Source organism: Paenibacillus cookii (genome assembly GCF_018333375.1).
GTDB classification, from domain to species: Bacteria; Bacillota; Bacilli; order Paenibacillales; family Paenibacillaceae; genus Paenibacillus_AQ; species Paenibacillus_AQ cookii.
Window position 1 is genome coordinate 1 of record NZ_BORW01000009.1, and the last position, 57,671, is coordinate 57,671.

Annotated in this window: 52 protein-coding genes and 3 pseudogenes (1 of these 55 running past the window's edge); 27 read left to right on the plus strand and 28 right to left on the minus strand. The window is 51.5% G+C overall.

The window, feature by feature from the left end; all coding sequences use genetic code 11:
* Positions 1-122 precede the first annotated feature (122 nt).
* From KI367_RS10705 to hxlB, 10 genes and pseudogenes are all read left to right on the plus strand, one after another.
* Positions 123-878, plus strand: a pseudogene (locus tag KI367_RS10705) (fructose-bisphosphatase class III); the annotation flags it as partial.
* 163 nt (positions 879-1,041) lie between these two features.
* Entirely contained in the window at positions 1,042-1,479 is a 438-nt protein-coding gene (locus tag KI367_RS10710; protein WP_212949541.1) for a GNAT family N-acetyltransferase, read from the plus strand.
* A 165-nt stretch (positions 1,480-1,644) separates the two neighbouring features.
* Positions 1,645-2,376 (plus strand): hypothetical protein, encoded by a 732-nt coding sequence (locus tag KI367_RS10715; protein WP_036715404.1) that lies wholly within the window; start codon positions 1,645-1,647, stop codon positions 2,374-2,376.
* Positions 2,377-2,464: 88 nt separating this feature from the next.
* The gene (locus tag KI367_RS10720) at positions 2,465-3,544 is read left to right on the plus strand and encodes an ankyrin repeat domain-containing protein (RefSeq protein WP_212949543.1); all 1,080 of its coding nucleotides are present in this window, start codon (positions 2,465-2,467) and stop codon (positions 3,542-3,544) included.
* Positions 3,545-3,690: 146 nt separating this feature from the next.
* A complete protein-coding gene (locus KI367_RS10725) occupies positions 3,691-4,698 on the plus strand; it encodes a LacI family DNA-binding transcriptional regulator (protein ID WP_212949545.1) in 1,008 nt (335 codons plus the stop codon).
* 288 nt (positions 4,699-4,986) lie between these two features.
* A complete protein-coding gene (locus tag KI367_RS10730; RefSeq protein ID WP_212949547.1) occupies positions 4,987-5,835 on the plus strand; it encodes a sugar phosphate isomerase/epimerase family protein in 849 nt (282 codons plus the stop codon).
* Positions 5,836-5,875: 40 nt separating this feature from the next.
* Positions 5,876-6,838, plus strand: a complete 963-nt coding sequence (locus KI367_RS10735) for a sugar kinase (RefSeq protein ID WP_212949549.1) — start codon at positions 5,876-5,878, stop codon at positions 6,836-6,838.
* Positions 6,835-8,136, plus strand: a complete 1,302-nt coding sequence (locus KI367_RS10740) for an MFS transporter (protein ID WP_212949550.1) — start codon at positions 6,835-6,837, stop codon at positions 8,134-8,136. The genes KI367_RS10735 and KI367_RS10740 overlap by 4 nt, the downstream gene beginning before the upstream one ends.
* Positions 8,133-8,936: an orotidine 5'-phosphate decarboxylase / HUMPS family protein gene (locus tag KI367_RS10745; protein ID WP_212949552.1), complete on the plus strand. Its 804-nt coding sequence runs from the start codon at positions 8,133-8,135 to the stop codon at positions 8,934-8,936. The genes KI367_RS10740 and KI367_RS10745 overlap by 4 nt, the downstream gene beginning before the upstream one ends.
* Before the next feature lie 134 nt (positions 8,937-9,070).
* Positions 9,071-9,622: a 6-phospho-3-hexuloisomerase gene (gene hxlB / locus KI367_RS10750; protein WP_212949554.1), complete on the plus strand. Its 552-nt coding sequence runs from the start codon at positions 9,071-9,073 to the stop codon at positions 9,620-9,622.
* 571 nt (positions 9,623-10,193) lie between these two features.
* On the opposite strand, the gene KI367_RS10755 is transcribed toward hxlB, so the two are convergent.
* Positions 10,194-11,411 (minus strand): MFS transporter, encoded by a 1,218-nt coding sequence (locus KI367_RS10755; RefSeq protein WP_212949556.1) that lies wholly within the window; start codon positions 11,409-11,411, stop codon positions 10,194-10,196.
* A 139-nt stretch (positions 11,412-11,550) separates the two neighbouring features.
* Between KI367_RS10755 and KI367_RS10760 the strand changes: the two genes are divergently transcribed.
* From KI367_RS10760 to KI367_RS10800, 9 genes and pseudogenes are all read left to right on the plus strand, one after another.
* Positions 11,551-12,414, plus strand: coding sequence for a LysR family transcriptional regulator (locus KI367_RS10760; RefSeq protein ID WP_212949557.1), 864 nt, complete (start codon positions 11,551-11,553; stop codon positions 12,412-12,414).
* Positions 12,415-12,839: 425 nt separating this feature from the next.
* Positions 12,840-13,292: a VOC family protein gene (locus KI367_RS10765; RefSeq protein ID WP_036715417.1), complete on the plus strand. Its 453-nt coding sequence runs from the start codon at positions 12,840-12,842 to the stop codon at positions 13,290-13,292.
* A gap of 350 nt (positions 13,293-13,642) precedes the next feature.
* Positions 13,643-14,233 (plus strand): TetR/AcrR family transcriptional regulator, encoded by a 591-nt coding sequence (locus tag KI367_RS10770; RefSeq protein ID WP_373316224.1) that lies wholly within the window; start codon positions 13,643-13,645, stop codon positions 14,231-14,233.
* A 916-nt stretch (positions 14,234-15,149) separates the two neighbouring features.
* Positions 15,150-16,943 carry a sensor histidine kinase gene (locus KI367_RS10775; protein ID WP_212949559.1) on the plus strand — a complete coding sequence of 598 codons (1,794 nt, stop codon included), beginning with the start codon at positions 15,150-15,152 and terminating at the stop codon, positions 16,941-16,943.
* Positions 16,921-17,754 (plus strand): response regulator, encoded by an 834-nt coding sequence (locus tag KI367_RS10780; RefSeq protein WP_212949561.1) that lies wholly within the window; start codon positions 16,921-16,923, stop codon positions 17,752-17,754. Before KI367_RS10775 ends, KI367_RS10780 begins: the two co-directional genes overlap by 23 nt.
* Positions 17,755-17,911: 157 nt before the next feature.
* Positions 17,912-19,243, plus strand: coding sequence for an ABC transporter substrate-binding protein (locus tag KI367_RS10785; protein ID WP_212949563.1), 1,332 nt, complete (start codon positions 17,912-17,914; stop codon positions 19,241-19,243).
* A 194-nt stretch (positions 19,244-19,437) separates the two neighbouring features.
* Positions 19,438-20,316 (plus strand): carbohydrate ABC transporter permease, encoded by an 879-nt coding sequence (locus KI367_RS10790; RefSeq protein WP_081992359.1) that lies wholly within the window; start codon positions 19,438-19,440, stop codon positions 20,314-20,316.
* A gap of 26 nt (positions 20,317-20,342) precedes the next feature.
* Positions 20,343-21,176: a carbohydrate ABC transporter permease gene (locus KI367_RS10795; RefSeq protein WP_212949565.1), complete on the plus strand. Its 834-nt coding sequence runs from the start codon at positions 20,343-20,345 to the stop codon at positions 21,174-21,176.
* A gap of 342 nt (positions 21,177-21,518) precedes the next feature.
* Positions 21,519-21,893, plus strand: a pseudogene (locus KI367_RS10800) (response regulator transcription factor); the annotation flags it as partial.
* A 315-nt stretch (positions 21,894-22,208) separates the two neighbouring features.
* On the opposite strand, the gene KI367_RS10805 reads toward KI367_RS10800, so the two are convergent.
* On the minus strand, positions 22,209-22,871 hold the full coding sequence (locus tag KI367_RS10805; protein WP_212949566.1) for a serine hydrolase: 663 nt from the start codon (positions 22,869-22,871) through the stop codon (positions 22,209-22,211).
* Positions 22,872-23,117: 246 nt separating this feature from the next.
* On the opposite strand from KI367_RS10805, the gene KI367_RS10810 reads away from it, so the two are divergent.
* Positions 23,118-23,552, plus strand: a complete 435-nt coding sequence (locus tag KI367_RS10810) for a hypothetical protein (RefSeq protein WP_246536841.1) — start codon at positions 23,118-23,120, stop codon at positions 23,550-23,552.
* A gap of 162 nt (positions 23,553-23,714) precedes the next feature.
* Here KI367_RS10810 and xerS read toward each other — a convergent pair whose 3' ends face one another.
* The 5 genes and pseudogenes from xerS to KI367_RS10835 form a co-directional block, all read right to left on the minus strand.
* Positions 23,715-24,785 (minus strand): tyrosine recombinase XerS, encoded by a 1,071-nt coding sequence (gene xerS / locus KI367_RS10815; RefSeq protein WP_212949568.1) that lies wholly within the window; start codon positions 24,783-24,785, stop codon positions 23,715-23,717.
* Positions 24,786-25,170: 385 nt separating this feature from the next.
* A complete protein-coding gene (locus KI367_RS10820) occupies positions 25,171-25,629 on the minus strand; it encodes a DUF2269 family protein (RefSeq protein WP_212949570.1) in 459 nt (152 codons plus the stop codon).
* 14 nt (positions 25,630-25,643) lie between these two features.
* Positions 25,644-26,372: an NAD(P)-dependent oxidoreductase gene (locus KI367_RS10825; RefSeq protein WP_212949572.1), complete on the minus strand. Its 729-nt coding sequence runs from the start codon at positions 26,370-26,372 to the stop codon at positions 25,644-25,646.
* Between the two features lie 167 nt (positions 26,373-26,539).
* Positions 26,540-27,196: pseudogene (locus tag KI367_RS10830) on the minus strand (BtrH N-terminal domain-containing protein); the annotation flags it as partial.
* A 1-nt stretch (position 27,197) separates the two neighbouring features.
* Positions 27,198-27,752, minus strand: a complete 555-nt coding sequence (locus tag KI367_RS10835) for a PadR family transcriptional regulator (RefSeq protein ID WP_212949724.1) — start codon at positions 27,750-27,752, stop codon at positions 27,198-27,200.
* Between the two features lie 137 nt (positions 27,753-27,889).
* Here KI367_RS10835 and KI367_RS10840 point away from each other — a divergent pair, with 137 nt between their 5' ends.
* A complete protein-coding gene (locus tag KI367_RS10840; RefSeq protein ID WP_212949576.1) occupies positions 27,890-28,567 on the plus strand; it encodes a cyclase family protein in 678 nt (225 codons plus the stop codon).
* A 148-nt stretch (positions 28,568-28,715) separates the two neighbouring features.
* Here KI367_RS10840 and KI367_RS10845 read toward each other — a convergent pair whose 3' ends face one another.
* The 4 genes from KI367_RS10845 to KI367_RS10860 all read right to left on the minus strand — a co-directional run bounded on the left by KI367_RS10845 (position 28,716) and on the right by KI367_RS10860 (position 32,267).
* Entirely contained in the window at positions 28,716-30,152 is a 1,437-nt protein-coding gene (locus KI367_RS10845; RefSeq protein WP_212949578.1) for a DUF4179 domain-containing protein, read from the minus strand.
* A 20-nt stretch (positions 30,153-30,172) separates the two neighbouring features.
* Positions 30,173-30,667 carry a sigma-70 family RNA polymerase sigma factor gene (locus KI367_RS10850; protein ID WP_052146984.1) on the minus strand — a complete coding sequence of 165 codons (495 nt, stop codon included), beginning with the start codon at positions 30,665-30,667 and terminating at the stop codon, positions 30,173-30,175.
* A gap of 208 nt (positions 30,668-30,875) precedes the next feature.
* Positions 30,876-31,757, minus strand: a complete 882-nt coding sequence (locus KI367_RS10855) for a phosphotransferase family protein (protein WP_306433231.1) — start codon at positions 31,755-31,757, stop codon at positions 30,876-30,878.
* Between the two features lie 171 nt (positions 31,758-31,928).
* A complete protein-coding gene (locus KI367_RS10860; protein ID WP_036709685.1) occupies positions 31,929-32,267 on the minus strand; it encodes a winged helix-turn-helix transcriptional regulator in 339 nt (112 codons plus the stop codon).
* A 142-nt stretch (positions 32,268-32,409) separates the two neighbouring features.
* Between KI367_RS10860 and KI367_RS10865 the strand changes: the two genes are divergently transcribed.
* Positions 32,410-33,255, plus strand: coding sequence for an NmrA/HSCARG family protein (locus tag KI367_RS10865; RefSeq protein ID WP_036709687.1), 846 nt, complete (start codon positions 32,410-32,412; stop codon positions 33,253-33,255).
* Positions 33,256-33,363: 108 nt separating this feature from the next.
* On the opposite strand, the gene KI367_RS10870 is transcribed toward KI367_RS10865, so the two are convergent.
* The 4 genes from KI367_RS10870 to KI367_RS10885 form a co-directional block, all read right to left on the minus strand.
* Entirely contained in the window at positions 33,364-33,753 is a 390-nt protein-coding gene (locus tag KI367_RS10870) for a RidA family protein (RefSeq protein ID WP_036709690.1), read from the minus strand.
* 468 nt (positions 33,754-34,221) lie between these two features.
* On the minus strand, positions 34,222-35,196 hold the full coding sequence (gene glpX, locus KI367_RS10875; protein ID WP_212949581.1) for a class II fructose-bisphosphatase: 975 nt from the start codon (positions 35,194-35,196) through the stop codon (positions 34,222-34,224).
* A gap of 58 nt (positions 35,197-35,254) precedes the next feature.
* Positions 35,255-36,058 carry a pyruvate, water dikinase regulatory protein gene (locus tag KI367_RS10880; protein ID WP_212949583.1) on the minus strand — a complete coding sequence of 268 codons (804 nt, stop codon included), beginning with the start codon at positions 36,056-36,058 and terminating at the stop codon, positions 35,255-35,257.
* A gap of 13 nt (positions 36,059-36,071) precedes the next feature.
* Positions 36,072-36,713, minus strand: a complete 642-nt coding sequence (locus tag KI367_RS10885; RefSeq protein WP_212949726.1) for a CBS domain-containing protein — start codon at positions 36,711-36,713, stop codon at positions 36,072-36,074.
* 328 nt (positions 36,714-37,041) lie between these two features.
* Here KI367_RS10885 and KI367_RS10890 point away from each other — a divergent pair, with 328 nt between their 5' ends.
* Both KI367_RS10890 and KI367_RS10895 read left to right on the plus strand, forming a co-directional pair.
* Positions 37,042-37,275, plus strand: coding sequence for a hypothetical protein (locus KI367_RS10890; RefSeq protein ID WP_036709694.1), 234 nt, complete (start codon positions 37,042-37,044; stop codon positions 37,273-37,275).
* Positions 37,276-37,294: 19 nt separating this feature from the next.
* A complete protein-coding gene (locus KI367_RS10895; protein ID WP_212949585.1) occupies positions 37,295-37,612 on the plus strand; it encodes a hypothetical protein in 318 nt (105 codons plus the stop codon).
* A gap of 130 nt (positions 37,613-37,742) precedes the next feature.
* Here KI367_RS10895 and KI367_RS10900 read toward each other — a convergent pair whose 3' ends face one another.
* The 6 genes from KI367_RS10900 to KI367_RS10925 form a co-directional block, all read right to left on the minus strand.
* Positions 37,743-39,014: a Gfo/Idh/MocA family protein gene (locus KI367_RS10900; protein WP_212949586.1), complete on the minus strand. Its 1,272-nt coding sequence runs from the start codon at positions 39,012-39,014 to the stop codon at positions 37,743-37,745.
* A 103-nt stretch (positions 39,015-39,117) separates the two neighbouring features.
* Positions 39,118-40,740 (minus strand): extracellular solute-binding protein, encoded by a 1,623-nt coding sequence (locus tag KI367_RS10905; protein ID WP_212949588.1) that lies wholly within the window; start codon positions 40,738-40,740, stop codon positions 39,118-39,120.
* Positions 40,741-40,785: 45 nt separating this feature from the next.
* Positions 40,786-41,670 (minus strand): carbohydrate ABC transporter permease, encoded by an 885-nt coding sequence (locus KI367_RS10910; protein ID WP_212949590.1) that lies wholly within the window; start codon positions 41,668-41,670, stop codon positions 40,786-40,788.
* 12 nt (positions 41,671-41,682) lie between these two features.
* Positions 41,683-42,645: an ABC transporter permease gene (locus KI367_RS10915; RefSeq protein ID WP_212949592.1), complete on the minus strand. Its 963-nt coding sequence runs from the start codon at positions 42,643-42,645 to the stop codon at positions 41,683-41,685.
* 527 nt (positions 42,646-43,172) lie between these two features.
* On the minus strand, positions 43,173-44,219 hold the full coding sequence (locus KI367_RS10920) for a LacI family DNA-binding transcriptional regulator (protein ID WP_036709704.1): 1,047 nt from the start codon (positions 44,217-44,219) through the stop codon (positions 43,173-43,175).
* Between the two features lie 252 nt (positions 44,220-44,471).
* Entirely contained in the window at positions 44,472-45,191 is a 720-nt protein-coding gene (locus KI367_RS10925; RefSeq protein WP_036709707.1) for a YebC/PmpR family DNA-binding transcriptional regulator, read from the minus strand.
* Between the two features lie 704 nt (positions 45,192-45,895).
* Between KI367_RS10925 and KI367_RS10930 the strand changes: the two genes are divergently transcribed.
* Complete coding sequence (locus tag KI367_RS10930) at positions 45,896-47,248, plus strand: lytic polysaccharide monooxygenase (protein ID WP_212949593.1); 1,353 nt, start codon at positions 45,896-45,898, stop codon at positions 47,246-47,248.
* Between the two features lie 229 nt (positions 47,249-47,477).
* On the opposite strand, the gene KI367_RS10935 is transcribed toward KI367_RS10930, so the two are convergent.
* On the minus strand, positions 47,478-48,899 hold the full coding sequence (locus tag KI367_RS10935; RefSeq protein ID WP_306433232.1) for an MFS transporter: 1,422 nt from the start codon (positions 48,897-48,899) through the stop codon (positions 47,478-47,480).
* Positions 48,900-49,068: 169 nt separating this feature from the next.
* Here KI367_RS10935 and KI367_RS10940 point away from each other — a divergent pair, with 169 nt between their 5' ends.
* Both KI367_RS10940 and KI367_RS10945 read left to right on the plus strand, forming a co-directional pair.
* Positions 49,069-49,923 (plus strand): SDR family oxidoreductase, encoded by an 855-nt coding sequence (locus tag KI367_RS10940; protein ID WP_212949597.1) that lies wholly within the window; start codon positions 49,069-49,071, stop codon positions 49,921-49,923.
* A gap of 1 nt (position 49,924) precedes the next feature.
* Positions 49,925-50,797 (plus strand): aminoglycoside 6-adenylyltransferase, encoded by an 873-nt coding sequence (locus KI367_RS10945; protein WP_212949599.1) that lies wholly within the window; start codon positions 49,925-49,927, stop codon positions 50,795-50,797.
* A 136-nt stretch (positions 50,798-50,933) separates the two neighbouring features.
* On the opposite strand, the gene KI367_RS10950 is transcribed toward KI367_RS10945, so the two are convergent.
* The 6 genes from KI367_RS10950 to KI367_RS10975 all read right to left on the minus strand — a co-directional run.
* Complete coding sequence (locus tag KI367_RS10950) at positions 50,934-51,254, minus strand: SCP2 sterol-binding domain-containing protein (RefSeq protein ID WP_036709718.1); 321 nt, start codon at positions 51,252-51,254, stop codon at positions 50,934-50,936.
* A 17-nt stretch (positions 51,255-51,271) separates the two neighbouring features.
* A complete protein-coding gene (locus tag KI367_RS10955) occupies positions 51,272-51,712 on the minus strand; it encodes a PaaI family thioesterase (RefSeq protein WP_036709721.1) in 441 nt (146 codons plus the stop codon).
* Positions 51,713-51,786: 74 nt separating this feature from the next.
* Positions 51,787-53,481, minus strand: coding sequence for an AMP-binding protein (locus tag KI367_RS10960; RefSeq protein WP_212949601.1), 1,695 nt, complete (start codon positions 53,479-53,481; stop codon positions 51,787-51,789).
* A 170-nt stretch (positions 53,482-53,651) separates the two neighbouring features.
* Positions 53,652-55,433, minus strand: a complete 1,782-nt coding sequence (locus tag KI367_RS10965; protein WP_212949603.1) for an acyl-CoA dehydrogenase FadE — start codon at positions 55,431-55,433, stop codon at positions 53,652-53,654.
* Between the two features lie 24 nt (positions 55,434-55,457).
* Positions 55,458-56,642, minus strand: coding sequence for an acetyl-CoA C-acetyltransferase (locus tag KI367_RS10970; RefSeq protein WP_212949605.1), 1,185 nt, complete (start codon positions 56,640-56,642; stop codon positions 55,458-55,460).
* Positions 56,643-56,666: 24 nt separating this feature from the next.
* Positions 56,667-57,671, minus strand: partial view of a 3-hydroxyacyl-CoA dehydrogenase/enoyl-CoA hydratase family protein gene (locus tag KI367_RS10975; RefSeq protein ID WP_212949606.1) — the 3' end only. The gene runs 1,398 nt beyond the window's last position; the window shows 1,005 of its 2,403 coding nt (coding positions 1,399-2,403); its start codon lies beyond the right edge, outside the window; its stop codon occupies positions 56,667-56,669.

Here is a 57,671-nt window from a genome sequence, read left to right on the forward strand (position 1 = left end):
GGAAAGACCACCCCAAAAGTCAAATTTTCTCTTGCGAACATGGGTAATTCCTACATTTTTACATTTCCTTACCCTATTGTTCCGACGTTTTGCCTTGATCTTATGGGCTTTCGAAATTTAGGATGAACTTTCTTATGAAAAAGGGCAGCCTTTATTTGAAATACAACGGGAATTTGTTAATCCACGGCTGTATTCCCATGGACGAAGAAGGCAACATGGAAGAAATGCAGATTGAAGACAAGCGGTATTCGGGCCGTCAGCTGCTCGACGTTTTTGAATATTATTTACGTTACGCCTATGCGCATCCGGAGGAAACCGATGATCTGGCTACGGATATGGCATGGTACCTCTGGACAGGGGAATGTTCTTCGCTTTTTGGAAAGCGGGAAATGACCACCTTTGAAAGGTATTTTATCCAAGATAAAGAAACCCATAAGGAGCGAAAGAACCCTTACTACCATCTGCGCGAACATGAGGAGATCTGCCGGAAGATCCTGCTGGAGTTTGGTTTGAATCCGGATCACGGGCACATCATTAACGGCCACACGCCGGTTCGAGAAATCCGCGGAGAGAACCCGGTTAAAGCGGGCGGGAAAATGGTCGTCATCGACGGCGGTTTTTCCAAAGCCTATCAGTCCAAAACGGGCATTGCCGGATATACCTTGCTGTACAATTCCTTTGGCATGCAGCTTGTCGCCCATCAGAAATTCAAATCCAGGGAAGACGTGTTATGCAACGGAACGGACGTCCTGTCTGTAAAAAGGCTGGTGGACAAGGAGCTGGAGCGGAAGCTGGTCCGGGAAACCAATGTCGGGGAGAAGCTGCAGCAGAAAATCTCCAATTTAAAGAAGCTGTTGGATTATCGCTACATCAAATAAAGTCGCTATTTTAGCGGCTTTTTTGTTCTATCGCTTGTTTTATCGGGGCATGAAGCTAACGGACAGGATTTATTCGACAATAAAGAGGATATTTTGAGGATCCTACAGAATCTCTATATTGGCAAATCAAGGTTAACAGGGTTAAATCCATCGGAGGGCAAGTATGGAGACAATTAGGAAATGCACACTGGATGACGTGCCTCAAATCGCTGAATTGTCCCGGTTATGGGCGGATGAGGCTGTTACGTTTGCATATCCGGCATCGAATGCTGAAAAGATTTCCAAGCGCTTAGGAGATTACTTTTGGGTTGCCGAACGGAAGGACCGGATCGTCGGATATACGCACGGGGTTATTCAAACTTCCCAATATCCTATATTCCCTTTAAACTCCCGATTTCTGGAGATTTACGAAGTTTATGTTCACCCGGATTACAGGGGAGATCGGATCGGGTCTCAATTGGTCGACCGCATGATTGCTGAAGCTGAATCAAACGGCATAACTCATGCGTTTGTAGGTTCATCGAACCTGGATTGGCAACGTACCGTCGGTTTTTATGAGCGGCACGGATTCAAAATGTGGTATGTACAAATGTATCGCTAAACATATTTTTTAGGCGGCTTTTATTGAATCTTACAGGATATGCAGGTCATAAATCCATTTTTGCGGATACCTGACGGTGTCCGCTTTTATTTTCGTGAGAAACCGCATCTCTATGGATGTTTACCTGTGCTGATCCTCCAATTTTTCTGAAGGTAGGCAAACGATATGAGGAAATTATTAAAGAATGCCAGCATGGTTATAATTGGAATTTCTATATTCAGTTTAATAGGATGCAGCCATTCCGGTGAAACAACAGCTAAACTCATTGAGAAAGAGTTGTCCGAAAAATATAGTGAATCCTTTAAAGTAAAATATTTAGGGGAACGATGGGGTACAACAAGCAATGATACAGTAACGACATACGTGAAGGCATTGGATTCTGGCATCATGTTTACTGCCCTGATGGATCCATCGGAAAATATCGTCGAAAATTACCCTGAAATGCTTTTAATGCATAAATTTGCATCCGTTTTTAATCAAGCGATTGTTGATCAAGAGCTAGATGCCTCTTCGTGGATAAGAATTCATCCGAAACAGCCTGTTGAAATCACGAAAGAAACGACCATTGAGCAGTATCTTGAACAATCGGAAGCCGAGTATATTCATGTTGAAATTGTCATGAAAAGTGATGAAAGTATTACAGCAGAGAAATTAAAAACAATCGTTCAACAAGCCTACGAAGAGTTTAAGGGTCCTTCTGTTTCAGCAACGTATTGGATATTTAAAGATGATGAATACCAAAAGGTAAATGAAATGTTGAAAAAAGTTGCAAATATAGATCCTTCTTCCTTAGAGAGTTATGAATATGATACGGAAGTCTTCGTTGAGTTAACGGAAAATGGTTTTGTAGATTCGGATGAAGATATTCAAACGAGGCTGAAAGGAGGGAGGAAGTAAGCTTATCACTGGTAAAACAGTATTTTACGGGGTAAAATCGATCGAATAGGCGGGGCTTTAAATAGATTTTGAATAAGGAGGGGTATGATTGATCGTCCTGAAAGATATCGGGAGATTCGAGGAGCTGCCGGAAATCGCGATGCATATTTACCAAGGAAACATTCCGGCTTTAGATGCGGCAATCGCAGCAGGCTGGGATATTGAGGAGGGAATCGTACTTAGTAAGCATATTACGCTAAGTCCGTTAGATCTGGCGCTCATATCGCAGCAAAGGGAGGTTATCAAGCTGCTGGTAGAGCACGGCGTCAACCTGAATGTGCATCATCATCCAGCTTTTTTGACGGCCGTTCGCTATTGCGGGGAGGACATCGTCCGTTACATTGCAGCGCAAGGAGCCGAAATGGACAAGCTCGATCAAACGGGGGCGGGCGCGTATTCACAGGCTTACTATGGCAACAAAAAAAATATTCCGCTCATTCATGTGCTGGGGTTAGATATCAAGCTGCATGGCGGTGCCCTCATGAGGCAAGCCGCCTCGGACCATGACCTGAAAACAATCAAGTATTTGCTCGATCAGGGGGTGGACATCAATTATAACCAACCGGATATGGTCTATCCTTATCAGGCGACTCCGTTAACCGTGGCTGCTCGGACGGGGAATATGGCCATGGTCAAATTTTTGGTTGAACACGGCGCGGACGTTACTCTGGCGGAAACAAACGGCGAGCGGCCGTATACGATTGCCATCAGCAATAAGAATACGGTCATGGCTGATTATTTGAAATCGCTGGAACCGGCTGATTTTCATCATGCGGAGAACAAGAAATACGAGCTTAAAAAATATAAATTACCCGGTGAACTGCTCAGCTTTCTTACGGGAGACCAGCTGCGCCTTGAGCTGGCGCAAAACGAATATGAAATCGGGCATATCGATTTTTTCACCTTGACCGATACGATAGAGATGAAAGTCGGCAGGCAAAAGCTGCTGCGTCTTTCCGCCGATATCGACAATTACTCTGACCTGCAGTTGGTTTGGAACCCGAAAAATAAAGGCCGGATCGGCTGTTATGACGTGGAGCATCAGACTTATGCGGACTTATGCAGCTTTACGGAATTCCTCGCGCAGCCCGAACTGCACCTCGTGAAGTTTCTGGAGGGAGAGTTGTAAAACGTTGCTTCAAGAGGGTTACAATTATCCTTTTGATTTTGGATCACTTTACATATTCGCCTTCGGGCAGTATATCCTGAAGATTAGACAAAGCGCCTTCATGCACCTTATAGTAGGGATATCATCGGACAGAGGGGTAGAGAACTGTGGGGAAAGCGACAATCGGGGATGTGGCGGCGCGCGCCGGCGTGTCCAAAAGCACCGTATCCCAATATCTAAACAAAAGATACCAGCATATGGGCCAGGAGACGCGGACCAAGATCGAAGAAGCGATTGAGGCCCTCGATTACCGGCCCAACGTTCTTGCCCGGGGGCTGAAGCAGAAGCGGACCGGTTCGGTCGGCGTCATCGTTGCCAACATTATGCACCGGCTTTCTACGGAAATATGCCGGGGCATCGAGGACTATTGCCAGGAGCAGAACATCAGCGTCATTCTGTGTAACAGTGACGAGGACGGCGAGAAGGAGAAGAAATATACCGAAATGCTCCAGGCCAAGCAGGTCGACGGTATCATTCTCCTGCCTACGGGCAAAAACGGGCCATTGTATGAAAGCCTCGCCGAGCAGGGGTATCCGATCCTCTTCATGGACCGTCGCGTAAACAACGTCAAGGCGGATACGATTGTGGTCGATAACAGAAAGGCGGTCACCCGGGCAGTGGAGCATCTGGCGTCGCTCGGCCATCGGAGCATCGTCTTGGCTACGGGACCGCTGACGATCAGCACGCGAACCGAGCGTACGGAGGGGTTCCGCGCAGCTATGCGTGAGCTCGGTCTGGATGACGGGAGTGGTAACATCATCAATGCGGAGATCTCCTCGCTTAAAGACCGGCTTGGCAAACGCTTTGAGGAACCGGAGGCGCCGACGGCACTCATTGCGGGGAACGATCTGGTGCTGCTCGAAGCGCTTGCTTTTGTTAAGGAGCAGGGGCTGCGTGTGCCAGCGGATTTGGCGCTGGTCGCATTCGACAACATTCCGTTCGCCCACCTGTTGACGCCGACGCTAACGACGATCAACCAGCCTTCCCTGGAGATGGGCAGAAAAGCGGCCGAGCGCCTGATTACCCGCATCCGGTCGGAAGAGGCGCCGGAGGCGGCCGAGTTTGTCTTTGAATGCGAGCTTGTTGTGCGCGAATCATCCGGCCAGGCCCGTTGAAGGTGCTGCCGAGGTCATCATACACTTTAAACAAAACCAGCTTTGGGTCCGGGACCGGGAGCTGGTTTTTGTCGTAGTTTATCCGATATGGGAGAAGTCTCCATGTTTGAAGGCTATGCTTTTTCAGAATCATGACAGCGCTTAAATGTAAGGGGTTGCAAATTAATAAATCCAGGTTTATAATGAACCCATGAGTTCAAGTAAATCGGTTTACTAAATCGGTTTACTTCAAGAGGCGTTATTTCTGGTATCCTGATTATCCGATGTAGCATGAAGGAGGATGACTATATGAAGGCAGTTTTTGTGCCGACCTCTGTATTTGGCAATACTCCCGGTCTGCAGCATGAATGGACGCAGACGGTTCGCGCCGCCGGAGCAGACGGCATTGAAATAAGACGGGAATTGTTCCCCCCGGGGAAGCTGCCGCTTGCCGAATGCCGCGAAGCCAACCGGAACAGTGGGTTGCGCTGCATATATTCCGTTCCGCTGGAGCTGTGGGACGAAGCCGGAAGGCTGAATGAAACGAAGCTGTCGGGGGTTCTGGAAGAGGCGGGAATTTTAAGGCCGGAGATGCTGAAGGTGTCGCTTGGGCATTTCATGGCAGCGGACTGGGCCGATCCAGGAGAAGAAGCGATTGAAGCATCTGGAGTCCGGAAGTCTTCGGAAGTCCATGCAAGCCGGAACAGCGGCGAGTGTCTGACCCGTCTGGGCGAACTGCTTGATCAATACAGGGCTTTGCATGGGCCGTTGACCCTGCTGATCGAGAATGACCAAACGCCGCATGGAGGCAACGCCGGAAATTTGAAAGCGTTCTTTCAGGCGGTGGAGCGTTCGGGCCTTGGCGGAGTAGCCATGACGTTCGATACCGGCAATTGGTTGTATGCCGGAGAAGAGCCCGTGAAGGCGGCGCTGGAGTTGGCTCCTTACACCAGCTACATTCACTGCAAACATGTCGTATATTCGGAAGACAATGCTTTGCAAACGCTTCCTATCCCCGAGGAAGAAGACGCAAGCTGGCGAGAGCTGTTGGCTCATTTGCCGGAACATGCGCCCCGGGCGATTGAGTTTACGCTTCCCGGACCGGAGAGTCTGTCAGGATATCTGAAGATGCTCCGGCAAGCGCCAGGCATGCCGTGAAAAGGACGAAAACGGACAGATTGAAGGAGGCATGGCAACCATGTTGAAAGATTCGGTAACTTTTGGAGAGGCTATGGTTATGTTCGTAGCAGGCAGACCCGGCGCATTGAAGGACATTGACACCTTCAGCCGCCGTCTAGCCGGGGCGGAGGTCAATGTGGCCGTCGGCCTTTCGAGACTTGGACTAACTTCCGGGTGGATCAGCCGGTTGGGCGAGGATGCGTTCGGCGATTATATCGTGGAATATCTTGCTAGGGAGAAGGTGGACATCGACGGTATTACCCATGATTCCCGCTATCCAACCGGGTTCCAGCTGAAGTCGATGGTGCTGGAGGGAGATCCGCAGGTGCAATATTTCCGCAAAGGTTCCGCCGCAAGCACGCTTGGTGAGGCCGATGTGGACTCCGGCTATCTGACCGGCTTCCGGCATCTGCACATGACCGGCATTCCGCCGGCGCTGACGAAGAGCACCCGCGCATTCGCTTATGCGGCGCTGGAGACGATGAAGGGTGCGGGACGGACCGTTTCTTTCGACCCCAATCTGCGCCCCTCCCTCTGGTCTTCGAAAGAGGAGATGAGGGAGGTCATCAACGACCTGGCCTGCCGGGCGGACTGGGTGCTGCCGGGGATCGAAGAAGGGGAATTTCTGACCGGCTCCAGGGACCCGAAGAAGATCGCCGAATTTTATCTGAACCGGGGCGTTTCGCTTGTTGCCGTCAAGCTGGGGCCGGAAGGAGCCTATTTCCGCACCCCGTATGAAGAGGGAACGGTTCCGGGCTTTGAGGTGAAGAAGGTTGTGGATACGGTCGGGGCTGGGGATGGCTTTGCCACAGGCTTGATCGGGGGACTTCTGAGGGGGTTAAGCATCACCGAAGCGGTGCGGCAGGGAAATGCAATCGGCTCGATTGCAGTGCAGTCCGTTGGAGATCACGACGGATACCCGACGATGGAAGAGCTAAAGGCATATCTTCACTATCATCTGACAGGAGTGAGAACGAGATGAACAACTTGAACAAAGGCAGCTTCGTCGCTTCACGCTGGCTGCGTCTGATGCCGATCGTCTTTGTAACGTACAGTCTAGCCTACCTGGACCGGGCGAACTACAGCTTCGGCGCGGCTGCCGGCATGGCCAAGGATTTGCAGATTTCGGCGGGAATGTCTTCGCTGCTTGGCGCGCTCTTTTTCCTGGGGTACTTCTTCTTCCAGGTACCGGGTGCCCATTATGCCGAGAACAAAAGTGCCAAGAAGCTCGTATTCGGTTCACTGATTTTATGGGGGCTGCTGGCGGGAGCTACCGGTATCGTCCATAATGTTCATATTCTCATCATCATCCGTTTCTGTCTCGGCGTGGTTGAAAGTGCGGTTATGCCTGCGATGCTGGTCTTTCTGAGCCACTGGTTCACGAAAAAAGAGCGCTCACGCGCCAACACCTTTCTCATCCTCGGCAATCCTGCAACCGTGCTGTGGATGTCCATCGTCTCGGGTTATCTCGTATCCGCCGTCGGCTGGAGATGGATGTTTATAATTGAAGGTCTGCCTCCGATTATTTGGGCGTTCTTCTGGTGGAAGTTCGTGAACGACAAACCCGCTGAAGCGAACTGGTTGACTGCAGAGGAGAAAAAGGAACTTGAGAGCACCCTGAATGAAGAGCAGAAGGGACTGAAGCCCGTTAAGAACTACGGCGAGGCGTTCCGGTCGCCGCTTGTCATCCGGCTGTGCCTGCAGTATTTTTTCTGGAGCATTGGCGTCTACGGCTTCGTCATGTGGCTTCCTTCGATTATCAAGGCTGCTCCTGACATGAGCATGGTCGCTACCGGGTGGCTGAGCTCCATCCCTTATGTGCTCGCGGTCATTGGGATGCTGGTCGCGTCCTATTTCTCGGATAAAACGGAGAACCGGAAAGCTTTTGTCTGGCCGTTCCTGATTGTAGGTGCGGTCGCCTTCTACGCCTCTTATTTGCTGGGAGCGGATCATTTTTGGATTTCATTTATTCTGCTGGTCATCGCCGGCGCCGCGATGTATGCCCCTTACGGACCGTTCTTCGCCATCATGCCTGAAATTTTGCCCCGGAACGTCTCGGGCGGCGCCATGGCGCTGATTAACAGTATGGGGGCGCTCGGTTCTTTTGCCGGATCATACATCGTCGGCTACCTGAACAGTTTCACTGGAAGCTTCGGCGCCTCCTATATTTTTATGGCCGGCTCGCTGCTTCTGTCCGCAATTCTGACTTTAACCGTGGGCAGATCTCGTAAAACGGCGGAATCATCACCAGAGGGAAAGCTTGAGGTGTCGACAAGATGAACATTCAACTTGCGTTGGACCGGATGAGCATACAGGAAGCCATCGATATGGCGAGATTGACAGAACCTTATATCGATTGGATCGAAGTCGGCACTTCTCTGATCAAAGAATTCGGCATGGCGGCTGTAGAAGCGATGAAGCGCGAGTTCCCCAGCAAGGTCATCGTAGCGGATGTCAAAACCTTCGATAACGCCGTATACGAGTTCGAATTGTGCTATAAGGCGGGGGCTGACGTGGCAACGGTCATGGGTGCCTCTCCCCCGGTCACCGTTGAGCTCTGCATGAAGACCGCCCAGACATGGGGCAGGCAGGTCATGATCGACCTGCTTCATACGACGCCGGAGGAACAGGCGGCGCTTGCCCGGTACCGGGAGGCGGTCCATTGCCTCCATGTCAGCAAAGACCAGCAAGAGGGAGGCGGCTCCCGCTTGACCGGGCCGGGCGCATATGAAGCCGCTTCGGATGCCGGGAGAGCAGGCAACGCAGGTTTGGGCGGGAGCCGTAGCTCCACAGGTACCAATGGGACCCTTGTATCAAGTGGGGCAGGTGGAATCGGTGCTGGCGAAGCACTGCCCAGAAGTATGGGAGCAGCCGCATCCGGTGCCCCCGGTTCGGTCAGCGAAAGCCAGGCGGAACTTCGGATCGCTGCCGCGGGAGGAATCACCCTGGATTCTCTGCCGGGACTGTTCGCGATGAAGCCGGAGGTTCTCATCGTCGGCTCCGCGATTACGAAAGCTGCGGACCCGGTCGCCGCTGCCCGATCGTTTCAGGACTGCATCCGGAAGCTAGGGAGCAGGTAGCGGGTCATGCCCGGGCTCCAATGAAAAGATTTATATATAGAAGCAACGTCCGAGCAGCGGATTTCATTGCATCCGAAGGTTGCGAATGCGGATGAATTCTGCTCGATCGGGAATGAAGAAGGAGAGACTGAACAATGATAAACAAGCTGATGACGATACTCGCGGAAGCTCGTGCCGTGCTGGAACGGGTAGACGAGAGTGATGTTAACGAGACAGCCGCCCTACTGGCGGGTGCTCCCCGGATCTTTGTCGTAGGCGAAGGCCGTTCGGGACTGATGGCCAAATCCTTCGCCATGCGGCTGATGCACCTCGGCGCGACCTCCTATGTGATCGGGGAGACGATCACCCCTTCGATCGCCGAGGGTGATTATGTAATCGCCGTCTCCGGTTCCGGTACGACGCATAGCGTCGTCTGGACCGCAGGGAAGGCACGGGAGCTTGGCGCGTCGGTCATCGCCCTGACGACCGACGTCGAATCCCCGCTCGCCCGGTCAGCCGTGCGGGTGCTCGCCATTCCGGCGGCCACGAAGCACCGCCGGGAAGGCGAAAGCGCGAGCATTCAGCCGCTAGGCTCGCTGTTTGACCAATGCGTCCACCTTGTGCTGGACGCGGTCTGCCTGTGCTACGCGGAGTCTCGCGGCGTGGACAACGCCGCGGCGTTCAAGCAGCACAGCAACGTGGAATAGCGACATCCGTGCTTTCACCGCCGCTCTACTGTCTAGCATTTCACTATCGGGTCACAGCCTTTAAGCTAATGAACGAGAGCTCAATGAATACATGTAATGGAAGTAGCTTATTGGGTCGGTACTGTACGGCGCACAGCCGTCCGGAAGTATTTTGCACAATGCGTCGGCGCAAGCAAAGAAGCGGACCGATAGATCCTTGGCTTATCGATCATGAAACTATAATAATTAAGCAGCCGGGTGCGATTACCCGGCTGCTTTCGTATGACTAGACCGACTTCCCCCTCATGATTTTGATGAGAATATGGTTGAGTAATGGCGTTTTTGAAGCAATGAAGAGAGGCTGGAATAATATGCGGAACAGTAATCGCCATCCTCCGGTATATCACCAAACCCATATCCGCTATACGTTGTTGAGATCATGCATGTCAGGCATAATCTGTGAAAAACGGCTTTTTTCCTCCGACTGGCCTCTGCATTTCCTTTTCTATAAAAAACCTGTCGAATAAGGGGACTTCCAAACGATCACCGCTTTTTGAATCGTTCGGCCCGTGAAATTCAGCGTCTCATTACTTTATCTTTTATTAAACTTCACGGTTACAAAAATAGCACCCGCAACCGAAACCGCCGCGATGATAGCCGCAAAGAGCGAGGCACCCAGGGAGATGCTGGTCCTATCGATCAAAAAACCTGTCCCGATCGGCAGCAGCGCCGCAGGTACGTATCCACCGATATTCAGTACCGCATTGGCTTCGGCGCGGCGATGTTCCGGGACATGCATGCTGATCAGCGTCAGGCCTCCAAGCTGCCCCAATCCCTGTCCTGCACCCGCAAGCACCGCGGCTATAACAAGAAATGCGGCTGACGAGTACATGACGGCAGAAACCAGGCAGATCATGGACAATAGGATAACCGCAACTCCCAGAAGTAACAGACTGCGAACCGGGAGCCTTTTGACAACGAATTGTATGCCCGTCGCCGCCAAGAACATGACACAGGCTGTTCCTCCAGCCACCAAGGGGCTGGTCACATGCAGCAGTTTGGACAGCAGCGGAGGACCCAGCGACAGTACAAAGGAAGTCGAGGTAATGCCCGGGGCAAACACGGATATTCCCAGAGATAAGTGCAGACGGTTATGCTTAGGAACCGACGGGAAGCGCAGCTTCCACTCTTCGTGCGCAGGATTCCGCCGGGAGGGAAGACGGGCTGCCGCCATAAAGGCGGTTGCCAAAATGATAAATTGAGCGGAATACACCGGCACGACGGGATGCGCAAGAAATTGGGCCGTCATTCCGGCCAGCAGCGGCCCAAGTCCGGCTCCGAGAACCATGGCCACGGAAGCGGCAAGGGATGCCAGATGTTTCTTGCCGTGTCCACCGGAATCCACGACCGCCGCCATGCCGGCGGAGACGATGACGCCGACGGCTATGCCCGTCAGCAACCGCGCCGCGAACAGCATGCCGACTGAATCGGCCAATGCAAACAGCGCACAGGCGGCCACCGCAGCCAGTAGACCCGGATAAAGCACCGCCTTCCGTCCCAAGCGGTCGGACAATTGCCCGGCTGCGAACAGGCTGCCAAGCAAACCCGCGATATAAGCGGCAAAAATAAGCGTGAGTGTTCCGTTCGTGAATCCCAGCGCCGTCTGCCATTGTACATACAGCGGCGTCGCTGAATTGGACAGCATGAATACGGCAGTTACGATCCAAGCCGTAGTCCAGATGCGGCGCGTTGATACGCGGGAGTCCTCCGATGTTTGAGGAATTTCCGCATTTTTTGCATGATCGATCAAGGTAATCTCCTCCTTACAACCTTAAAATGCATGCCATGCCTTCGTGTTGCCGTGCAATTAGAATACGTTATAATAATTCATAACTGAAATACCTATTTGTTATGTAGGAAATAACTATATAGTTATGAGGGTGTGTACGATGAAAATGAACTTGAACCACCTGAATGTTTTTATGACAGCCGCCGAAAAATTGAACCTTACCGAAACAGCGAAAGCATTGTTTATTTCCCAACCGGCTGTGAGCAAGACGATTAAACAGCTTGAAGAGGCGCTGCAAGTGAGACTGTTTGTCAGGGATAAGCAGAAGGGGATCATTTTAACCGATGTCGGCAAAGAGGTGCTGGTATTGGCCAGGCAGATGCAATCCATTGAAAACCGCATTTTTCAGGTAGCCAGCCGGGAGAGCCAGCTCTTATCCGGAAAAATCAAAATCGGCTCGTTTCCCGCCGCGTCGACTCTATTACTCCCGGAGGCTATCGCCAGGTTCCGGGCCAAGTATCCTCATGTTCAAATCGAACTGAATGAGGGGGTATCCGACCAGATCAAGGAATGGGTCACCGACCGTACCGTGGAGATTGGGCTCGTCGCGTCCCCTTTTACGGGATTTGAGAATCATAGCCTGGTTCAGGATCACATGGTGGCCGTCATTCCGGACGATCATGAGCTGCAGAGTACAGCGGTTGTCGACCTCGGAAGATACCGGCATGACATGATTTATTGCAAAGGCGGGCATGAGGCGGCGATGAACAGCATACTTCAACTGCACCAATTGAATCTCGAAAGCAGCTTGACCGTCCAAACGGCCGAAACCCTGATCCAGATGGTCCGCAGACGGCTCGGAATCGGTCTTGTGTTCGACTTTACGCTATCTTCCGTGTCCCACGATCTCATCGTTAAACCAATTACGCCTGCCATTACCCGGGAGATCGGGGTCATCGCGCTTTCTTTCGAGGAGATGTCCCCCGCGTCCATAGCATTTGTCCGTATGTTGAGAGAAACATGAAACAAGCTGTTTTCTGGCAACTATGAGATTTATTATGCTAACAGTCAGCTTACTTAAACAGAAAAAGCACTCTGCGGAGTGCTTTTTGAACGTGTTTTTCCAATCGAAAGAAGCGAAACTTGTGTCCCCGTCTAGCCCAGGACCGTCGAGCCGGATAGGGTTGCCTGCTTTCCAACAGGATTGGATGGCGCCTCCGATAAAAGCGGCGGACGATTTTTCGGGGATGAACAGCATGTCCCACGCCACTTCCGCGCTGGCTCCAATGTAGAAGGTGTAACCAAACTGCATGTCGAATCCTCTTTAGAACCATCATACTTACGTTGTATATCCCGGAGCCGGATGCAGCCCAAAATGGGTCATACAGAGATATCGTATGCATGAAGCCAGGCGAAGCACAGCCTGATAAACGTAAAGGAGATAAAACCATGGAAAATAACAAATTAATAAGAATGGACAATATGGGCATCGTCGTAGAATCCCTGGATGACGCGATCTCTTTCTACGAGGAGATTGGCTTGAAGCTCGAAGGGCGAACCACTGTCGAAGGCGAATGGGCGGGTCGAGTAACCGGGCTGGGTTCACAACGTGTAGAGATTGCTATGATGGTTACCCCGGACGGCCACAGCCGACTCGAACTTTCGCGATTTATCACCCCGCCTACGATATCAGATCATCGGACTGCACCTGTAAATGCCCTCGGTTATCTACGCGTCATGTTCACCGTTAAAGACATTGACGAAATAGTATCCAGACTCATCAAGCATGGTGCTCAGCTCGTTGGCGAAGTGGTCCAGTATGAGAACTCGTACCGGCTCTGCTACATTCGTGGCAAAGAAGGACTTTTAATCGGTTTGGCGGAACAACTGGGAAATAAATAAGAGACGCTTAGAAGATGACTGAACTGAAATATACATTTCTAGAGTAAATATCATGGAGCCGATCGCCCGTTTTGCATCAATGTCATGCAGGAGGGCAGCGCCCAAGGGGACGACAAGTTCCGTGAAGAGATCGAGCGAGGAGTGGCAAACACACCCTTCACAGCCGCGTAATTGCGGCTCTTTTTGTTTTAACGATATATGTTCTTATCACACTTGACGACATGAAATTACATGCCAGGATCAAGTAAGACGTTCTTCGGAAACCAAAATGTTGCACATCGCCGCTTGACAGCGCGATCCGATTGGTAAATAACGGTGCAAGTAAGTACTTGCAAACGAAAAGGACTGGAATGATTCATGAACCAAGCAGCGAGCACCAGCGACAAGTTAATATTGGCGCGATCGACCTGATTGCTGAACAAGGGTATGACGGAACGACAACGAAGGAGATCGCTGCAGCGGCCGGGGTCAACGAAGTGACGCTCTTTCGGCATTTCGGCAGCAAACAAGGGCTGCTTGTTGCCGCATTCGAACGGTACCACTACGCCGGCGAAATGACGAAGCTCTTTCATGAGCGGCTGACGTGGGACGTACGAACGGATTTGCTGTTGATCAGTCGGACGTACCATGAGATCATGAACCGGAACCGGAAGTTGCTCGCTATCGCGCAAAAGGGCGGCAGCCGGCTGCCCGAGGAAGTGCATAAGCACGCTTCGCAGCATCCCGTCCAGCTGAAGAGGCTGCTGACGAACTATTTCTCTTCGCTGTATCAATGCGGGAAAATTGCCCAAGTCGATCCGGAGATTACGGCCATGTCATTCATGTGGATGAACTTGGGGGCGTTCAGCAGCAACTTGGTAGAGTCGTCGCAATCGGACGTTACACTCGACATGTTTATCGAGCGGAGCGTCGATCTGTTTGCTAGGGCGCTGGCTCCCTAGTTTTTTTACACTTGATGCAAGCTAGCGCTTGCATTCGCAATCGATATCATCTTCTTCCCGTTAGGAGGACCTTCAGTTATGGCTTCAGAACAACACATGACAAACGCTGATCAATCGATCCAACCATTTCGAATTGCAATCCCCCAACAAAAACTCGACGATTTGAAAGAACGCCTATGGTGCTCCAGTCAACCCGTCCGCAAACACTTTCCTATACGCTAAGCGACTCACCTGTGGGTCAACTGGCTTGGATTACAGAGAAATTTATGGAATGGGTTGATCCGGCATGTCCCATAGGAATCGATCGACTGCTTACTAACGTAATGCTTTATTGGGTCACAGGCACGGCTGGATCATCAGCCCGCCTTTATTATGAGAGCGCCCAAATCAAGGGGCGTCCTGTGGACTGCCCGGTACCATCAGGCGTAGCGGTTTTTCCGCACGATTGGCTTGGCCCGTACGCCGTCTTGCTGAGCAACAGTATGATATCGTACACTGGACGGAGTTTGAACATGGAGGACACTTCGCCGCGATGGAGGTTCCTGATTTGTTAACAAAGGACATCCGAAATTTCTTTCGTCGTTTTCGTTGATAAAGCACGGAAAAGTTCGTACAACCGATCTCGCTAGGGAATTTTTCCCTAGCTTTTTTCTGTAGAATATTCATTTTAGTTCAATAGAAGAGCACGACCTGCTTTCCCTGCGAAAAATCCCCTCCGGTCTCCAAACGCTTAAGCCTATTTTACATCTGTCAACCCCTTATCTTCCTGATTGATTCGTACGACGAAGAGGTTTTTCTTACGATTTTTCGTGCTTTGTTCGGAATTTTCGCAACATTGCTTTGAAAGCGTAATCATTCGTATATAAAATAGCATTACGCAAGTGATACTTTTGAAAAAAGAGGGTGATTCGCAACAATGAGATCCTGGTTCCACACTCGTTTTCCCCCATTGCACTCGATCGTCGTGCAGCTATTCCTCTTTTTTTTCTTCGGGATGACTCTTCCTGTCCTGATTGGAGGATTCATATCCTACCACAAATCGTCCATGATCGTTGAAGAGCAGGTCAGTAAAGTGGCCGCGCTAACGATTGTGCAGGTGAGCGATAAGCTCAACATGTTTTTCAAGAAACTGGACGACTCCTCGATGATGGTGCTCAACAGCAAAATCGTCCACAACATTTTGGAGCAGAGACAGGGTGATACCGCCTACGAAACGACGCTTAAGGTGAAGGACGGCAAGGACATGCTGACTTCGATTATGATCAATTCGCCGGAAATTCTCGATATTTACATTTTTGATACAAAAGGAAAAAATTCGGTGCTTAGCGCAGACTCCCTCATGTCGATTCCGAATCAATGGGATTCCGACTGGTATAAGGCCATATTGAAAGCGAACGGCAATACCGTATGGTTTGGGCTCTCCGAAACTTCATACCTGAAAAGGACCGGGATGGGATTCCCGGTTTTTGGCCTCGGCAGGGCCATCCGGAGCTGGGAGACGGGCGAAGTCATCGGCGTCATGTTTGTCGAGGTCATGGGAAACGTGCTGATCGATGAGCTGAACCGCGTTCAATTCGGCGACACGGGTTATGTCTACATCGTCAATGAGCAAAATCAATATTTCTATCATCCCAATCCGGACGAGTACGGGAAGGCGTCCAAGCTGCCGATGCCGGCCCGGAAAATGCAGCTGCGCGAGGGCAAGCGTAACACGCTCATGATTCCAGAGCGACTGAACAACGGCTGGCTCGTGGTAGGCGTCGTACCGCTCGAGGAGTTGACTGCAGACTCGTCCAGCATTCGAAATCTGACGGTGTTGATAACCCTATGCTCCATCGTGCTGGCGATTGGCATGGGCTACTACGTTACACGCCGAATCGGGAATCCGCTCGTCTATTTGAGCCGCTTGATGCGCAAAGGAGAAGCCGGCGATTTGACCATCCGCAGCCGCAGCATCGGACGCAATGAAATCGGACAGCTTGGCCGCAGCTTCAACAATATGATTGAACAGATTGAGCTGCTCGTCGAGCGGATCGCCAAGGAGGAATCCGAGAAGAAAAAGGCCGAAATCCGGGCGCTTCGGTACCAGATCAATCCGCATTTTCTATACAACACGCTGAATTCGATCCGCTGGCTTGCCAAGCTGAACCGCACGAACGATGTAGACAAAGCCGTGACTTCGCTCGTACAGCTGCTCGAGGTCAGCATGGGGCGTAACGGCGTTTTCATCCAATTAGGAGAAGAGCTGGACCTGCTGCAGAAATATATGGTCATTCAAGGGTACCGATATGACAACGCCATCACGCTGCTAATGGATTGTCCGGATGAGCTGAAGCAAATTCCGATTCCGCGCATGCTTCTCCAGCCGATTGTTGAAAATGCGGTCTTTCACGGCATCGCGCCGAAGGATGAACCGGGTACGATTCAGATTCGTGCGCGGCAAGAGGGGGAGGAGATCATCATCAGCATCGCCGACGACGGCGTAGGTATGAGCGAGGAGCGGCTTGCCCAAATTTTCGCCGAGGAGGGGCCGCATCATAACCGGGGGATGACCAACATCGGGCTGCGCCATGTGCACCAAACGATTCGGCTGTATTATGGCAACGAATACGGGGTCAGCGTGACCAGCGAGCTCATGCAGGGGACGAAGGTCACGATTACTTTTACGACATTGAAGGGGGATCATGATGTACAAAGTGCTGTTGGTTGATGATGAAGCCATCGCAAGAATGGGAATTCGGTCTACTTTTGATTGGGAAGTCAACGGATTCGAGCTGGTGGGAGAGGCTTCCAACGGCCAGCGGGCGATGAAATGGGTCGAAAGCAAGGAAATCGACATTCTGATTACCGATATTGCCATGCCGGTGATGGATGGACTTGAGCTTGCGCGCAGGACGAGGGAGATCTGCCCTTGGGTCAAGGTGCTTCTGCTCAGCTGCCACAGCGATTTCGAGTATGTCCGCGAGGGGATCCGGCTGGGTGCCTTTGACTATATTTTAAAGCCAATGCTGAGTGCGGAATCGCTGAAAACGGTGCTGTATGAAATGCGCCACAGCCTGCAGAAGGAGAAGGAAGATCACCGCATTTTGGAGCAGTATAAGGAAAAAAACAGCGCCGACACGGCGGTCGCCGTGATGCCGCTGCCCCTCCCGGCGGATTGTCCGCCTCCGGATAAATCGCTGCACCAGCGCATCGTTCAGCAGGCGGTCGAGTATATCTCGGAGCATTTTACAGAGTCGATCTCACTGCAGCAGGTTGCCGACAAAGTGTGCGTCAGCCGCAATTATTTCAGTGAAATGTTTAAGCGGGTCACCGGGCATAATTTCATCGATTATTTGATTACGCTGCGGGTGAACCGGGCCAAGGAACTTCTGCAAAATCCAACGCTGAAAGTATATGAGGTCGCGGAGATGTCGGGCTTCAATGACACCAAGCATTTCAGCAAACAGTTCAAAAAAGTCGTCGGACTGACGCTGGCGGAATTCCAGGGAATGCCGCGCAGATCAGCGCCCTTCAGCTGAACACTCCGCAAAATAGAAAACATAGGAAAACATGACACGATTTCGGAAATTAGTGCCGTTCAAATGGCGAAGGGAGCCGTTTTATAATATTCACGTAAACGTTTTCAGGATGAGGTACGAAGCAGACGACTACTCTTTTGAATGGGGGAGTAAAGAAATGAAGAAGCTCAGAAAGTCCTTGCTCGCGGTGGTATTGTTGGCGTCGGTTGTGCTGCAGGCATGCGGATCGGGTGGCGGCAGCGACAACCAGGGAGCGGTGTCGGAAGACGGCAAAGGCGGCGGGGAGAAGGTCAAGATTAAATGGGCGACCTGGGGGAATCCCGGAGAGCTGACCCGCTTCCAAGAGTTTACGAAGGACTTCAACTCGAAGCATCCGGACATTGAGGCGGAGCTGATTCCGATTCCGGGGGAATACGACCAGAAAATTTTGACGCAGCTGACGGGAGGAACCGCTCCTGACGTGTTTTATGCCGGCGATGGCTTTGTCGTGAAACTGATCGAGAACAAAAGCATCGAGGAAGTAACGCCGCGAATGACGGCGGCAGACAGCAGAATCAAACCGGAGGACTATTTCGAGGGGCTGTGGGGCGCGGCGAAGCGTGACGGCAAAATCTACGGCGTGCCGGTCGACTGCAACCCGATGGTGCTGTGGTACAACAAAAAAGTGTTGAAGGACGCGGGAATTACGGAAATGCCGGCCGACCTTCAGGCGAAGGGTGAGTGGACCTGGGACGCTTTCAAAGGCATGGTGGAGAAAATCCGCGACTCGAAAAAGTACGGATACGTACTGGACAACTCCTGGAACAGCTATTACAGCTGGGTAACGTCCAACGGCGGCAAAGTCTACGACGATAACGGCAAGTTTATCGGTTATGACGATCCGAAGGCGAAAGAAGCGTTCCAGTTCCTGTACGATAACGTGAAGGAGAAAAATATTACATTTGCAGGTACGCTGCCGAAGGGGCAGGGCGGCGACGCCATGTTTATGTCCAACCAAGTCGGTTTCGTCGGAGCCGGACGCTGGTATCTGCCGCTGTTCAAGAAAAACGCCAGCCTGGAGTATGATGTCGTGACCTGGCCGACGAACACCGGCAACAAGATTGAACCGGCCGGAATTCCGACGGCATTCCTGGTCATGAACAGCGCATCGAAGCATAAAGACGCCGCCTATACCTTCTATTCCGAGTTCCTGAGCGCGGAAGGACAGAAGTTCCGTCTGCAAGGCGGGGGCAATGCCGTACCGTCCGTTCAAGGCGTGGATGACGTCGTTCTGGAAGGCAACCTGCCGGAGCATGCGCAGCTGTTCCTCGATGCCCGTGAGGTAGGTTATTCGCTGACGCCGTTCGAGGCCGGCATTCCGGGGTTAAGCACGGACATCACTTCCAAGTTCGAGGCACTGTGGCTCAAGAACGGCGAATTGGACGCGTCGCTCAAAGACATTCAAGACATGGCCAACAAAAAAATCGACGATTATAAAAACGGCAAATAACGAAAGTCCGGAGGGGGGGAGCGCAGGGCACAGCGCAGCGTTCCTTCCCTCTTTCCATACGGCCGGCGGCTGACGGCCAGCGCTTCATAAGGCATAATTCGCAAAAGGGAAGGTGGTTGTTTATGCAGAATCAGACGGCCAGCAGAACGGCTTCTGCACCGGCCTTGCAGCCGGACAACAAACGGAAGACCGCTATGACAAGCAAGACATCGGATGGGATTTGGGGGTATGTCTTTATTTTTCCCCAATTGGTCGGACTGCTGCTGTTCTCCTTAATTCCCCTGATTTCGGCTTTCGTGCTCAGCATGATGAAATGGGACGGGATGGGGGAGAAGCAGTTTGTCGGACTGGACAACTTCATCAACACGTTCAAGGATGAGGATTTCCGGATCGCCGTGGTCAATACGCTGTACTATACGGTGCTGACCGTGCCTACGGGCATTATTTTGGCGATGCTCATCGCGGTCGGCTTGAACCGGGTAAAAGGCAAGCTGATCTACAGACTCATTTATTTTATGCCGAACATTACGATGTCCGTTGCGGTCGCCGTCGTCTTTATGTGGCTGTTTAACGCGGATTTCGGTCTGATCAACCTTTATTTGAAGGAGTGGTTCGGGATCGACGGTCCCCGCTGGCTGACCGATACGCGGTTTGTCATGCCGTCGATCGCCATGCTCAGCGTCTGGATGGGTCTTGGCGGGAACATGGTCTTGTTCCTGGCCGGGCTGCAGGGCATATCCGCCAGCTATTACGAAGCGGCACAAATTGACGGCGCCAGCAAATGGCAGCAGTTTATCAACATAACCGTTCCGCTGCTATCTCCGACGACCTTTTTCGTGACGATTATGACGATCATCGGTTCGTTTCAGGTGTTCGACCAGTCGTTCGTCATGACCTCCGGCGGGCCCGCGAAAGCGAGCTATACGATCGTGTTTCATATTTACGATTCGGCGTTCGTGGACTTTACGTTCGGGAAAAGCACGGCGACCGCAGTCATTTTGTTCATCATGATCTTGGCGCTGACGCTGTTCCAAATGAAAATATCCAAACGCTGGGTTCATTACGAGGACTAGAATCGACCGGATAAGGAGGAGAACGCATGCAGACCAGAGGACTACGCTTGTCCACCGTCCTGCTTCATATTATATTGCTGATCGGCGCGTGCATCATGGCACTTCCGTTTATATGGATGCTGCTCAGCTCGCTCAAGGATCTGTCCCAAGTTTTTATCGTGCCGCCGAAATGGATCCCCGATCCGTTCGTGTGGTCCAATTTCAAAACCTCGTTAACCGCGCTGCCTTTCGGAAAAGCATATTTCAACAGCTTCTACATCAACGTGATCGTCGTTGCTTCGCAGCTGTTCACCTGCTCGATGGCGGCTTACGCGTTTGCCAAGATCCGCTTCCCCTTCCGGGAGCCCCTCTTCGTCCTGTTTCTGGCGACGATGATGGTGCCGGGGCAAGTTACGATCATTCCCCTGTATTTGATGATGAAAAGCATCGGCTGGCTCGATTCGCATTTGTCGATCATTGTGCCCGCCGCCTTGTTTAACGCCTTCGGCGTGTTTCTGCTGCGCCAGTTTTTCAGAGGCATTCCGAAGGAGATGGAGGAGGCCGCCATCGTGGACGGCGCCAACCGCTGGACGATTTATGCGCGGATCATGCTGCCCCTGGTGAAGCCGGCTTTGTCGGCGCTCGGCATTTTCACGTTCCTCGGCATGTGGAACAGCTTTTTCTATCCGCTCATATTCCTGAACACTCCCGAAAAATTCACCGTCCCGATGATGCTGAACCTGTACCGCGGCATGTATTCCACGGACTGGACGCTCATGATGGCCGGCGCCTCGATTGCGCTGATTCCGGTACTGATCGTGTATATCATCGGTCAGCGTTATATAATAGAGGGAGTAACGCTTTCCGGGATCAAAGGTTAGCGATCGCGCTCCTTCGTCTTTGATCCAAGCAAAGTTGCAGCAGCATGGTCAGGTTCCTTGACCATGCTGCTTTTTGCGTAACTGTTTTGATCAACGCTTGTTGGCTTTCATTTACGAAGAGGGGCGGAGAAAGATGCCTGGCCAGCAAGTAATTGCTGCCGTTCGGGTTATATCCCGGAACCCAAATTATGATAATATATGAAAAAGTATGGAGGACAAAGTGAGCTATATGGCATTGACGAATGGGATCATTGGCTTGAGGATGAGGCAACCTGGAGGTTTCTCAATGCCGTTGATTCTCTTGCAGCATTTATGAATACGATATAGAGAGAGGGATGTTGCTTGAAAAGAAATGTACTATATATTGAAGATCATGAGAAAATAGGCAGCCTGCTAAAAGAAGAATTGGAACAGCGGGGATTTACCGTTAAATGGCTGTTATCTGGGGAAGGAGCCGAAACAGAGGTACATCAGCATGAAGTCGTTGTTTTGGATATCATGTTACCCGGTTTAGACGGATTTACGGTGGGGAAACGATTAAAAAAGGCAGCTCCTGATGTTCCTATTTTGCTATTATCTGCGCGAACATCGGTCACTGATAAGGTAGATGGTTTGCAATTTGCTGATGACTATTTAACGAAACCATTCCATACGGACGAGTTGGTTGCAAGATTAGAAGTGTTAATCCGTCGAAGGGGTGGGACCCCTTCCGGACGCAATGGTTCTTATCCATTGGAGCGGTATGATGGCACTGTCTTTAATAGTTGTTGAGGATGAGTCACATCCGGGTGGTAACCATTATTTTGCCCGATAGACTTGTAATCGTCAAACGATCGCGTGCTCCGATAGGAAACCCGTAAAGATGGCCTCATGCCATGAAAAATATCGACTTAGCGGCCAAGGAGGAGGGAATGGTCTTTCGATCCAACAGAGATTGTTACCGAAAACGGGGGATGGATGAAGGATTATTACTGGGGTAGTCCCAGTGAAGCTGACACTACCCGCAGAGTGACTATAAAGAAAATTTAGCGCTTACGCGATTTTCGGTGCGGCTCGCATGCCGATGTAGCAATATACGGAACCGTCCGCCAGCGTTGAGAAAACCACGGGTATCCAGTCCTGGCCGATGCCCGCCCCTGCAAATACCGTTTCTGACACGGGGCTGAGGGTTATTTCCAGCGGTGGAGAGGGGATTTGCCTGCCATCGAAAATTTCGTATAACAAATGCAGCATCCCGTTTCTTTCCGTAACCGTCATGACGACTCCTTGACGCTTATAGGTACCAACGAACGGCTTAATATCAACCGCTGGCGGGTATGGTGCCGGTTCGAACACGGCGTCAGGCATACTCGCACCGGCCAATTCCTTGAAAAGTTCCCGAAAAAGAGCCGACTGGAGCAGATCTGTGTTTCCGCCGTTAGCCAATAAGGCAACGGCTACGCCGCATCCGGGGACTACGCGCAAATAGCTGTTTTGCCCGATCGTTGCACCGTCGTGTCCAAACACAGAAACTCCGTTCCAGTCATAAAGCATCCAACCCAGTCCCCATCCGATGTTGCCAGATGTCCACTTATCAGGCGCTTCGGCCGCCGGACGTTGGTTTTGAAGGCACGTTCGAGCAACTAGCCAATTACTTGGCCACTCAACAATAAGGCGGATACAATCTGGTTTGACGAGAGAGCTGCGGGGAATCACTCCGCAGCTTATGTTTTATCGTGACAAGCTTGTACCGATTGCCGTAATGGATAATGAACATAAGAAGAGGGCAAAAAATTACTTTGATGTATTGACGAAGGACAAGAGCATGGTTCCATAGAAATAAATTTGCTCAATAAGCTGCTTTGGCTAAATTAGGTCGCGGCGCGAGGAGCTTATTTTGATTAGTTTACCTGAGCCGGTCACTTAGCCAGAGAAGAGAAGGAAATGATGGAGGGAGTACAAATGATAAACATAATTGAAGAGCTTAAGAAAATGTCCCAAAAAAGAGGGTTTGAAAATAAAGACGATTTTCAACAGCTGCTGGAAAGATGTAAGGATATAACGTTGTCAAATGAAGATGTTGAATTTTTAATAGAACTATATTTTAAGGCTAAAAATTTGTACTTTCGCAACACTATATTGAAAGCACTTGTGTTCTGTGAAGATATTGATTTAAAGGAATTCTTCTTAAAAGCGTTTAAAAAAGAGCGCTATCTAGATATGAGATTGACTGCAATTCGAGGCTATGCAAAGTATGCGACTGAGAAAGAAGTAGAGAAACTGATGTCTAAATTCATAGAAATTCTGATGAAGCGTCCTGAGAGCAAAAATTCAGCGAAAAAGGACAAGTTATATTCCCGTTGCAAGAAACTGAATTCAGTCCCTGCTTCGGAATAGTGAAAGACCATTTTAACATTACATTTCAGTTCTTCATGAATGATACAACAAGCAGTTGGAGCTGAAAATAAAATAACTGGCGTTAGAAGACATATGTACAAAATACGAGTTTTGTGAAAATGTAATAAAGAAAACCGGAAGCGGCTATTTTATTGATTTTTTTCACTTATCCATATTATTGACGGCTTTTCTCATCTCTTCATCTGTCAAATGCGTGTAGATCATCGTTGTTTGAATCGACGAATGTCCCAGCTGATTTTTGAGCTTCGGCACGTCGTTGTTCTCCAAATGATATCGCGTCGCAAACGAATGCCTCAAGGAATGCACGGTTAATGCCGGCTTGCCAAACGCTGCAGCGTATTTTTCGATCAGCTTTTCGATCGATCTCGGCGTCAATCGCCGGCTTTGGCCTTTGCGTCCGATCGGCGCCGCTATAAACAGGCAGTTTTCCGATTTTGCCGGTACATACCGGGTTTCCCGGATCTTCAAATAATTTTCCAGGTCCAATAACGCTTGCTTGCTAAAATATACGTATTGTTCCTTGCCGCCTTTACGCAGCACGCGCACCTGGCCTTTGTTCATATCCAGATCCTCCAGGTTGATGCCCGCTACTTCGGATAATCGCAGTCCGGATCCGAGAATCAATGACACGATGGCCGTATCCCGCTCCCGGTTAAATTCATGAAAGCGCTGTAAACGTCGGTTATCCTGGTTTAATACGCCAAAATCATGCGCCACAAACTGACGGAACTTCTCAAAATCATCTTCGCGCAAAATTTTGCCTTCAATGCGATAAGCGATCGTTTCCTGGCTTTCCTTGATGGAATTAAAATCGATTTTGGCCATGACATTGCGCTGAATATACGGCTTGAGGTCCGGCGTTTCAGCTTTGTTTTGAAGATAATCAAACAGCGATTTTAAAGCCGACAATTTCCGGTTGATCGTATATTTGTTGTTATCCAATTGATATTCCAGGAAATACAGGAAGTTTTCGACCTCGCGTACGGTCAGCGACTCCAGTAGCGACAATTCAATGTTTTTGCGATCACCGCCCCCGGGTTTTACCGAAACAAGCCAATCAAAAAAGATCAGGTAATCGTGGCAGTAATTCAGCAGCGTCGTATGCGACAGTTTTCGCTTGCGGCTATCGATGTATTCGGTTACGTACCAAGGCAGCTCGGCGCATTTGCTTTCGACGCGTTTCATATAATGCAGCTTCGCAGTTTTATCCACTTATTGCCAAACCTCCTTATCATCAGAGTAACTCTTTTCTAATTATTCGTCAAATTATTATTTTACGTAATTTAGTTGATGCATTAGTTGATGCAAATGAAGGCGCTAATTCGAGGTATTAAAAACATTAACTCGATCGGTCTAATCCGAATGATAATGCTTTGGCCGACGGCAAATTTGCTATTAAAACAGGCTAATACCCTCTTCTGTTGACGAGTATTAGCTTTTCTATTGGTAGAGGAAAAACATAAGTCTTGTCTCCCGATATAAAAAAGGAGCTTCCGTATAGGAAGCAAAAGCCTTTTCCACATCCGAAACTCCCTTTTCCTTTGCTGATGGTGCATTACTGATCACAATTTGGTTAGGGCGCCTCTCATCGGCTTCTTTAAAATGGCTTAACGACCATAAGCACCAGGGTGCCAATCATCAGCAGCTGTGCCGCCGTCTCGATGGGTGCGATCTTCCGGATCAGCAGTCCGAACTCGGCGGGGATTACGTGACCCTGCCCTTGACTTTCAGATAGGATCTTTGCGATCTTTTTCATACGCGGCTCGACCCATCCGTCGATCATGACGACCATGAGCAGCGATAAAAGGATGGATACATTCAGCCACATTTGGGATAACCCCATCTTGGTCAGAATCATAAGCCAAACTCCGGTTATAACAAGCATGGTTCCGCCAATTTTAGGTATAATGGCAAGCTTCGTCGTCATACCCAAAACAAAGTGCAGCTGGTCGGCAGTTTTAGCAGATCTTCGAAAGATGGGCATCACGAAAGCGGGGCCAATGATGGCGATCGAAGACAATATGTGCAGAGCAAGCAATAATCCAAACAATCCCATAATCCCCCTCCTCCTCAACGAACCGAAACATTGCTTCGATAGGCTAGGCCGACCCGTTTCCTTTTATATGCTCCTCCTGGCTCAAGATGGTCAAGCATACACATGACGACATCGTCGTAAGCAACATTCAGCTCTTGAAATCTGCTAAACAAATGACCGGCAATCTCAGCCTCGGCATATTCCCTGATCTCCTCCGGCATCGGAACGGGCAAGATATCCGTTGTTACATGTAGACGAACCGGATCTGGATGCTCCATCGGATCCATCATGGTTCCCGGACACATCATAGACCAATCGAGTCCCGTCCGCTGCAGCCTTTCGAAATTCCGGTTGTGATCTTGATATTCAGGCGGGAAGCCGGGTAGATTATTGCCGATCAGATCGGTATAAGGAATATCCAGCAGGCCCGCTCCTCCCATGACCCATACCCGCCCGGAGAAACTTGGCTCCAATTCGCATTGGCTTATTATGTTATCGACGATCCGAACAAACTCTTCTCCCTGTCCCGCATGGCCCGCTGCAATAATAGCGGCGTCTTGGTTCGCGAGTGCCTTACGGACGCTTACCGGGTCCATCATATCGTCCTCGATTACCTTCACATGTTGTGCGGAATATTGACCTAGTTGGCCAGCAAGCTTCTCAGCATTTCGTACAAAAGCGGTCATTTCATGTCCCCGTTTCATCCCTTGCACCAACGCTCTTTTCCCCGTATTCCCCGTCGCTCCAAAAACAATGATTTTCACTGTTTTTTCCTCCCCTTTAATGGATCCTAATATTTGGATAGCTCAAGCTTAGCATCGCAGCTACATGATGTTAAGAACCCACTTTAAAGTAGGGGACTTACTTAAAAGTAAGCATGAGGGAACCGAACAATTTATTCGGGTAAGGAGTAAACAAAAAGCCGCCCGGAATCCCGAGCAGCTTTTAGTATGCCTTTATGGCCTGCGTTTTGGATGGGGGGATTCAAAAAGTCATGCGCATTTTGGGACAAAGCCGAACGAACGGCGGGTTTCAGCGGCGGAAGATCGCCCGCGGGTTCGATGGTAAAGGAAAGATTCCGGGAACTCATGGGCCCCTTGGCATTCCTCGCCATGGCCAGCCGGTCCAAACGCGTCTTCAATAGTCCCCCTTGCTGCCGCGTGTCCGCCATATAAGCGTATTCCTCATCCATCCCGTAAATCACCGCATAGTGGCCTGCAAAATGTACTTTGTTCGTAAAATAATCCAAGTAATAGGAATCCAGTTTAAGCCCTACCGGAATCCCGCGTTCCAGGCAGCTCTGCACGTTTTTCCGCGCTTTTTCGATCGAACTTGTTTCCTGGACGCGATGAGTCAAATTCAGCCGGGATGCGATCCGCGCAGACAATCGATCCGTTTTGATCCTTCCCCCGATAAAAGGAAAATCCATGTTTTTCGAATCCCAATAAATAAAACCTAATCCTTCCCCAAGCCCGAACAACATCGGTTCCGACAGCCGGATGCCTGCAAATTGAAGCAAATTGCCCATCGCCGTCGTTTCGCAATGCACGCCTTCATACGGAACGAAACCTTGGATGATATGAGACATACTATTTCCTCTCCTCCGACAATTCATGGATTAGTTCAAGCACAAATGCCCGTTCGCTTTCGATGAGGTTCAGCGGATGACGGAACAGGGACCTTGCGTGAATCGGCAGCCGAGCGCCGCCCTGCGATTCAAAGGTTCGTGTAATGGTTTGTGCAGCCTCATCAAGAACATCCAGCCTCTTCCGCAAAGCTTCGACAGCTTCGTTTTCCTCGATGAATGGCAACGCCGCCAGCCCGAGATCAAAACGCTGCTCCCGCTCCCGCGACGTGGAAAGGCTGGTTAAGATTTCGTTACGCAGCGCTGCCTTTCCGCTTTCCGTGATCGCAAATCGCGTCGGCATCGGGCCTTTTCCGGATTTTTCGCCCACGGGTTCCGACTCGACCAGTTCTTTTTCGTTCAATTTTTTCAGTCCCGCATACACCGAAGTCGTGCCTATATTGGCCCACTGCCGATAACCGCGCTGATCGATTAATTTGTTGATATCGTATCCCGAAGCTTGATCCAATTCAGCAATTAATTGGAGCAGCATAAATTCCACATTGGATAAGTTCATCACGGAGCTCACTCGTTTCATCAATATTTCACTTATATAATATAACAGTAGTGTAATATAAAATCAACCAAAGATGGAATCTCTTTAAAATCCTGGTTCATCTCCATGACGAATCCAAAGGATTCCTTGCGGTTATTTACATGCCGCTGCATCAAAAGTATTCGCCCCATTTTTCGGCGTTTGCCGATGCGCAATTTACGACGTTGTTTCAGCATGATGACGGCTTTTTTGCCCAAACCTTTACGTTCCCCGGGCAGTACGGCACCCATTTGGATGCTCCGATCCATTTTGTCCGGAATACCCGTTATCTGGAAGAGCTTGATTTGAAGGAACTGGTTCTCCCCCTCGTCGTGATCGACAAATCCAAAGAAGCTGAAGCCAACCATGATTTCGCGCTGGGCGTGGAGGACGTTCTGCAATTCGAAGCGGAGCATGGACTGATTGAGGAAGGTTCCTTCGTCGCTTTGCGCACCGACTGGAGCAAACGTTGGCCCGACAAGGTTGCCTTCGATAACAAAGACGCGGACGGTAACAGCCATGCGCCGGGATGGTCGCTCCCCGCTCTTGAGTTTTTGTTCCAGGAACGCAAAATCAAAGCGATCGGGCATGAAACGTTCGATACGGACGCAAGCGTCGATTACCAAAAAAACGGCGCCCTGTTGGCCGAATACTACGTACTCGAACAAGACGCCTATCAAGTCGAACTGATGAAAAATTTGGACAAGGTGCCTGCCAAAGGAGCCGTCATTTTCAACATCGTGCCTAAGCCGGAGAAGGCATCCGGATTTCCGGTGCGATCCTTTGCCATTTTGCCGTAAGCTACAAAACACGCCGCTTTTAAAGCGAGCGTGTTTTGTCTGCCGAAATGAACGTTGTTCTTTTACCGGAAAGCAGGTCCATGGACAATATAAAAACAAGCCAAGAAACCTTGCGGGCTCCTCAGCTTGCTTTTTTCGGCTTCATGGTCTATAGGTTCCCTTTTTTCGAAACCAAGTCGACCGATTGCGATTCCATGATGGGATTCCAGTATTGTTTGATGCCGATCGTCAGCGGCTGCGGGTAGTCGAGAGCTTCTTTTCCGAAATTATAGGGATTATAATCTTCGGTCGAATCATCCGGATTTCCCGACACGGTATGTCCGCTCTGCTTAATGTGTTCCGGCGACAGCCTTTTATGCTTGACGCCTTCGGCATCCGTGAAGCTGTCCTCCAGCCACAAGCCGAAGCTTTCCGCAGCCTGAGCTTTTTCAAGCTTATAATGGAACAAAATCTCTCCCGCTCCCGCCGGCCCCTCCGGTTCGATGATTTGAATATGATCGTCCGGCGCTTCAATGATCTCCTTTTTGTTCAAATCGACGACGATTTTCATCTTGTCTTTATCCAAAGCCGCAACACCGGCAACCTTCAGCTCCGTTCGGTCCAGTTGGTCAAACGTGTTGGTTTTAAACACGAGCGTCACTTTCGTTTCGTCGGAAAACATCGTATCCGGATAATACGCTTTCTGGATCTTGTCTCCGCTTTTTCCGATCAAGACCGGATTCAGCAGTTTAAAAATCTGCTTGCCGTTGCTGCGATCGTATTCCAAATCCACATAGGTGTTCAGCGGCGTAAACTGTACCTGGCGCACGTTGATTTTTTGCCCGTCGACGGTCAGCGTGCTGCCCGGATGGTAGATGCGTTCCTCGTTTTTGAACATGTTCGGTTCGAGCGGAATCGTAAATTTCAATTGATCCCGGTATTCATTGGTGGTGGAATCCCAAATTTTAACGGCTAATGTGGCGTCTCCTTTATACGACGCGGATGGGACGAGGTTTGCCGTATAAACATAGTAGCCTGTTTGGCCCGGCATCAGCATGTTGCTGCCCATGGCATGTTTCGACTCCGCCCGAAAGTGCGATGCTTCGACTCCCCCGAAATTAAGGGACTCGACAAGCGGATAAGCGGTATGGTCCGTTTGATTATGCGCGCTGTACATGATGTATGCTTTTCGTCCATCCGTAAAAGCGCCTGCAATTTCGATGCGGAAGCCGTTTTTCTCCACGCTTTGATCGATCCGCTTCACGAGCCCTTGGTCCAACGCGGCGGCAATGCCCTGGTCTTGTGCAGCAATCGGCCGGAACGATTCGAAATCTGCCGGTTGCGGGCTCCTTGTCGTTTGCACCAATTCGTATGGTTTTTCCTTTGGGGCAACTCCCAGCGATGAAATAGTGATCATAATGGCTGCCGCTCCAACGGCGATGGCCCCGATTCCGTAAAATAACTTTCGTCTTCGCATTTCCCGGTTCCTCCCTTGCATCATGCCGCGGCGTACCGCAGTGGAAAGCTTCATCTCGGGAAGGTCATGGACTTTTTTGCTTATGTCGTCCGAATCCTGTGCCAGTATGCGCTGTTCTTTTTCCAACATGTACGATTCGCCTCCTGTCCTTACAGATATTTCCGAAGCTGTTTTAATCCTTCGCGCAGCCAGCTTTTGACCGTGCCCTCGGGCTTTTGCAGCACTTTGGCGATATCCGCAGTCGTCATGTCCTGATAATATTTCAGCATCACGACATGGCGGTACTTCTTTTTCAATTTGGCCATCGCCCGCTCCAGGTCGATCTTGTCGCTGCTTTTCATCTCCTGAACGGCTTCCTCTTTAAACGTATCCGTTGGCACAACGCGTTTTTTGCGGCGCAGCTCGTCCATGCAGCAGTTGATCGTGATCCGAATGAGCCACGGGACAAAGGCCTGCTCGTTTTTAAGCTTTTTGCGTTTCATCCAAGCCCGGCATGCCGCCTCCTGCACGATTTCCAGCGCGTCCGTCTCATTGCGCATATAACTGAAGGCAATCGAATACAATTTACGCTGCTCGCCGGCTATAGCTCTGAAAAAAGCTTCTTCGTCCATCACGTCCAAGCTTGCGACATTCGCTTTTTTCATCGTGTTTTCCACCCATAACCGCCCCCCTTCTCTATTTTTCGGTTTGCGATGGAAGCCTTCCAAACTCGTTTCACATAAGTAAGACGAGGCAGCTCGAAAAAACGATTAAAATTTATTTTTCGAATTTTTTCCGCTTGATTTTCTAAAACGCAGCAAAACAGCCCAAACGAATGGATCGATCAGGCTGTTTGTAAGAGAAGGGACATATTCAGTTGATGTCCGCAGCAAACTGGACAAAGCGATCCGCCCATTCCGAAAACGAAAGCCGTTTGTCCCAGGTTACGCTTTGGGTGGCGTATGCACATCCCCAATCCAGCACGCGTTGATGAAGCAAATGCACCTTCAGTCTTTGAATCTCGGCTTCGCCGGCATTCGTTCGCCCCATATATTCCATAATGAACCGTTTAGCCAGTTTTTCCTGGCCTAGATCAAGGTAATGCAGGGTTATTTTACATAAATCGGCGATGCTGTCCCCGAAATAGGAGGTGGTAAAATCGATGACGCCGCTAACCCGCCATCCGTCCCCATCATGCTCCATAAGAACATTCTCGGGCTTGAAATCCCCCATGACGAAAGACGGAATTTCCAAAGCATCAAATGAAGGTTTCGAGTGCTGCAGCACGCGATCTGCCCAGCGCTGATCTTCGGCACGGATATCGGAATATTTTTTTGCGTCAGCCAGCCAAAACTTGATCGTGCTATAAAGCCATGACCCATAGGTATCCGCAAAAGGATGGATGCGCCGCAGCACGGGATCGAATTCACCGAAACTATCCGTTTTCCAGCGATGGAGTTGAGTTAAAGTCTCGGCCAAACGTGAAGCGATCATCAATTGATCTGTCCCCGACAACGCAGCTTGAACAGCAGGATCATTAAAATGTACGCCGGGAAGACGCGGCATGAGGGCGTAGCTCCACCCAAAAATATCGCTTTGGTCATCGATGATGTACGGGACCGGCACGGGCACACGGCAGATTTCATGCAAGTGATCGACAAAAAACTTCTCCTCCGCCCATTGCCCTTCATAAATCGGATTGCCTTTAAGCACAAATTTTCCGGAAGTCGACGTAATAAACATCGTCTGCTGCATGACTCCTTCGGCGGTCCGCTCGGACGAAACAAATTCGCCCAGATGAAACCGGTCAAGCATGTTCTGGATTTGTCCTGCAGCGATGCTGCCCAATGAATTCGTTGAAAAAAATATCCGGGTGGTCACCCCGTCCCTCCTTCTCCCTGCACGGCCCTTTGCATCTGCAAGGAATTATTCGCTTGCGCCGCTGCCCCATTTTTCGCCCCATCTCCGCATTTCGGAAATAATGGTTTTAAAATCCCTTCCTTTATCGGTCAAGGAATATTCCACGGTCACGGGTACGGTGGGAAGCACGGTCCGCTTCACGATTTGATTTTCTTCCAAATGGCGCAGCGTATCCCGCAAAGATTTGGTGCTGATCTGTTTCAAAGTTCTTCGCAGCTGGTTAAAACGCTGGACGTCATGGCAAAACAATTGACCCAGAACCAAAAAGGACCATTTCCCTCCCAATACCTCGATGGCCTGCTGGATGTTATAAAGACACTGTTCTTCTTCCGTATGGATGTCCATGCTTTTCTCCTATAAAAAAGATAGTAAGTTTACTTTCTGAAATTATATTTAAAAATATTGCCTTCTTTAAATCATATTTCATCGCCGTTACACTATCAACAGCGGATTATCGCTAAGGTACATTGTGCTAGGAGGAAAATGAATGTCTTCACAAGTGATTTTGGTCATGGGGGCCACGGGACAACAAGGAGGCGCGGTGGCCCGACAGTTGGCGGCAAACGGATGGAAGGTTCGGGCATTGGTGCGGGATCCCAAGCACGCGGCTTCGCAATCGCTCGCGAAGCTGGGGATCGAAACCGTGAAAGGGGATTTGGATGACCCGGATACATTGGTAAAAGCCATGGACGGCGTCTATGGGGTATTTAGCGTTCAAGCGCTGGATGTGGACCATCCCGAAAAGGAAGAACTTCAGGGGAAACGCGTAGCCGAATGCGCCAAGGCAGCGGGAGTATCGCATTTGGTTTACAGCTCGGCCGCAGGAGCCAATCGGAATACCGGGATCACCTCGTTTGAAAACAAGGGAAGAATTGAGCGGTATATCCGTGAGCTGCATTTGCCGGCAACGATCCTTCGCCCGGTGATGTTCATGGAAAACTTTAAATTCACGCTCCAAAAGGCAGATGGCCAAATTCTTCTTCCTTATAAAGGGGAACCCGATACCAAAGTGCAAATGATTGCCGTTCAAGATATCGGCGGATTTGCGCGGAAAGCTTTCGAGCAGCCGGATCGGTTTATCGGACAATCGCTCGAAATCGCCGGCGACGAACTGACGGTCCGACAGCTTGCCGAGCGGATCAGCCGTTTTTTTGGCGTCCATGCGGTGTATCCGCTATCGGCTCCTGAGCCGAAACACGAGCATGACGGAATCAAAGCCACCCGTTTTTTTATCAGGGAAGGTTATAAGGCGGATTTGGAATATCTCCGTCAGCTCCATCCCGAGCTCTTAAGATTTGCAGATTGGCTGCCGCAATCGAACATATCCTTTTAAATCGCATCAAGCCGTCATGCCAAAAGCTTCCGAAGAAAACGGGGAAAATGAACTATAAAAAATGAACTATAAAAAAACAGCCCATTTTCATGGGCTGCTTGCCGGCCTTTACGGAATCATGGCGATGACTTCGATTTCCACGAGTCCGTCCTTCGGCAATTTGGCGACCTGTACGGCACTGCGGGCCGGGAACGGCTGCGCGAAATAGCTTGCATAAATTTCGTTCACTTTCGCAAAATCGTTCATGTCGTTCAGGAAAACCGTCGTTTTGACCACATGGGACAAATCCGTGCCTGCCGCTTCCAGAATCGCTTTCGCGTTTTTCAAGGATTGATGGGTTTGCTCTTCGACCGTTGCCGGCATTTCGCCTGTCGCGGGATCGATGCCAAGTTGTCCGGAAGCAAACAGCAGGTTCCCCATGCGAACGGCCTGCGAATATGGACCGATCGCTCCGGGGGCATTTGAGGTTGCGATGGGTTGAATCGTTGGTTGTGTCATGATCATGGCTCCTTAGTCCGTATTTTTAGTGCAATCAGGATGGAATGAAATATTGTTCGACCGAGTGATAATGCATATGCGCCATAAATTGCCGCTTCAATGGCTGAAAAAAGAAACTCGCGCGGCGTTATAGCAGACCAAAGGTCAACAATCTGTCATTTATAATAATATTTTATTATTATGATATGAAATTATCAAGTATCATTTGTCCCATTTTAAAGGAGCTTCATTTCGATTATATACTTAAGAGCTGTTTGATAGGAATTTGCGGAAGGCGGAGACCGCCATCACCCTGCCGGCGGGAGAACAGGCTGACATGCTTCACAGAGCAGCGTTTGGGACGAGATCCGGTTAGCGCCATACGGCGTCGCCGTTCTCCGGGAAAACATATAAACCTAAAAAAACAAACCAGGAAGCGGTATGAAGTACCACTCCCGGGTTTGTTTTCTATTTTATAAGATCCGTTATTTATATTGCGGCATGCGTGAAAATTTCCCGGGTTAAAGGCAGCTTATGGATCGTGCGCAGGAAGCTGACCATTTGGCTTCCCGAATGCATGATGACGGAATGGGTTTCGGCTTTTTGATTCGGCATGTAGCGAACACCGCTCAGGAAGTCTCCCCCCGTAATGCCGGTGGCAACGAAAATGACGTGATCCGTGCCGACCAGATCATCCATGCCAAGCAGCTGCCGCGGATCGGCCAATCCCATTTTTTGCACGCGCTCGGTTTCTTCGGGACCGTCCGGCAGCAGCCGGCCTTGCATTTCCCCTCCCAGGCTTTTCAGCGCCGCTGCCGCCAGCACGCCTTCGGGGGCGCCTCCGGAACCGATATACATATCCACTTCGCAGTCGGTGGCGGCTTCGAGCGCCCCCATCACGTCCCCGTGCTTCAACAGCTTGATGCGTACTCCCGCTTTCCGGAGCGCGCCGATCAAATCCCGGTGACGCTCGCGATCAAGAATCGAAACGGTCATCTCGGACATGGATTTGTTTAACGCTGCGGATGCTTTTTTCAGCGTCGTTTCGATCGGATCGTTTAACGACAGATGACCTGCCAGCTGCGGGCCTACCGCCAATTTTTCCATATAAATGTCCGGTGCGTGCAGCAGATTGCCTTCCGGGGCCGCGGCAAGGACCGAGATCGCGTCATTCAAACCGTTTGCGACCGTTTCGGTTCCTTCGATCGGATCGACCGCGATGTCGATTTTCGGTCCCCGCCGGTTCCCAACCGTTTCACCGATGTACAACATGGGGGCTTCGTCCATTTCTCCTTCTCCGATCACGACGGTGCCATCAATAGCCACGGAGTTCAGATGGCTCCGGATCGCCGTGGTGGCGGCCTCATCCGCGCTGTTTTTGTCTCCCCTACCTGTCCAGCGGGCAGCCTCGAGCGCGGCTTTTTCGGTGATGCGGACGAGCTCCAAAGCTATTTGATGTTCCATTTTGTTTTCCCTCCATCGATCCATTTTTCTCTTTTAAAAGCATTTGTAGTATCTTAATTTAGAAGTATTGCATAATAAGTCCTGCCGTCTCCTCGATCGCTTTATCCGTGACGTCGATGACCGGGCACCCTAACGTTTCGAACAGCGAATGCGCGTATTTCAGTTCGGCCTGAACGCGTTCCAGGGATGCGTAATGGGCTTCCAGCGGAAGGCCAAGCGATTTGAGCCGCTCGGAGCGGATTTTGACCAGCTGCTCCGCATCGATGGTTAACCCGAAAATTTTGCCGTTTGTGACCTCGCGCAGCTGCGCCGGGGGAGTCAATTCCGGAACGACGGGATAATTGACGACCTTTTTTCCTTTATGGGCCAAAAAAATCGACAGCGGCGTCTTCGAAACCCGGGATACGCCCAGCAGGATAATGTCGGCTTTCAGGATCGCTCCGACATCTTTGCCGTCATCGTTGTTGACCGCGAACTCCACGGCTTCGATGCGGCGGAAATAATCTTCGTCCAGCCGGTGAAGGAGCCCGGGAAGCCGTTTCGGCGTATCGTTGAACGTATCGATCACAGCCTGCATCATCGGTCCCATAATATCGACGGTGCGGACATTGAGCCGAATCGATTCCTCCTTGATGGCTTCTCTAAGTTCCGGCTGAACGATCGTGTAAATGACGAGTCCGCCGCGCTCAGCCACATCCTCCATCAACCGGGTGATTTCATCTTCATGCCGTACATTCATGATTCGTTTGATTTCCGTGTTGGCCAGCTCAAACTGCCGAAGGGTGGCCATCGCCACCGCCTCAGCGGTTTCCCCGATCGCATCCGAGCATATGGCTATAACACGGGTTGACGCCTGTTTCATCCCATTCCTCCCATTATTCCGGTGCTAATATCTCAAGCATTTTTCGTATGATATTCGTTTTGGAAATCCGTCCAACCACGTGAACTTCTCCGTCGATGCCGGACTCCGCCGGAACGACGACCGGCAGGCTGTCGATCTGATGCGCAATGATTTTGCGCGCGGCGTCAAGAACGGTATCTTCCGGAGATACGGTGACCACATTGGCTCTCCGGGTCATGATAAAGCTGACGGGCATGGCGGCCGCCGCGGCATTGCCGAGCGTTACCTTAAGCATATCTTTACGGGAGACGATGCCTACAAGCTTGCCGTCCTCGTCGGTGACGATGAGGTGACCTACATTTTCGAGAAACAGGGTCACCGCCGCATCGTGTATGGTCGTCGTTTCCCTGACGATAACCGGAACGCCGTGAATATCGCCAACTTTCAAATCCAAGAGCGAGGCCTTGTTTTCTTCGGCCGCCGTTTTTTTCGTTCCCGGAAAATACCCGACCTTCGGTTTGGCGGCGATATAATCGAGACAGACCAGGATCGACAAATCCGAACGGATCGTTGGCCTGGTTAAGTGAAGCATTTCGGCGATCTGCTCGCTTGTCACGGGCGCGTGTTTTTTTACGATATCGAGAATTTCCTGTTGCCGCGGGGTCAGTTTAATAATGGTTGCCTCCTCTCTCTGGCGATAAATGTCTGTTTGTATAATACGTCATATAAATAAAATAATCAATATTTAATACGTCCTAATTTGATTTCGGACACCCTGATTAGGATATATATCATGCATAATAGTAGAAGTTGAATGTCTGATTCATTCAGCATGTTTGCCGCTTCGATGGTTCATGAATAATATTATCGATTAAGCACACCATAATAACACATTCTTGGCAGTAAACTTCCGCTAATTCTGCCGCAAACCGAAACGATCACCTTCGTTTTGCATACGCATTCCGATATAATGTTCCAATGCCGAAAGGGGAGAAAGGAATCCGATGATGTACACCGTGCTGGCCGTCCTGGCCGTCATCGTCTGCGCAGTTTCGTTATATATGTCCATCTCCATCATGCGCAAACAACAACACCATGAACGGGATCACATCCATCCCACAATCGCCAGGCACCCGCTGCTTGCCAATCCCATTGTCATCTTGTATTTGGCCGTCCCCGTGCTGATCGTCTTGGGCGCGTTAGTCTGGTGGTATTTTGAGATCAAGGGCTTAACTTAATTCGTCAGGAGTGTTTGATGTGGACAAAAGAAAATATTACGTATCGGTACAATCCCGGACGATCATGGAATCCCAAGGGGACTCTTCCTATGAATTCGTCATCGAAGCGACGCCGGAGGAAATTACGGAGCTTCGCGGACTTTTCGATTCCATGAGCCACTTCGACATGGAAACCTACTACCGCATGCATTATCCGGGCATCCCCGAGCATTATGACCGCGATAATGATTATTTCGAGCGCGACCTGAAGGATATTTATCAATTGCTGCATCGTCTGGGGACGCAGGAAACCAAAAACCATATTGCGTCGATGAACGTGCTCGAAGAACGGCTTTAACCCGAGAAACCGCATGATGCAAAAGACAGCCCCCCGATGGCTTCAGACATGTAAAAAAGCTCTGCTTTCGTTCCCGGATCGGGAAGAAAACAGAGCTTTTTGATGTCCTATTTCACGAAATAGGACGTCCTTATGAATTGGAGTCGACGCCCGCCGGCTGCCATTTCTGCATAAAATCGTTCAGTTCGATCACCTGTCCGCCGTTCAAACGGGATTCTTCCGCGGCAAAAGCGATCATATGGCTGCGGACGGAAACGGATGCCGACGTTAATCCTTCCTTGCTGCCCGCATTCCGAACCTGATCGATGAAGCTCCGCACGATGCCGCTGTCGCCGCCGCCATGTCCGCTCGTTTGCACCGGAATTTCGATGGTCGTCTTTTGATGGGTAAGAAAATCGTACAGCGTGATTTTGTCTTCTTCCCCGCGCAGCTCGCCTTGCGTGCCCATGATTTGAATGCGCCGTTCCTGCTCGAACGTGAAACCGCACATGCTGAACATCGCCGTGGCGCCGCCTTCGAACTCCAAATTGACGACCTGGTGATCGACGACGTTGTTGTCGCTTCGGAACACGCAGCGGCCGTAGTCCGTTTCCTGCAATCCTTTGACGATGCTTTCCCTCGTCAGTTCCGGCGTAAAATGCCTTGCCCACCCGCGGAATTCGTCGCTCAAATAAAACCGCGGCGCGGAGTAAGCGCAGTTGGGTTCCACGGAACAGGTCAAGCAGCGGTCGGCCGATCCTTCCGGGGCGCTGCCTTCATGGAAATACTTCAAGGAACCGAAGGAGCTGACCCGTACGCAAGGACGGTCCATAAGCCAAGAGAGAACGTCCGTGTCATGGCATGATTTCTGCAGAATCATCGGGCTCGATTTATCGGAATTGTTCCAATTGCCCCGGACGAAGCTGTGGGCGATATGCCAATACCCGACGTTTTCGCTTAATTGGATGGAGACGATTTCCCCGATCCGCCCTTCGTCGATCACTTTTTTGATCGTGCTCCAAAACGGCGTGTAACGCAGCACGTGGCAGATCGTCAGCAAACGGCCTTGCTCGCTCGCCATTCGCTCCATATCCAAGCACTCCTCCGGCGAAGGCGACATCGGTTTTTCCAACAGAACGTGATACTTCTGTTTTAATGCTTGCATCGTAGGCCCATGATGCATCCGGTCCTGCGTGCAAATGATGGCGATGTCGGCCAAACGCGGCTCTTTCAGCAGCAGCTCCCATGATTCGTAACACCGCTCCGGCGGGATGCCGTGGGCTTCGGCGAATTTGGCCCTTCTTACCGGGTCGGCCTCGGCCACGGCAACGACGTCAAGTTCATGCGGATAATCCAATGCGTACCGGGCATACGCTCCTCCCCGTGCTCCCGCTCCAACCAATACGGCTGTCAGTTTGTTCATGTTTGTTCTCCCCTACCTTTGATATGATGGAAATCCTTACAGGGTGCCTTCGGTAGATTTCGAGACTCCTGCGTGTACGGATTTGCTAACGTTGTTCTGCTTTTTATTTGGCGTAACGCTCGGATGCCGATTGATAAATCGCCACGTACCGGTCGACGCCCATTTTTTTCAATGCCGCGACATACTGATCCCAGTTATCGAACGACTCGTTGCCGGTGATGAATTTATCCCGCATTTCGTTGACGTAGGTTTCGATGTCCGTCTGAATCGTCGTCAGCTCGCTTTGCTCCTCCTGCGTGAAGTTGAACGGCGGCCAGACCTGATCTTGCGGCAACACGTAGGGCTCGGCTTTTTTGGCGTTTTCGACCGAAGCCGGAAGGCCTTCCGCCCCTTTGAAAAACTTCTGTTTGACGAATCCGGGATAATACCCGCCCGGCCAGATCAAATATTGCCCTACCGCTTGGTCCAGGTTCAGCCCTTTCGGGTTGTTTTTGATTTCGTCCGTATAATCGACGTTGCCGTTTGCGTCCTCGGTATACGTTTCATCCTTCCAGCCCATGAAAAACAGCTTGATGCCCTCATCGCTGTAGAAATAGTCCATCCATCTCATCATGGCTTCCGGATGTTTCGCCTTGTCGGTCAGCACGAACATGCCGATATTGCCGAGCGGCGAACCGTATGCGTTATACTGCCGGTCGCCATGAGGCCCCTTCAGAACGGACAGGCCGACATACCCTTTCTGGTTGTAGATCGCGACCGGATCCACGCTATCGGACACGCCGAGAAGCCCTTGCATGCCTTTGGCATCGACCTCGGTGCTCTTGACCGAAACGATATCCTGTTCGAGCAACCCGTCTTTATACAGCTTGTTCACGAACTGGAGCAGCTCTTTGTAACGTTCGTCGGTTGGAATAAACCGGATCTTGCCGGTTTCCGGATCCGTGTCGACGTTGATGTTCGAGGTGCCGTGATTGTTGAGCCCGAAAGAGCCGCGCAAATAATTGACGATGCCGGCCGTGCCGACCGCGCCCCAGGCAATTTCGTCCTTTTGGCCGTTGCCGTTCGGATCCTTTTCCTTAAACGCCTTCAGCATGGCGTAAAAATCGTCCAGCGTCTCCGGCTGCTTCAAGCCGAGCTTATCCAGCCACTCCTGCTTCACCCACGGCGTACCGTACAACACCGATTTGAACTCGGGGTCGTAAATGGTCGGCAGGCCGTAAATGTTCCCGTCCGGCATCGTGATGCCCTTGGCGATGATCGGATATTTTTCCATGACGGCTTTGAAATTGGGGGCATATTTGTCGATCAGATCATTTAAAGGTATAAAAGCGCCCTGTTTGCCGTATTTCAGCAAATCCGATCTCGAAAACGCCGAAGCATAAAACATTTCGGGATAGTCGTTGCCGGCGAGAAGCAAATTCCGCTTTTCCTTCAGCGTTTCGGTATGGACCGTCTCCCACTGGACGCGGATGTTCGTCTTTTGCTCGTAGTCCTTCCACAGCCTGATGTTGTTCCAATCCGCGTTTGCGAAAAATTTGGCGGCAAATCCCTTTACCGTGATGCTTTCATTGACGATCGGGAAGCCTGTCTGGTTGACTTGGGCCTCGTCCGCGTCTTTGGCTTTTCCGCCGCCGGCATCTCCCGATTTGCCTGAGCTGCATCCCGCAAGCAACGCGACGGAAACCAGGCAGGCGAGCAGCATGTTCCCCCTTTTGCTTCTGTTCATCTTTTTCCTTCCTCCCTTTGCCTCAACTTTTATCCAATCAAGGGTTTACCCTTTGATGGCACCGATCATGACGCCTTTCACGAAATACCTTTGCAGGAACGGATACAGGATGAGCACCGGTATGTTGGCAACGACGAGCACGGCATATTTGATGCCTTCCACTTCGCGCTGCTGCTTGATCGCGGACTCGGTGGACATTTTGACCATGTCGCTCGTTTGGCCTTGAATAAGAATTTCGCGCAGAATCAGCTGGAGCGGGAATTTTTCCTTATCCGACAAATAGAGCAGCGCGCTGAAAAATGCGTTCCAGTGGCCGATGGCGTAAAACAGGATCATGACGGCGATGATCGGCATCGATAACGGCAAAATGATGCGGGTCAAAATCTGGATGTTCGAACACCCGTCGATCGTTGCCGCCTCCTGCAGCTCGTAAGGAATGGACTGCTGGAAGAAGGTGCGCATGATGATGATGTTCCAGATGGAAACGGCGTTCGGAATGACCATGACCCAAAAGGTGTTCAACATGCCCAGGTCTTTGATCAGCAGGTAGGTCGGAATCAGTCCGCCGCCGAAAAACATCGTAAATACGAACAGCGCCATCACGGCGTTTTTGCCCACAAAATCTTTGCGCGATAGCGGATAGGCCCCCAAAACGGTCATCACGAGATTGATCAAGGTCCCGATGGTGGTGTACAGCAGCGTGTTCGAGTACCCGGACAAAATGTCCTGATTCTGAAAAATTTTCGAATAAGAGTTCAGGTTGAAGCCCTTCGGCCACAGCAGCATTTCCCCGCGCAAAACGGTTTGCGGATCGCTGAAGGAGGCGCTGAGGACAAAAATGAGCGGGTACAGCACGATGACGGCAACCACGCTAAGAATGACGTAAACGATCATATTGAATGCGCGGTCTCCGCGGGATTCCAATAACATGCCGTTTCCTCCTTACCATAGGCTCGTTTCGCCCATCCGTTTGGTTACCCAGTTCACGGTGATGAGCAGAATGAAGTTCACGACGGAATTAAACAATCCGATCGCTGCGGAGAAGCTGTATTCGGCGCCCTGAATCCCGGCCCGGTATACGTAGGTCGCGATGATGTCCGAGGTTTCCATGTTGAGGTTGTTTTGCATCAGGAGCACCTTTTCGAAGCCGATGCCCATGATGCTGCCGATGTTCAGGATGAGCAAAATGACGATCGTCGGACGGATGCCCGGCAAATTGATATGCCAGATCCGCCGCAGCCTGCCGGCACCGTCGACGCGGGCCGCTTCATGCAGCTGGTGGTCGACGCCGGCGAGAGCCGCCAAATAAATGATCGAACTCCAGCCCATCGTTTGCCACACGTCCGACAGGACGTACAACGTTTTGAACCATCCCGGCTCCGCCATAAAATCGATCGGGCGTCCGCCGAAAGCGGTAATCAGATGGTTGACCATGCCGTAACGCGGAGACAGGAAAATCATCATCATGCCGACGACGACGACCGTGGATAAAAAATGCGGCGCGTAAGTAACGGTTTGCACGAATTTTTTGAATTTGGCCGACTTGGCTTCATTCATCAGCAGCGCGAGCAGGATCGGGATCGGAAAACCCAAGGCAAGGCTGTACAGCCCGAGTCCCAACGTGTTTTTGATCAAGCGCCAGAAAAAGTAACTGTGGAAAAAACGCTCGAAATGCTCCGTTCCCACCCACGGACTGCCGGTGATTCCTTTCGTGGCGATAAAATCCTTGAACGCGATTTGGATGCCGTACATCGGCACGTAGTGAAATAGAACGTAATAGGCGACGACCGGCAAAATGAGCAAATACAGCTGCCAGTTGCGGGCGATCCGGCTCCATTTCAGCCTGGGTTCCTTTTTCGTACCCGGTACCGCGCCTGTCACGGCAGACATTTTGGCGTTGGCCATATGGCTCCCCCCTTGGTATAGACTTGGATACGGCGGTCACATTCCGGGCGACAGTACGTTTAAGGCATTCATCATGTTCCTCCTTCCAACGTTAAGGCAAATGTAGTCGTGGAACCTGGATGCGTTTGCTATGTAAAGGGTAAAACAGCAAGGTTATCGAGTGCTTTTGGCGGATACTGAAATCAAATTTGGAGTATTTTTGGATTGATTTAAAGTGGCTTATTCGGAAAGACGAGTCTAATAAACAACACTCGGAATCTGTATAATACCTTATAGCGCACTAAATGTAAGCGCAATCAATTATGCGTAAAAATATAACTTCTGAACTCGAAGTTGTACAAATTTGGATGTTTTGTGAACGTGTTTTAATTTTTTTCATCATAATACACGATGATTTGGATTGTCAAACCTTATTTTTGGATATTGTTGGCGCACAATTTGGATTCGGGCGTGTAAAAACGGCACAAAAAAACCTGACACGGCATTCGTATCAGGTTCTTGCTTGGTGAATCGGAGCGGGAACGGCTTTATTCCTCCGGCCGTCGGACGAAATTCGAAGATTCACGGATCATGAGCCGGCAGGGCAAAAGAATTTTCGGCAGCGCCGGGTAATCGCCGTCCAAATAATCCATCATGAATTGGGCCGCCGCTTTTCCGATTTCGTATTTAGGGACGTGGACGGAGGTCAGGGGCGGATTCGTGTACTGTGCAAACGAGATGTCGTCCATTCCGACAAAAGCGATGTCTTGGGGAATCCGCGCTTTTTGCTCCACGACGGCGCGCATCGCCGGGATGGCCAGCATGTCGCTCGCGCAAAACATGGCCGTCGGCCATTCGTTTTTCGGCCGGTTGACGAGCAGTTCAGTGAGCATGCTATAACTTAAATCCACGTTCCAGTTGGTGTTGATGATCCAGTCCTCCTGCATGGGAAGGCCTGCTTCCATCATCGCGAATTTATATCCGATAAAACGTTCGTCGTTGTCCATTTTCCGCGAATAAGCCGGGCCTCCGATGAAGCCGATGCGGCGGTGTCCTTGGTCGATGAGGTGGCGGACCGCGGTTCTTGCCGAAAAAATGCGGTCGCAATCGACGACCGGCACCGTTAAGCGTTCATCGTTTAAGCTCACGCCCAGTACGGCCACCTTTTCTCTTTCGAGCTGTTCGATGAGCGCCTGGTCGTACCAGCTGATTATGACGACGCCCCGGATGCCGTTTTCCTTCACGAGGTTTCGGATCTGCTCCGCATCGCTTACTTCGTCCAGCGTCCGCACGATCGCCGGGGGATGGCCCAGCTCGTTCATCCGGTCATGGAACCCGGCGAGCACCTCGCTGAAATACGGATGGTTTTCGATCAGCGGCTGCGGCACGACGCAGGCGATCCGTTTATCGGAAGCGCTTCCCGGCTTGCCGGAGTCAAGCTCTTCCTGTAGCGGGTATCCGAGTTCCTGCGCAGCTTCGCGGATTTTCCGCTTGGTTTCTTCGTTGACCGGCCTGCTGGTGTCGTTGCTGATGGCGCGGGATACCGTCGAAATGGAGACGCCGACGCGTTCCGCGATATCTTTAAGTTTCGCCAAAGCTCCCCTCTCCTCTCTCTTATCTTTTTGGAGCCAAAAAATCCTCTCGTTAGATCATATCATAATCCGCTTTACGGAAAGATGCAAAATTCGATCGAAAAAACGGTTTTCGTAACCGGATGTAAACAGGATCATTTTCAGATTGACCGACCGCCTCCCTTAAAAAACAAAAAAACCTGCAGTGGCCACAAACCGCTGCAGGTTTTTTATTGGTGCAAACGCCGATCGGCGGATGATTTTTAAACCATGATCTTATTCTTCGAATTCGACGTTGTGATACACGTGCTGCACGTCATCCAAATCTTCAAGCGCATCGATCATTTTTTCGAATTGCGGCAGAACGTCTGCCGGAAGCGTCAAATGGTTTTGCGCCAGCATCGTGATTTCGGCAACGGTAAACTCCGTAATGCCCGCAGCCTGGAACGCCCCTTGAACCGCCTGGAATTGGTCGGGCTCGGCGTATACGATCACCGCTTCGTCTTCCTGCACGATATCGCGCACGTCGACGTCCGCTTCCATCAGCAGCTCAAACACTTCCTCTTCCGTTTTCCCTTCGACGCCGATTACGGCCGTTTGATCGAACATATACGCAACGGAGCCGCTCACGCCGAGGTTGCCGCCGTTTTTGCTGAATGCGGCACGGACTTCGGAAGCCGTGCGGTTGACGTTGTTGGTCAAAGCGTCGACGATGACCATCGAACCGTTCGGTCCGAAGCCCTCGTAACGAAGCTCGTCATAGACTTCATCGGAGTTTCCTCTTGCCTTTTCCAGCGCCCGGTCGATAATGGCTTTCGGCACATTGTACGTTTTGGCGCGTTCCAAAACGACCTTCAACGCGCGGTTGGATTCGGGATCCGGTTCGCCCTGCTTGGCGACGACGTAAATCTCGCGTCCGAATTTGGCGTATATACGGCTTGTATTTGCGTCTTTCGAAGCTTTCTTTTCTTTGATATTATTCCACTTACGACCCATGCTTTTCCGCTCTCTTTCGCTATTGATTCTGACTTCGGTCTAATAAATACACTGATATATTATAGCTTGAATTCGGCGGATGAACAAGTTTTACCCTTGATGCAGCACGAATATTGCAAGAGCACGCGCAAGGAAACGGGATCGTCGAAGCGAATGTCGATTCCTGCTTTTTGCTGCAACATCCCCATGAGTAATTTGTTTCATTTGCAATTGATCAATATCAGTTTACATAACATATTTGTGGTTAACCTGTGGTGATGACACCATAACGTTTATTGAGAAATTATATCTTGATCAACTGTCGGAATCGTCAAAATGTATAGGAAATCGTAGTTTTATATTATTGTAGATCCCCAAAATATGGTTTATTTTAATAGTACAAATACTATTTATTGGCAATTATAACTTTAACTGCGTTAATATTTCGATATTATGATGTTTTCGGTGCCGCCTTATTTCGCTCGCGAATCGTGACGGTTTTTCAACCATTCGGTAAGTTCTCGCCATCCCAAAATGTAACCGCTTTAATTAATTGGTATAGACTCATTTATTGAGTTTATATACATTCGACATCCATGTTGGCGCTGTCCGTATTTCTCTTCATTCATGACAAGGGGGTGTTGCGACTCACCAACGATTTCAGGTTATTTTTTAATGTTGGCTTGCTGCTTGCGTTCAAAAAAAAATTTGAGAGGAGAATTTCAATGACAACGCTTCGTTTGCCTAACCACAGGTTTATGAAATGGCTGCTTGCCGGGGGGATGCTATTCGTAATGACAGCCCTCATGCTTCTGATCGCCGACCGCGCTTCCGCCCACGGTTATGTAGAATCGCCTGCCAGCCGTGCTTATCTTTGCAAAACGGGGGCAAATACCAATTGCGGGGCGATTCAGTACGAGCCTCAAAGCCTTGAAGCCAAAAAAGGATTTCCCGAGGCGGGACCTGCAGACGGTAAAATCGCCAGCGCGAACGGCGCCTTTCCGGAATTGGACCAACAGTCCGCCACACGCTGGACGAAAGTAAGCATGACCCCGGGCACTAAAACGTTCACTTGGAATTTGACGGCCCGACATGCCACGACAAGCTGGAAATATTACATTACGAAGCAAAACTGGAATCCAAACGCCCCGTTGACGCGCGATTCCTTCGACCTGACTCCGTTCTGCTCCGTTGGCTACGGCGGCAAACAGCCTCCGGGCTCCTATTCGGATACGTGCACGGTGCCGAACAGAACCGGTTACCAAGTCATCCTCGCAGTGTGGGAAATCGCGGACACGGCCAACGCCTTCTACAACGTCATTGACGTAGACTTTGGCGGCGGCAATCCTGCCGATACGGCGCCTCCAAGCGCGCCTTCCAATCTCGCCGTTTCCAACATTTCCAGCTCGGGCGCCACGCTTGCCTGGAGAGCCGCATCCGATAACGTCGGCGTAACGGGCTACAAAGTTTACAACGGTTCCTCGTTGGTAACGACAACCAACGCTTCGGCTACGAGCTATAACGTTACGGGACTTGCGCCTAATACCTCCTACACATTCACCGTTAAAGCCGTGGATGCCGCAGGCAACGAATCCGCTGCCAGCAATCCGGTGACGTTCACGACATCCGCTCTCCCTCCGGCCGATACGCAAGCCCCGACAGCGCCAACCGGCCTTCAGGTGAACGGAACGCCGACTTCCTCTTCGGTGTCCCTGTCCTGGAATGCGGCAACCGATAATGTCGGCGTAACCGGATACCGTATTTACAAAGGGACTGCGCTTGCCGGATCCGTTTCCGGAACGACGCTGAACTACACCGTTACCGGTCTGAACCCGGACACCGCGTATACGTTCACCGTTCGGGCGATTGATGCCGCAGGCAACGAATCCGCGAACAGCAATGCCGTAACGGCAACGACCGCTCAAGGACCGGCTGTCGCACCCTGGGCTCCAAACGTGGCGTACACGCCTGGAACCCTCGTGACTTACAATGGTCAGACGTATGAATGCCGTCAGGCGCACACGTCGCTCGTTGGATGGGAGCCAACGAACGTCCCGGCGCTCTGGCTTCTGAAATAACCAGAGGTCAAAAAACTAGAGCCTTCTACTTCACTCTCGTAAAAACTTCCGTATAGTGATAGATATGTCGCCTGCTAGATAATATGACTCTCTTAGAAAGTTTTTCATTGCACAGGAAGTTTTGCGGTTCGATGAAAATAAGGAAGAAGCTGCGTGTTCTCAGTAACTTGGGCTGAGAAGCGCAGCTTCTTTCACATTGTTGGCTCCGCATTCCTTTACGCAGGATCGCTCATGAGGCGGACAAGTTCGGGCTGTTCGGTTTTTCCTTCGGGAGATACCGTCCGGCAATGGCTACGGCCAGGCATAACGCGCAGCAGATCCCGAACAGGATCCGGATGGAAACCCCATGGCTCTCGTGAATCTGTGCGAGACTTCCCATGGTGCCTACAAACACCGTAGCCAGTCCGATGCCGACGATTTGGCCGAGATAGCGGACAAGCGCCAGCAGGCTGCCGGCGAGGCTGCTTTTTTCGGCCGGTGCCGCGCTCATGACTTCGGCGTTGTTCGTGGCATGGAACAATCCCGTACCAATGCCGAAAACGGCTAAATGGAGACCAATGCTCCATGCCGGAACCGTCGGCAAGAACATGACGGATAACATGGATGCGGAACATAACGCCGCTCCGGCAAGGATCGGAAAACTTCCGCCGTAACGGTCCCTGAACCAGCCGGCGAAAGGAGCCACGATACCCATGACAAGCGGTTGCAGCATCAAAAGCGCGCCGGTGGCCGAAGCAGAGAAGCCGATCTCGCTTTGCAAATAAAACGTAACCGGGATGAGCGTCGCCGTTTGCGCCAAGTTTATGATGAACGAAGACGTATTCCCCAGCCATACCTTCCTGTGCCTGAACAATTCACGATCAATGATGCCGTAGTCGATTTTTTGCGCTTGGACGACAAGGGCGCATAACAGAAGAATGCCGAGTGCTACCTCCAGCCATATATTCAAGGCGTCAGCGCCATCCTTGGCGCCTTCGGCCGCCAGCATGAGCAAGCAAAACCCGCCTCCTAGCAGAAAGGTTCCAACGTAGTCGAACGGGCTTTTGCCGGCGGCGTCCCCGCCGCGGGGAAACCAGCGAAAACCGAGCCAGCACGCCGCGGCCGAAATCGGCACGTTGATCCAAAACAGCCATGTCCAGTCCACCACTTCCAGCAGCAGTCCGCCGAGGGCGGGTCCGGCCAACGTTCCCGCGGAGATCACGATGGCATTGTATCCGAGCGCCCTCCCCCGTTCATGGTCGGGAAACGCATGCCTTACCATCGCTTGGCTGTTGGCCATGATCATGGTGGCGCCGACCCCTTGAAGGCATCTGGAAAGCAAAAGAAGCATAAAACTATGGGACACCGCGATGCATAACGATCCAACCCCGAATATCAGGAACCCGTAACTATATACCTTCCTTCGTTCCATGCGGTCCGACATTTTCCCAAAGAAGGGAAGCAATACGACCATGGTGAGCAGATATGCCGTCGCCACCCATTGGATCTGCGCAAGCGTTACCGAGAATTGCCGCGCCATCAACGGCAGCGATACGTTCACGATGCCTACATCGAGGGTCGATATCAAGGTTCCCATATTCACGACCTGCAATATTCCCCATTTATTTCGTAGACCGGACATCGATTCATTCCTTTCGAAGTGAATTGGCATGAAGTACAATGATAGTAAGCAAGGTAAAAGGAAGATATTTCATGCTTGCCCCTATTTTACTTTCCTGCTCCCTGCTTGAATAGCCGTCATTTTCCGGCCATGGCCGGGCGCTGACTGCGTTTGCGATCATATTTTGCATTTTCTATTGACGATAAAGGAGGACTTAGGTATGGAACCGTTTTCGAGTGATTTGCTGAAGGGGAAAGTCGTGTTGGTTACAGGGGGCGGAACCGGGCTTGGCCGCGCCATGGGCGAAAAGTTTGCAAGGCTCGGAGCCAGGCTGGCGATCGCCGGCCGCCGGGAAGAGGTGTTGAAGAAAACGGCTGCCGAGCTGACCGCTAACGGGTTTGATGTTTTTTACAAGTCCTGCGATGTTCGGGATCCCGCCCAAATCAGCGCATTGATGGATGCCGTAGAGGAACGCTTCGGAGGTCTGGACGTCCTTGTCAATAACGCTGCCGGCAATTTCATCAGCCCGACGGAGCGCCTGTCTCCGCGTGCCGTCGACGCGGTGCTGGGCATCGTGCTTCACGGTACCTTCTATGCGACGCTTGAAGCAGGAAAACGCTGGATTGAGAGCAACCGTGCGGGCACCATGCTGAACATCGTTACGACGTATGCTACGAGCGGTTCAGGCTATGTCGTGCCTTCCGCGGCCGCCAAAGCCGGCGTGCTGGCCATCACCCGCTCTTTGGCCGTCGAATGGGCCAAATACGGCATCAGGCAGGTCGCAATCGCTCCGGGACCTTTTCCGACGGAAGGGGCATGGTCGCGGCTTTCCCCTACGCCTGAGCTGGAAGCGAAAATGCTGGACCGGGTCCCTCTAGGGCGAGTGGGAAATCCGGAAGAACTCGCGAATCTGGCCGCGTTCCTGATATCCGATTATGCCGGGTATATCAACGGGGAAGTGATCACGATCGATGGCGGGGAATGGCTGCAGGGAGCCGGACAGTTCAACGATCTTCGACAAGTGACGGAGGAGCAGTGGGACGTGCTGGCCCAACTGACCCGGAAAGGAAAATAAGATGCGTACGACCGAACAGATGATGGATATCATTTTGCATGTCGCCAATCAGGATGAACGGGTTCGTGCCGTTTGCATGAACGGTTCGCGCACCAATCCGAATGCTCCGGCCGATCCGTTCCAGGATTACGACATCGTGTATCTCGTCACCGAACTGGATTCCTTTGTTCGCAATCCCGGATGGGTGGATGTGTTCGGGGAGCGGATCATCATGCAAACGCCGGAAAAGATGGCCATGTTTCCGCCGGGGCTCGGCGGAAGGTTCTCTTATTTGATGCTTTTTCAGGATGGGAACCGCATTGATCTCACCCTGGTTCCCACCCATGAACAGGAAAAATATCTTCAGGAGGATAAACTGACCGTTGTTTTGCTCGACAAAGACCGTTCTTTGCCGCAGCTTCCGCCGCCTAGCGATGAAGATTACCGGGTAAAGCCGCCGTCGCGCGAGTTTTTCGCCGACTGCTGCAACGAGTTTTGGTGGGTATCCACTTATGTCGCCAAAGGGCTGTGGAGACAAGAAATGCTGTATGCCCAGGACCATTTGCATCAAGTGGTTCGACCGATGCTGATGAAAATGCTCGAATGGCAGGCCGGAATCCGGACGGATTTCTTAATCAGCATCGGGAAAAACGGCAAATATCTCGAAAAATACATGGCCAAACAAAGCTGGGACGAACTGATGTCTACATATGCCTGCGGAAATAAAGAAGAAACCTGGAACGCGCTGTTTACGATGTGCCGGTTGTTCCGCGATAGCGCGCTTTTCGTATCCGACCATTTTGGATTCGAATATCCTGAACGGGACGATCGGCTCGTGACCGCCTATTTGGAACGCGTCCGCACGCTGCCGTCCAATGCGGTCGAAATTTATTAATTCATGTCGTTATTTATATGATATTGTCGATATTTATCGCATTAATGATTAATGCCATGAATAATAATTCGACAACGATAAAAGCCCAATTTTCTGAGAAAACCTCAAGAAATTGGGCTTGTTTTGATGGCCATCGTTAATACTGTTTCAGTACCTCCTGGAGCTTCAACGCCAATCCCAGCTTGCCGTCAATCTTCAGCGAGCCGGTCATGAACGCCATCGTTGCATTCAAATCGTCCGCCAGCAATTTCCGGAAATTTTTCTCCGATAGCGTCAATGTGCAATCCGCCGATTCCGTCGCCTCGTCCAGCACCTTTACTTTAGCGTTGTCGAATGCGACCTGGATCGGGGCGGCGTCGCCAATGTTGAACTGATACACCGCGTAAAGCGATGAGATCGGCTCCGGCTTTGCATTCATCCGGTCCGCGAGTGACCGCAGCTCCTCTCTTATAGCCATACGATGCCTCCTCACTTTCAATGGTTCGCAGAAATCGGTTTTTCGAGCACCCGAAAGGTTCCCGTGCCGAAGGCAAGCAGATCGCCGTTTTCTTTGCGCGCGAACGCTTGAGCGGTGATCAGTTTGCGCGAGCTGTGGATCAATTCCGCCGTGACAAGCACCCGTCCTTCGGACGTCGGCGCGACATAGTTCATGTTCAAACCGACGGTGACGACGTTTGCTTCCGGCCGTGCAAGCATCACGATGATTCCCATGGCGGAATCGATGGCCGATGCGTGCATCCCTCCATGCAAAATCCCGATCAGGTTCAGGTGATGCGGCTCGATCTCGAAGGCCACGACAACTTTCTTTTCGCTCACGTCAACGATTTTGCAGCCGATAAAATCCCAGAACGTATCTTTTGCCGCACGCTCCATACGTTCCAGATCGGGAAGTTTACCGCCGGATGCATGCTCCATGTGCCATACCTCCCTTGCTGTTCAAATTTGGGGCCTCTTTGGCGGTTAAGTCCTTTTGGATCTTTCTTACAAAGTTACAAGTCCACCCGGGATTGGTTGACGAGTTTTTCGTTTTCCTCTTCAATCAGCTTGCGGCGAAGCACTTTGCCCACCAGCGTCTTGGGCAGGGAGTCGCGGAATTCATAGATTTTCGGAACTTTATAGACCGCAAGACGTTCCTTGCACCAGCTTTTCAGCTCCTCTTCCGTCACGTTCGAACCTTTGCGCAACACGATGTAAGCCTTTACATTTTCGCCCCGGTACGGGTCTTTCACGCCGGCGACGACGGCCTCCTCCACGTCGGGATGCTCAAACAGCACTTCCTCCACCTCGCGGGGATAAATGTTGTATCCGCCAGCGATGATCATGTCTTTGCGCCGGTCGAGAATATAAAAGAAACCTTCTTCATCCATGCGCGCCAAATCGCCGGTATACAGCCATCCGTCGCGCAGCGTGCGTTCGGTCTCCTCCGGCCGGTTCCAGTAGCCTTTCATGACCTGGGGACCTTTGACCACTAGCTCGCCGATTTCGCCGACCGGCATCTCTTCGCCCGTCTCGGGATGTACGATCTTCGCCAGCGTATCCGGGAAAGGAATGCCGATGGAGCCGTTCTTCCGTTTTTCCCAAATGTTGTTGGCATGCGTGACCGGGGAAGCCTCGGTCAGACCGTAACCTTCGATCAGTTTGCCGCCGGTAATCCGCTCGAACCGCTCCTGCACTTCAAGCGGCAAAGGTGCGGCTCCGCTGACGCAAATTTGGATCGATGAAAGATCGAACCGGCCGACCTCGGGATGATGGATTACCGCGATATACATCGTCGGCGCCCCCGGGAAAATGGTCGGTTTTTTCTTGTGGATCGTCTTCAGGACGTCATCGACTTGAAAACGCGGGATTAAGATCAGCGTACCGGCAATATACATGGCTTGGTTAAGCAGCACGGTCAAGCCGAAGACATGAAAAAAAGGCAGCGCGGCAAGGTATTTTTCCTGGGCCATTTGGGTGCGGTATGACCACAGCTGCGCCTGGATCGTATTGGATACGAGGTTCATATGCGTCAGCATGACGCCTTTGGCAAATCCGGTCGTTCCCCCGGTATATTGAATCAAAGCCAGGTCATGCTCCGGATCGACGGGAACTTCTACCGGCGTTTCAACCGAGTTTTTCAAAAGCGAAACGAACGATAAAATGTGCTCGTTGTATTCGACGTTGGCAGCCATGCCGTCTTTTTTCGCCTTGATGGGATACAGCACGTTTTTCGGAAAAGGCAGGTAGTCCTTCATCGAAGTTACGATGGTATATTGCAGCGGTTTGCGCTCCATCGCTTTATGGACGCGCTCGACCAGCGCATCCATCGTGACGATGATGTTGGCGCCGGAATCCGTCAGCTGATGCTCAATTTCGCGCGGGACATACAGCGGATTCGTCATGACCGAAATACCGCCGACAAGGAGTGTGCCGTAATAGGCAATCACTCCCTGCGGGCAGTTGGGCAGCATAATCGCGATCCGGTCCCCTTTGCGAACGCCCAGGCGCTGCAGGGCGTTCGCAAACCGGTAAACCGATTGAAGCAAGCTTGCATAAGTCATTTTCTTCCCTAGAAAATCAAGAGCGATTTGCTGGGGATAGGTTGCGGCTGAATCGACCAAAAACTTGGCAAGGTTTTGTTTCGGATAATCGTAACTGTGCGGGACCTCTTCAGGATATTGATCCAACCATGGATTATTTGTCATCCAGGTCACCCCATCTCACGTAATTGAGGTTTTGCCATAATCAGACAACGCGAAATTCGTATTAAGAAAAAACGTTGACCGCTGTGCTCTCGCTGCAGACAGACCGGTTCAGCTGATTTTTGCGAGCACGGGATGCTTATGCCGAGAAGGATTATTCTCTTCTCATCCATTCACAACACGTAGGATCCGGCGCCGATCACCCGTTCGGCGATTTCGCGTTTGATGCCGATCGAATCGATCGGCGACTTGCGAACCAGTTTCTTCAGCACGGACAGCTGCGTGCGCAGCGTGTCTCCGGATTCCATCGCCGCGAGCACCTCTTTCGCCCATTGCTCGATTTTCGCAAATTCGTCGTGGATGAAGACGGTCGTCATCCGGATCGCCAGCTGCGCTTTGTCCTCGCCCGAACGATCGATCATCTTCTCGGTGCGCAGCAGCGCGCTTTCCATCGCAAACACCGAAATCATGATATCCGCCAGGTTGCTCAAAATTTCCTGCTGTTCCTCCAGCTTCAATTGATATTTTTGAACGGCTTGCGCGCCGCACATCAGGAAGATCATTTTCGACATTTTCAGCAAATGGGCTTCCTGTTCGAGCGTGCCGTCAAAAATCTGGTTCGGGATCGGTTCCATCAGCTCGTTTTGCAGCGCCATCGCTTTTTGCATGAGCGGCAGCTGGCCTTTCATCGCTTTTTTCACCAATGCGCCGGGGATGAGCAGACGGTTGATTTCGTTGGTGCCTTCGAAAATTCGGTTAATGCGCGAATCGCGATAGTTGCGCTCCACCCGGTATTCTTGGGTAAAACCGTAGCCGCCGTGGATTTGCACGCCTTCATCGACGATAAAATCAAGCACTTCGGATCCGAATACTTTGTTGATGGAGCATTCCAGCTGGTATTCGGCAATGGCCTTGGCGGATTGATAACCGACCTCCGGGCTTGCGTGGTCCACTTCGGCCAAACCCACGTCGAACAAACCTGCCGTCCGGTAAACCATGCTTTCGAGGACAAAAGCTTTGGTGTTCATGTCGGCGAGTTTTTTGCCGATCAGCGGGAAAGAGGAAATTTTGCGTCCGAACTGCGTCCGTTCATTGGCATATTCGGCGGCGAGTTCGATCGTGTCTTTCGCTGCGCCGACGCACCCTGCAGCCAGTTTGAAACGTCCGATGTTCAAAATGTTGAATGCGATCAGATGGCCTTTGCCGACTTCCCAGAGCAGGTTTTCGGCAGGGACCTTCACATCCTCCAAAATGAGCTGGCAGGTCGAAGAGCCTTTGATCCCCATCTTTTTCTCTTCGGGGCCGATGCTGACGCCTTCCATCGTGCGTTCGACGATGAACGTGCTGAAATCCTTGCCGTCCACTTTGGCGTAGACGATAAAGATGTCCGCAAATCCGGCATTCGTAATAAACTGCTTCGTGCCGTTCAATACATAATATTCGCCGTCCTCCGATAATGTGGCAGTCGTCTTGGCTCCGAGCGCGTCCGAACCGGAAGACGGTTCCGTCAGGCAGTAAGCGGCAATCTTTTCGCCCGTGGCGAGAAGCGGCAAATATTTTTGCTTTTGCTCCTCCGTGCCGAAGTAGACGATCGGCAGCGTGCCGATGCCGACGTGGGCGCCGATCGAAAGGGCAAAGGCAGAGGCTTTCGTCAGCTTTTCGTTGATCAGGGTCGAGCTGACCTTATCCAGGCCGAGTCCCCCGTAAGCTTCGGGCACATCCGCGCCCAAAAGGCCGAGCTCGCCGGCCACCCGCATTTTTTCCACCGTCAGCTCATAATTGAGCTTTTCGATTTCCTCGTCGCGGGGAATGATCTCGCCTTCCACGAAATCGGCCGTCGTCTGCGCAATCATGCGATGCTCTTCGGTAAAATCCTCCGGGGTAACGACTTGGTTGAAATCGGTATCTTCAATGATAAAACTGCCGCCAACCACTTTATTCATCGTCGTGCTCATGCGCTTTCCTCTCCTTTATCATCATTATTCGGGATGGACTTCAAAAACGCCTGCGGCGCCCATGCCGCCGCCGATACACATCGAGACGACGCCGTATCCCCCGCCCCTGCGGCGAAGCTCGCTGATCAGCGTCGTCGTCAGCTTCGTCCCGGTGCACCCGAGCGGGTGGCCCAGCGCGATGGCGCCGCCGTTGACGTTCACCTTCTCCTCGTCGATGCCCAGCTCGCGGATAATGTGCACGCATTGGGAAGCAAAAGCTTCATTGATTTCAAAGAGTTTGACGTCGTCTTGCATAATGCCTGCCATGCGGAGCGCCTTCGGGATCGCTTTGACCGGGCCGACGCCCATGATTTCCGGCTCGACGCCGCTGAGGGCAAAGGAGCGGAAAGTCGCCAGCGGTTTGAGTCCCAGCGCGTCCGCTTTCTCCCGGCTCATGACGACGACGGCGGCGGCCCCGTCGCTTGTTTGCGAAGCATTGCCCGCGGTGACGGTGCCGTTCAATTTAAACGAAGGCTTGAGTTTGCCAAGAACTTCGGGGGTCGTGTCGGGACGCACGCCTTCATCCGTGTCGAACGTAAAGGAACGGGTCTGGACTTTTCCTTTCTCATCGACGTGTTTCAGCTCAACCGGAATCGGGATGATTTCATCCTTGAATTTACCTTCCGCGATTGCCTTGGCTGCCTTTGCATGCGACCTGGCGGCAAAGCGATCCTGATCTTCGCGGGAAATTCCGAACCGTTCGGCCACTTCCTCGGCGGTATGCCCCATCCCCATGTACACTTCCGGCATGTCGGCCACCAGCTTCGGATTCGGCGACAATTTGAATCCCGTCATCGGCACATGGCTCATGCTTTCTACGCCGCCCGCGATCAGCGCATCCGCAGACCCGAGCATAATCCGCTCCGCCGCAAAAGCGATCGCCTGCAGCCCCGAGGAGCAGAAACGGTTAATGGTCAGGGCAGGCACCGTCACCGGAAAACCGGCATAAAGCGACATGATGCGGGCAAAATTCAAGCCCTGTTCTCCTTCCGGCATGGCGCAGCCGATAATGATGTCCTCGACGTCTTCCTTAAGCAGCCCCGGCGCGCGGTCAACGACCGCTTCCAACACGGCTTTCCCGAGATCATCCGCCCGGGTCTGGGCCAGGCTGCCTTTTTTGGCTTTTCCGACGGCGGTGCGGGCCATCGATACGATTACTGCTTCTTTCATTTGGATTCACCCTCCCCTGGGATGTTAGTTGCGCAGCGCTTTGCCTTTGGTCAGCATGTGGTGCATCCGCTGCTGGGTTTTCGGTTCGCCGCACAGGCTGAGGAACGCTTCGCGCTCCAGGTCGAGCATGTACTGCTCGGTGACGAGCGAACCGGCCGGAACGTCGCCGCCAGCCAGCACATGGGCCAGCTTTTTGGCGATCAACAGATCGTGGTCGCTGATATATCCGCCGCGTTTCATCTCGATCGCTCCGAGCTGCAGCACCGCCTTGCCTTCCGAACCGACGACGCGGATTTTTTCTTCCGGTATCGGCTTATAGTCCGTATTCGCAAGTCCGAGCACCGATTGCTTCGCTTCGTAGATCGCAAAGTCCTGATTGACGACGATCCGGTCGGTCGGGCGCAAATAACCGAGCCTTTTCGCATCATGCCCGCTGCTGGACACGGTGGCCATGCCGACCGTCTGGAACGCGTGATTGATGAACGGCTGCACATCGACGCCTTCGACGCCGGCATGTTGGCTGGCGCGCAACGCAAGCTCCTTGCATCCGCCTCCCGCAGGGATCAGGCCGACGCCGACTTCCACGAGTCCGTAATAGGTTTCGGCGGAAGCCACCACCTGGTCGGCCGGCATGCAGGCTTCGACGCCGCCGCCCAGGCACATCCGGTGCGGAGCGGCCACGACCGGTTTTTCGAAGCGTTTGACTTTGTACATCGTGTTTTGGAATAGATGAATAATGTCGTTGATTTCATCCCATTCTTCGTCCTGGGCTTCCATCAAGAGGAGCATGATGTTCGCGCCGACGCAGAAATTGCGGCCTTGGTTGGCGATGACCATGCCCTTGTAGTTGTTGCGAACCTCTTCAAGGCTTTGGGTGATCATGCTTAGAATGTCCTCGCCGATGGCATTGTTCGGCGAATGGAATTCGAGGCAGGCCACGTCGTCTCCGATATCGATCAGGCTGGCGCCGCTGTTGGCTTTGATCACCTTGTTTTGCTCTTTCAACCGGCGCAGGTTGATGATTTCGGG

Bases quoted from the DNA above. Each gene is read 5' to 3' on its own strand.
- KI367_RS10710 (WP_212949541.1), top strand. From the start codon at position 1,042: ATGGAGACAATTAGGAAATGCACACTGGATGACGTGCCTCAAATCGCT.
- KI367_RS10715 (WP_036715404.1), top strand. From the start codon at position 1,645: ATGAGGAAATTATTAAAGAATGCCAGCATGGTTATAATTGGAATTTCT.
- KI367_RS10730 (WP_212949547.1), top strand. From the start codon at position 4,987: ATGAAGGCAGTTTTTGTGCCGACCTCTGTATTTGGCAATACTCCCGGT.
- KI367_RS10735 (WP_212949549.1), top strand. From the start codon at position 5,876: ATGTTGAAAGATTCGGTAACTTTTGGAGAGGCTATGGTTATGTTCGTA.
- KI367_RS10740 (WP_212949550.1), top strand. From the start codon at position 6,835: ATGAACAACTTGAACAAAGGCAGCTTCGTCGCTTCACGCTGGCTGCGT.
- KI367_RS10745 (WP_212949552.1), top strand. From the start codon at position 8,133: ATGAACATTCAACTTGCGTTGGACCGGATGAGCATACAGGAAGCCATC.
- hxlB (WP_212949554.1), top strand. From the start codon at position 9,071: ATGATAAACAAGCTGATGACGATACTCGCGGAAGCTCGTGCCGTGCTG.
- KI367_RS10760 (WP_212949557.1), top strand. From the start codon at position 11,551: ATGAAAATGAACTTGAACCACCTGAATGTTTTTATGACAGCCGCCGAA.
- KI367_RS10765 (WP_036715417.1), top strand. From the start codon at position 12,840: ATGGAAAATAACAAATTAATAAGAATGGACAATATGGGCATCGTCGTA.
- KI367_RS10770 (WP_373316224.1), top strand. From the start codon at position 13,643: ATGATTCATGAACCAAGCAGCGAGCACCAGCGACAAGTTAATATTGGC.
- KI367_RS10775 (WP_212949559.1), top strand. From the start codon at position 15,150: ATGAGATCCTGGTTCCACACTCGTTTTCCCCCATTGCACTCGATCGTC.
- KI367_RS10780 (WP_212949561.1), top strand. From the start codon at position 16,921: ATGTACAAAGTGCTGTTGGTTGATGATGAAGCCATCGCAAGAATGGGA.
- KI367_RS10785 (WP_212949563.1), top strand. From the start codon at position 17,912: ATGAAGAAGCTCAGAAAGTCCTTGCTCGCGGTGGTATTGTTGGCGTCG.
- KI367_RS10790 (WP_081992359.1), top strand. From the start codon at position 19,438: ATGACAAGCAAGACATCGGATGGGATTTGGGGGTATGTCTTTATTTTT.
- KI367_RS10795 (WP_212949565.1), top strand. From the start codon at position 20,343: ATGCAGACCAGAGGACTACGCTTGTCCACCGTCCTGCTTCATATTATA.
- KI367_RS10810 (WP_246536841.1), top strand. From the start codon at position 23,118: ATGATAAACATAATTGAAGAGCTTAAGAAAATGTCCCAAAAAAGAGGG.
- KI367_RS10820 (WP_212949570.1), bottom strand. From the start codon at position 25,629: ATGGGATTGTTTGGATTATTGCTTGCTCTGCACATATTGTCTTCGATC.
- KI367_RS10840 (WP_212949576.1), top strand. From the start codon at position 27,890: ATGCCGCTGCATCAAAAGTATTCGCCCCATTTTTCGGCGTTTGCCGAT.
- KI367_RS10845 (WP_212949578.1), bottom strand. From the start codon at position 30,152: ATGTTGGAAAAAGAACAGCGCATACTGGCACAGGATTCGGACGACATA.
- KI367_RS10850 (WP_052146984.1), bottom strand. From the start codon at position 30,667: ATGAAAAAAGCGAATGTCGCAAGCTTGGACGTGATGGACGAAGAAGCT.
- KI367_RS10855 (WP_306433231.1), bottom strand. From the start codon at position 31,757: ATGCAGCAGACGATGTTTATTACGTCGACTTCCGGAAAATTTGTGCTT.
- KI367_RS10860 (WP_036709685.1), bottom strand. From the start codon at position 32,267: ATGGACATCCATACGGAAGAAGAACAGTGTCTTTATAACATCCAGCAG.
- KI367_RS10865 (WP_036709687.1), top strand. From the start codon at position 32,410: ATGTCTTCACAAGTGATTTTGGTCATGGGGGCCACGGGACAACAAGGA.
- KI367_RS10870 (WP_036709690.1), bottom strand. From the start codon at position 33,753: ATGACACAACCAACGATTCAACCCATCGCAACCTCAAATGCCCCCGGA.
- glpX (WP_212949581.1), bottom strand. From the start codon at position 35,196: ATGGAACATCAAATAGCTTTGGAGCTCGTCCGCATCACCGAAAAAGCC.
- KI367_RS10880 (WP_212949583.1), bottom strand. From the start codon at position 36,058: ATGAAACAGGCGTCAACCCGTGTTATAGCCATATGCTCGGATGCGATC.
- KI367_RS10890 (WP_036709694.1), top strand. From the start codon at position 37,042: ATGATGTACACCGTGCTGGCCGTCCTGGCCGTCATCGTCTGCGCAGTT.
- KI367_RS10900 (WP_212949586.1), bottom strand. From the start codon at position 39,014: ATGAACAAACTGACAGCCGTATTGGTTGGAGCGGGAGCACGGGGAGGA.
- KI367_RS10905 (WP_212949588.1), bottom strand. From the start codon at position 40,740: ATGAACAGAAGCAAAAGGGGGAACATGCTGCTCGCCTGCCTGGTTTCC.
- KI367_RS10910 (WP_212949590.1), bottom strand. From the start codon at position 41,670: ATGTTATTGGAATCCCGCGGAGACCGCGCATTCAATATGATCGTTTAC.
- KI367_RS10915 (WP_212949592.1), bottom strand. From the start codon at position 42,645: ATGGCCAACGCCAAAATGTCTGCCGTGACAGGCGCGGTACCGGGTACG.
- KI367_RS10925 (WP_036709707.1), bottom strand. From the start codon at position 45,191: ATGGGTCGTAAGTGGAATAATATCAAAGAAAAGAAAGCTTCGAAAGAC.
- KI367_RS10930 (WP_212949593.1), top strand. From the start codon at position 45,896: ATGACAACGCTTCGTTTGCCTAACCACAGGTTTATGAAATGGCTGCTT.
- KI367_RS10935 (WP_306433232.1), bottom strand. From the start codon at position 48,899: ATGCCAATTCACTTCGAAAGGAATGAATCGATGTCCGGTCTACGAAAT.
- KI367_RS10940 (WP_212949597.1), top strand. From the start codon at position 49,069: ATGGAACCGTTTTCGAGTGATTTGCTGAAGGGGAAAGTCGTGTTGGTT.
- KI367_RS10945 (WP_212949599.1), top strand. From the start codon at position 49,925: ATGCGTACGACCGAACAGATGATGGATATCATTTTGCATGTCGCCAAT.
- KI367_RS10950 (WP_036709718.1), bottom strand. From the start codon at position 51,254: ATGGCTATAAGAGAGGAGCTGCGGTCACTCGCGGACCGGATGAATGCA.
- KI367_RS10955 (WP_036709721.1), bottom strand. From the start codon at position 51,712: ATGGAGCATGCATCCGGCGGTAAACTTCCCGATCTGGAACGTATGGAG.
- KI367_RS10960 (WP_212949601.1), bottom strand. From the start codon at position 53,481: ATGACAAATAATCCATGGTTGGATCAATATCCTGAAGAGGTCCCGCAC.
- KI367_RS10965 (WP_212949603.1), bottom strand. From the start codon at position 55,433: ATGAGCACGACGATGAATAAAGTGGTTGGCGGCAGTTTTATCATTGAA.
- KI367_RS10970 (WP_212949605.1), bottom strand. From the start codon at position 56,642: ATGAAAGAAGCAGTAATCGTATCGATGGCCCGCACCGCCGTCGGAAAA.